The 57,671-nt window shown below is 49.4% G+C and carries 54 protein-coding genes; 29 read left to right on the top strand and 25 right to left on the bottom strand.

Annotation, left to right across the window (positions count from 1 at the left end; genetic code table 11):
- Positions 1–151 precede the first annotated feature (151 nt).
- Together JK211_RS07320 and envC are read right to left on the bottom strand one after the other, a co-directional pair.
- Positions 152–1,069, bottom strand: a complete 918-nt coding sequence (locus JK211_RS07320; RefSeq protein WP_371734591.1) for a divergent polysaccharide deacetylase family protein — start codon at positions 1,067–1,069, stop codon at positions 152–154.
- Positions 1,069–2,370 (bottom strand): murein hydrolase activator EnvC, encoded by a 1,302-nt coding sequence (gene envC / locus JK211_RS07315; protein ID WP_371734588.1) that lies wholly within the window; start codon positions 2,368–2,370, stop codon positions 1,069–1,071. Before envC ends, JK211_RS07320 begins: the two co-directional genes overlap by 1 nt.
- Positions 2,371–2,621: 251 nt before the next feature.
- On the opposite strand from envC, the gene JK211_RS07310 reads away from it, so the two are divergent.
- The 5 genes from JK211_RS07310 (at position 2,622) to cysE (ending at position 5,746) form a co-directional block, all read left to right on the top strand.
- Positions 2,622–3,053 (top strand): rhodanese-like domain-containing protein, encoded by a 432-nt coding sequence (locus JK211_RS07310; protein WP_212708021.1) that lies wholly within the window; start codon positions 2,622–2,624, stop codon positions 3,051–3,053.
- A 19-nt stretch (positions 3,054–3,072) separates the two neighbouring features.
- A complete protein-coding gene (grxC, locus tag JK211_RS07305) occupies positions 3,073–3,327 on the top strand; it encodes a glutaredoxin 3 (protein ID WP_212708020.1) in 255 nt (84 codons plus the stop codon).
- A 42-nt stretch (positions 3,328–3,369) separates the two neighbouring features.
- Positions 3,370–3,828 (top strand): protein-export chaperone SecB, encoded by a 459-nt coding sequence (secB, locus tag JK211_RS07300; RefSeq protein ID WP_212708019.1) that lies wholly within the window; start codon positions 3,370–3,372, stop codon positions 3,826–3,828.
- Positions 3,828–4,847, top strand: coding sequence for an NAD(P)H-dependent glycerol-3-phosphate dehydrogenase (gene gpsA / locus JK211_RS07295; protein WP_212708018.1), 1,020 nt, complete (start codon positions 3,828–3,830; stop codon positions 4,845–4,847). The genes secB and gpsA overlap by 1 nt, the downstream gene beginning before the upstream one ends.
- A gap of 77 nt (positions 4,848–4,924) precedes the next feature.
- The gene (gene cysE / locus JK211_RS07290) at positions 4,925–5,746 is read left to right on the top strand and encodes a serine O-acetyltransferase (RefSeq protein ID WP_212708017.1); all 822 of its coding nucleotides are present in this window, start codon (positions 4,925–4,927) and stop codon (positions 5,744–5,746) included.
- Between the two features lie 37 nt (positions 5,747–5,783).
- Here the strand turns inward: cysE and trmL are convergent, their stop codons facing one another.
- The 3 genes from trmL to cpxR are packed head-to-tail and all read right to left on the bottom strand — an operon-like array spanning position 5,784 to position 8,359.
- Positions 5,784–6,254: a tRNA (uridine(34)/cytosine(34)/5-carboxymethylaminomethyluridine(34)-2'-O)-methyltransferase TrmL gene (gene trmL / locus JK211_RS07285; protein WP_212708016.1), complete on the bottom strand. Its 471-nt coding sequence runs from the start codon at positions 6,252–6,254 to the stop codon at positions 5,784–5,786.
- A 36-nt stretch (positions 6,255–6,290) separates the two neighbouring features.
- Positions 6,291–7,667, bottom strand: a complete 1,377-nt coding sequence (gene cpxA, locus JK211_RS07280) for an envelope stress sensor histidine kinase CpxA (RefSeq protein WP_212708015.1) — start codon at positions 7,665–7,667, stop codon at positions 6,291–6,293.
- Positions 7,664–8,359 carry an envelope stress response regulator transcription factor CpxR gene (gene cpxR / locus JK211_RS07275; protein ID WP_212708014.1) on the bottom strand — a complete coding sequence of 232 codons (696 nt, stop codon included), beginning with the start codon at positions 8,357–8,359 and terminating at the stop codon, positions 7,664–7,666. The genes cpxA and cpxR overlap by 4 nt, the downstream gene beginning before the upstream one ends.
- Before the next feature lie 150 nt (positions 8,360–8,509).
- On the opposite strand from cpxR, the gene cpxP reads away from it, so the two are divergent.
- Positions 8,510–8,968, top strand: coding sequence for a cell-envelope stress modulator CpxP (gene cpxP, locus JK211_RS07270; RefSeq protein ID WP_212708013.1), 459 nt, complete (start codon positions 8,510–8,512; stop codon positions 8,966–8,968).
- A gap of 298 nt (positions 8,969–9,266) precedes the next feature.
- Here cpxP and JK211_RS07265 read toward each other — a convergent pair whose 3' ends face one another.
- Entirely contained in the window at positions 9,267–9,740 is a 474-nt protein-coding gene (locus JK211_RS07265; protein ID WP_212708012.1) for a hypothetical protein, read from the bottom strand.
- A 9-nt stretch (positions 9,741–9,749) separates the two neighbouring features.
- On the bottom strand, positions 9,750–10,664 hold the full coding sequence (locus JK211_RS07260) for a winged helix-turn-helix domain-containing protein (protein ID WP_212708011.1): 915 nt from the start codon (positions 10,662–10,664) through the stop codon (positions 9,750–9,752).
- A gap of 429 nt (positions 10,665–11,093) precedes the next feature.
- Between JK211_RS07260 and fimA the strand changes: the two genes are divergently transcribed.
- From fimA to JK211_RS07215, 9 genes are all read left to right on the top strand, one after another.
- Entirely contained in the window at positions 11,094–11,672 is a 579-nt protein-coding gene (fimA, locus tag JK211_RS07255) for a type 1 fimbrial major subunit FimA (protein WP_212708010.1), read from the top strand.
- 212 nt (positions 11,673–11,884) lie between these two features.
- Entirely contained in the window at positions 11,885–12,610 is a 726-nt protein-coding gene (locus tag JK211_RS07250; RefSeq protein WP_212708009.1) for a fimbria/pilus periplasmic chaperone, read from the top strand.
- A gap of 34 nt (positions 12,611–12,644) precedes the next feature.
- Positions 12,645–15,251, top strand: coding sequence for a fimbrial biogenesis usher protein (locus JK211_RS07245; RefSeq protein ID WP_212708008.1), 2,607 nt, complete (start codon positions 12,645–12,647; stop codon positions 15,249–15,251).
- Between the two features lie 72 nt (positions 15,252–15,323).
- Entirely contained in the window at positions 15,324–16,148 is an 825-nt protein-coding gene (locus JK211_RS07240) for a fimbrial protein (protein WP_212708007.1), read from the top strand.
- A 9-nt stretch (positions 16,149–16,157) separates the two neighbouring features.
- Positions 16,158–16,691 (top strand): fimbrial protein, encoded by a 534-nt coding sequence (locus JK211_RS07235; protein ID WP_212708006.1) that lies wholly within the window; start codon positions 16,158–16,160, stop codon positions 16,689–16,691.
- Positions 16,692–16,829: 138 nt separating this feature from the next.
- Positions 16,830–17,732 (top strand): CDF family cation-efflux transporter FieF, encoded by a 903-nt coding sequence (gene fieF / locus JK211_RS07230; protein ID WP_212708005.1) that lies wholly within the window; start codon positions 16,830–16,832, stop codon positions 17,730–17,732.
- 198 nt (positions 17,733–17,930) lie between these two features.
- Positions 17,931–18,893 (top strand): 6-phosphofructokinase, encoded by a 963-nt coding sequence (pfkA, locus tag JK211_RS07225; protein WP_212708004.1) that lies wholly within the window; start codon positions 17,931–17,933, stop codon positions 18,891–18,893.
- Positions 18,894–19,039: 146 nt separating this feature from the next.
- On the top strand, positions 19,040–20,029 hold the full coding sequence (locus tag JK211_RS07220; protein WP_212708003.1) for a sulfate ABC transporter substrate-binding protein: 990 nt from the start codon (positions 19,040–19,042) through the stop codon (positions 20,027–20,029).
- A gap of 71 nt (positions 20,030–20,100) precedes the next feature.
- Complete coding sequence (locus JK211_RS07215; RefSeq protein WP_371734590.1) at positions 20,101–20,871, top strand: CDP-diacylglycerol diphosphatase; 771 nt, start codon at positions 20,101–20,103, stop codon at positions 20,869–20,871.
- Between the two features lie 25 nt (positions 20,872–20,896).
- Here the strand turns inward: JK211_RS07215 and tpiA are convergent, their stop codons facing one another.
- The 3 genes from tpiA to fpr all read right to left on the bottom strand — a co-directional run bounded on the left by tpiA (position 20,897) and on the right by fpr (position 23,168).
- Positions 20,897–21,667 (bottom strand): triose-phosphate isomerase, encoded by a 771-nt coding sequence (tpiA, locus tag JK211_RS07210; RefSeq protein WP_212708052.1) that lies wholly within the window; start codon positions 21,665–21,667, stop codon positions 20,897–20,899.
- Between the two features lie 120 nt (positions 21,668–21,787).
- The gene (locus JK211_RS07205) at positions 21,788–22,372 is read right to left on the bottom strand and encodes a DUF1454 family protein (RefSeq protein WP_212708002.1); all 585 of its coding nucleotides are present in this window, start codon (positions 22,370–22,372) and stop codon (positions 21,788–21,790) included.
- A 49-nt stretch (positions 22,373–22,421) separates the two neighbouring features.
- Entirely contained in the window at positions 22,422–23,168 is a 747-nt protein-coding gene (gene fpr / locus JK211_RS07200; RefSeq protein ID WP_212708001.1) for a ferredoxin--NADP(+) reductase, read from the bottom strand.
- 296 nt (positions 23,169–23,464) lie between these two features.
- Between fpr and emrD the strand changes: the two genes are divergently transcribed.
- Complete coding sequence (emrD, locus tag JK211_RS07195) at positions 23,465–24,658, top strand: multidrug efflux MFS transporter EmrD (protein WP_212708000.1); 1,194 nt, start codon at positions 23,465–23,467, stop codon at positions 24,656–24,658.
- A gap of 7 nt (positions 24,659–24,665) precedes the next feature.
- On the opposite strand, the gene glpX is transcribed toward emrD, so the two are convergent.
- From glpX to JK211_RS07180, 3 genes are all read right to left on the bottom strand, one after another.
- Entirely contained in the window at positions 24,666–25,658 is a 993-nt protein-coding gene (gene glpX, locus JK211_RS07190) for a class II fructose-bisphosphatase (RefSeq protein WP_212707999.1), read from the bottom strand.
- 102 nt (positions 25,659–25,760) lie between these two features.
- On the bottom strand, positions 25,761–27,278 hold the full coding sequence (glpK, locus tag JK211_RS07185; RefSeq protein WP_212707998.1) for a glycerol kinase GlpK: 1,518 nt from the start codon (positions 27,276–27,278) through the stop codon (positions 25,761–25,763).
- Between the two features lie 30 nt (positions 27,279–27,308).
- Positions 27,309–28,163 carry an MIP/aquaporin family protein gene (locus tag JK211_RS07180; protein ID WP_212707997.1) on the bottom strand — a complete coding sequence of 285 codons (855 nt, stop codon included), beginning with the start codon at positions 28,161–28,163 and terminating at the stop codon, positions 27,309–27,311.
- Positions 28,164–28,585: 422 nt separating this feature from the next.
- Here JK211_RS07180 and zapB point away from each other — a divergent pair, with 422 nt between their 5' ends.
- The gene (zapB, locus tag JK211_RS07175) at positions 28,586–28,825 is read left to right on the top strand and encodes a cell division protein ZapB (RefSeq protein ID WP_212707996.1); all 240 of its coding nucleotides are present in this window, start codon (positions 28,586–28,588) and stop codon (positions 28,823–28,825) included.
- 57 nt (positions 28,826–28,882) lie between these two features.
- On the opposite strand, the gene rraA is transcribed toward zapB, so the two are convergent.
- From rraA to priA, 6 genes are all read right to left on the bottom strand, one after another.
- Positions 28,883–29,389 (bottom strand): ribonuclease E activity regulator RraA, encoded by a 507-nt coding sequence (gene rraA, locus JK211_RS07170; RefSeq protein ID WP_212707995.1) that lies wholly within the window; start codon positions 29,387–29,389, stop codon positions 28,883–28,885.
- A gap of 401 nt (positions 29,390–29,790) precedes the next feature.
- Complete coding sequence (gene hslU / locus JK211_RS07165) at positions 29,791–31,122, bottom strand: HslU--HslV peptidase ATPase subunit (RefSeq protein WP_212707994.1); 1,332 nt, start codon at positions 31,120–31,122, stop codon at positions 29,791–29,793.
- An 11-nt stretch (positions 31,123–31,133) separates the two neighbouring features.
- Complete coding sequence (gene hslV / locus JK211_RS07160; RefSeq protein WP_087490118.1) at positions 31,134–31,664, bottom strand: ATP-dependent protease subunit HslV; 531 nt, start codon at positions 31,662–31,664, stop codon at positions 31,134–31,136.
- 86 nt (positions 31,665–31,750) lie between these two features.
- Positions 31,751–32,686, bottom strand: a complete 936-nt coding sequence (ftsN, locus tag JK211_RS07155; RefSeq protein WP_212707993.1) for a cell division protein FtsN — start codon at positions 32,684–32,686, stop codon at positions 31,751–31,753.
- 168 nt (positions 32,687–32,854) lie between these two features.
- Positions 32,855–33,880: a DNA-binding transcriptional regulator CytR gene (cytR, locus tag JK211_RS07150; RefSeq protein WP_212707992.1), complete on the bottom strand. Its 1,026-nt coding sequence runs from the start codon at positions 33,878–33,880 to the stop codon at positions 32,855–32,857.
- Positions 33,881–34,044: 164 nt separating this feature from the next.
- A complete protein-coding gene (gene priA, locus JK211_RS07145) occupies positions 34,045–36,240 on the bottom strand; it encodes a primosomal protein N' (protein WP_212707991.1) in 2,196 nt (731 codons plus the stop codon).
- A gap of 223 nt (positions 36,241–36,463) precedes the next feature.
- Between priA and rpmE the strand changes: the two genes are divergently transcribed.
- Positions 36,464–36,676: a 50S ribosomal protein L31 gene (gene rpmE / locus JK211_RS07140; protein WP_212707990.1), complete on the top strand. Its 213-nt coding sequence runs from the start codon at positions 36,464–36,466 to the stop codon at positions 36,674–36,676.
- A 108-nt stretch (positions 36,677–36,784) separates the two neighbouring features.
- On the opposite strand, the gene metJ is transcribed toward rpmE, so the two are convergent.
- Positions 36,785–37,102 carry a met regulon transcriptional regulator MetJ gene (metJ, locus tag JK211_RS07135; RefSeq protein WP_046791907.1) on the bottom strand — a complete coding sequence of 106 codons (318 nt, stop codon included), beginning with the start codon at positions 37,100–37,102 and terminating at the stop codon, positions 36,785–36,787.
- Positions 37,103–37,365: 263 nt separating this feature from the next.
- Here metJ and metB point away from each other — a divergent pair, with 263 nt between their 5' ends.
- The 3 genes from metB (at position 37,366) to metF (ending at position 42,089) form a co-directional block, all read left to right on the top strand.
- On the top strand, positions 37,366–38,526 hold the full coding sequence (gene metB, locus JK211_RS07130; protein ID WP_212707989.1) for a cystathionine gamma-synthase: 1,161 nt from the start codon (positions 37,366–37,368) through the stop codon (positions 38,524–38,526).
- A 2-nt stretch (positions 38,527–38,528) separates the two neighbouring features.
- Positions 38,529–40,964 (top strand): bifunctional aspartate kinase/homoserine dehydrogenase II, encoded by a 2,436-nt coding sequence (locus JK211_RS07125; protein ID WP_212707988.1) that lies wholly within the window; start codon positions 38,529–38,531, stop codon positions 40,962–40,964.
- A gap of 225 nt (positions 40,965–41,189) precedes the next feature.
- The gene (metF, locus tag JK211_RS07120; RefSeq protein WP_212707987.1) at positions 41,190–42,089 is read left to right on the top strand and encodes a methylenetetrahydrofolate reductase; all 900 of its coding nucleotides are present in this window, start codon (positions 41,190–41,192) and stop codon (positions 42,087–42,089) included.
- 68 nt (positions 42,090–42,157) lie between these two features.
- On the opposite strand, the gene ppc is transcribed toward metF, so the two are convergent.
- The gene (gene ppc, locus JK211_RS07115) at positions 42,158–44,809 is read right to left on the bottom strand and encodes a phosphoenolpyruvate carboxylase (RefSeq protein ID WP_212707986.1); all 2,652 of its coding nucleotides are present in this window, start codon (positions 44,807–44,809) and stop codon (positions 42,158–42,160) included.
- 227 nt (positions 44,810–45,036) lie between these two features.
- Positions 45,037–46,185, bottom strand: coding sequence for an acetylornithine deacetylase (gene argE, locus JK211_RS07110; protein ID WP_212707985.1), 1,149 nt, complete (start codon positions 46,183–46,185; stop codon positions 45,037–45,039).
- 166 nt (positions 46,186–46,351) lie between these two features.
- Between argE and argC the strand changes: the two genes are divergently transcribed.
- The 4 genes from argC to argH all read left to right on the top strand — a co-directional run bounded on the left by argC (position 46,352) and on the right by argH (position 50,850).
- A complete protein-coding gene (argC, locus tag JK211_RS07105) occupies positions 46,352–47,356 on the top strand; it encodes an N-acetyl-gamma-glutamyl-phosphate reductase (protein WP_212707984.1) in 1,005 nt (334 codons plus the stop codon).
- A gap of 14 nt (positions 47,357–47,370) precedes the next feature.
- Entirely contained in the window at positions 47,371–48,147 is a 777-nt protein-coding gene (argB, locus tag JK211_RS07100; protein WP_212707983.1) for an acetylglutamate kinase, read from the top strand.
- 28 nt (positions 48,148–48,175) lie between these two features.
- Positions 48,176–49,387: an argininosuccinate synthase gene (locus JK211_RS07095; protein WP_212707982.1), complete on the top strand. Its 1,212-nt coding sequence runs from the start codon at positions 48,176–48,178 to the stop codon at positions 49,385–49,387.
- A gap of 89 nt (positions 49,388–49,476) precedes the next feature.
- On the top strand, positions 49,477–50,850 hold the full coding sequence (argH, locus tag JK211_RS07090) for an argininosuccinate lyase (RefSeq protein WP_212707981.1): 1,374 nt from the start codon (positions 49,477–49,479) through the stop codon (positions 50,848–50,850).
- Between the two features lie 59 nt (positions 50,851–50,909).
- On the opposite strand, the gene JK211_RS07085 is transcribed toward argH, so the two are convergent.
- Entirely contained in the window at positions 50,910–51,644 is a 735-nt protein-coding gene (locus JK211_RS07085) for a redoxin family protein (protein ID WP_212707980.1), read from the bottom strand.
- 146 nt (positions 51,645–51,790) lie between these two features.
- Between JK211_RS07085 and oxyR the strand changes: the two genes are divergently transcribed.
- Positions 51,791–52,696, top strand: coding sequence for a DNA-binding transcriptional regulator OxyR (gene oxyR, locus JK211_RS07080; protein ID WP_212707979.1), 906 nt, complete (start codon positions 51,791–51,793; stop codon positions 52,694–52,696).
- Here oxyR and sthA read toward each other — a convergent pair.
- Positions 52,688–54,088 (bottom strand): Si-specific NAD(P)(+) transhydrogenase, encoded by a 1,401-nt coding sequence (gene sthA, locus JK211_RS07075; RefSeq protein WP_212707978.1) that lies wholly within the window; start codon positions 54,086–54,088, stop codon positions 52,688–52,690. The genes oxyR and sthA overlap by 9 nt on opposite strands.
- A 191-nt stretch (positions 54,089–54,279) precedes the next feature.
- Here sthA and fabR point away from each other — a divergent pair, with 191 nt between their 5' ends.
- Positions 54,280–54,939: an HTH-type transcriptional repressor FabR gene (gene fabR / locus JK211_RS07070; RefSeq protein WP_212707977.1), complete on the top strand. Its 660-nt coding sequence runs from the start codon at positions 54,280–54,282 to the stop codon at positions 54,937–54,939.
- 4 nt (positions 54,940–54,943) lie between these two features.
- Positions 54,944–55,288 (top strand): YijD family membrane protein, encoded by a 345-nt coding sequence (locus JK211_RS07065; RefSeq protein ID WP_212707976.1) that lies wholly within the window; start codon positions 54,944–54,946, stop codon positions 55,286–55,288.
- Positions 55,289–55,339: 51 nt separating this feature from the next.
- Here the strand turns inward: JK211_RS07065 and trmA are convergent, their stop codons facing one another.
- Positions 55,340–56,440, bottom strand: coding sequence for a tRNA (uridine(54)-C5)-methyltransferase TrmA (trmA, locus tag JK211_RS07060; RefSeq protein ID WP_212707975.1), 1,101 nt, complete (start codon positions 56,438–56,440; stop codon positions 55,340–55,342).
- Between the two features lie 210 nt (positions 56,441–56,650).
- On the opposite strand from trmA, the gene murI reads away from it, so the two are divergent.
- Positions 56,651–57,493, top strand: a complete 843-nt coding sequence (gene murI, locus JK211_RS07055; RefSeq protein WP_212707974.1) for a glutamate racemase — start codon at positions 56,651–56,653, stop codon at positions 57,491–57,493.
- The last annotated feature ends 178 nt before the right edge of the window (positions 57,494–57,671 follow it).

Genomic DNA, 57,671 nt, shown 5'->3' with positions numbered 1-57,671 from the left:
TATTCCGGGAAACAAGCTTCAAACGTTCTGCAACATATTTTGGTATATTCAGTCAGCTGGCCACCTGTTGTGTGACTGAATATTTTTCAGAGAGGTATCGCAGAGGGAATACAGGCCATTGTTCTCCGCAGAAAAGAATGGCCGTTACCGGTCAGAATATGCTTTTTATATCCTGTATAAACTGGCTGTTTTTAATACTGGTATAAATCATTGCTATACCGGCTGAAGGCAGCAATGGGGAAGGTGCGTGGAGGGTACGGCATTGTGCAGTTAACCCGGCATGAGTTACCGTATTTTCCCTGGTCACGGCAGGTTTTTTTACCCCATGACTGGCGGAGGAGTGCGGGGTGTCATTAAGCAGCTGACTGGGGCGTACCAGCGTGATATCGGCAGGCAGATCCGCCAGCATCTGCTGTAAGACTCTGACGGTCGCGGGGTGCGGGTGGCCGATGGCAATGGCTGAACCATTACGCCTGGCCAGGTTTACGGCGCGAAGAAACTGCTTACGGATATCGGCATCATTCTGTGTATCATCAAGAAAGACTTTGCGTTTCAATACCCTGACGCTGGTGCCTTGAGCGGCGTTTACCGACTGACTATTACCTATGGTCATACTGTCCAGGAAATAGAAGTTATAGTGATTCAGGACCTGCATCACTTTAATCATACCGGGCAGACTGGAGGTCATTTTACTGCCCATATGGTTGTTCAGACCGACAGCATAAGGGACATGGCTGACAGCCAGCTGAATGATACGGGTAATTTCAGCGCTGCTCATCTCCGGAGTGAGGGTGTTTTTTTCCAGAGGTTGTTTACTCAGAGGGGCCATGGGTAAATGGATCAGCACTTCATGGCCGGTCTGATGTGCTTTTATTGCCATTTCACGGGCATGGGTGGCATCCGGTAATACGGCGACAGAAACCGCTGCAGGCATCTGTAATACCTGATTTTCTTCTTTTGGCCGGTAACCAAAATCGTCAATAACAATAGCCAGTTTAGCAGCAGAAGCGGCCTGACAAATCAGCAGGCCACTGATGAACGCGACAATCTTCAGACGATGCAGCACAATTATTTCCCTAACCAGCTGAGGGGGTTTACAGCCTGCCCCTGGCGGCGGATCTCAAAATACAGTGACGGTATACCGCGTCCGCCACTGGTTCCCACCAGAGCGATAGGCTGGCCTGCTCTGACCTGAGCACCCACATTAACCAGAGCACTCTGGTTGTAACCATACAGAGTCATATCACCCTGACCATGTTCAATAACAATCACCAGGCCATAGCCCTGTAACCAGTCAGCCATGATAACCCGCCCGTCGGCAATTGCTCTGACATCGGTACCTTCAGGTGCGGCGATGACTAACCCCTTCCAGCGTAGCTCACCCTGCAGTGTTTCTCCAAACCGGTGTAACAGTTTTCCCTGAACCGGCCATGGATATTGTCCGGCCGGCCGGCCCAGGCCTCCGGTACGGGCCATCAGCTCTTGTTCACCTTCCGTAGGACGATAAGTTGACCCTTTGGCGCGGGCCTGTGCCTGGCGTTGTCTGACCTGTTCAGCTTCCCGGGCTTCCTGTTCGGCGCGTGCTTTGGCTATCTGTTCTGCACGGGCTATTTTTTCCTGTAAACGGCTTTCGTTCTGGCGCATTTCAACCAGGTCTGCCTGGTCTTTTTCCAGTGAAGACTCCAGCACACTGAGTGTTTTCTGGCGGGCGGATTTTGCCTGCTCCAGACGGGTTTGTTGTGCCTGTTGCTGGCTCAGTAATTGCTGTTGCTGCTGTTGTTTCTGCAGCTGGATCGTTTTCTTTTCCGCCAGTTCTGCCCGGGTCTGTTTCAGTGATTCAATGTTCTGCTGGCGTGCCTGATTCAGATAGGTGAAATAGGTCAGTATCCGGTCATTTCGCTGACCAGCTTCACCACTGAGCAGCAGTTCAATACCACTGTGTTGTCCCTGGCGAAATGCTGCGTCCAGCTGTTGTGCAAGAAGACTTTCTTCCCTGGCCTGGCGTTGTTCCAGTTGTGCGATTGATCGGGCAAGGGCCGCGATATCGCGGTTAATACCTTCAAGCGTGGTTTGCGTCTGACGTAATTGCCTGCTGGCCTGAGCAATGATTTTTTCCTGACTCTGCAGCTGATCCAGTAAGTTACTGCGCTGAATTTTTTGCGAACGGACACTCTTCTCTTTATTCGCAATGTCCTGCTGTATAGATTTGAGTTGCGCTTTATTATCGTCAGCAGCATGGGCGGTAAAAGACAAGCACAATATGCCCGCACACAGCAGGCCAGAGGCCAGTGTCGGTCGCTCCCTGCGTGGTTTCGGTGACGGGGAAGCGTTGTCTGGCAAAATACAGGGAACAGGCATTTTTTTCGTCATAGGGCGGTGATTATTTCACGATGCATAGTTGCTTTCCAGCCTCCCGGAAGGGATTTATAGTTTGTATCCGGCATTAATGGCATAATCAGACAACAGGTAAGGTCTGAGTGCCAGAACTCAGCATCTGTCAGGTAAAATGACGCATAAATCACGCCTTCCCGTGTTTAGTGTCTGTACATGCCTGGCTGCGCAGGTATACTCAGAATCCTTATATTATCTTATTTTTGTCCGGTCTGGAGTTGTTACCCCCCATGCAAGATATTATGGAATTTGCACGCAATCACCTGGTCCTGTGTTTGGCCTGGGTCGCTTTACTGGTTCTGGTGATTGTTACTACTTTTAAGGGGCTGTTTTCTAAAGTTAAAACAATTAGCCGCAGCGAAGCGACTAATCTGATTAACAAACAAGATGCAGTAGTTGTTGATGTGCGCTCACGCGACGATTTCCGCCGCGGGCATATCTCAGGTGCTGTGAACCTGGCCGCGGCAGAGATTAAGAAAGGCCACCTGACTGAACTGGAAAAATTCAGAAACCAGCCGGTGATTGTTACCTGTGCGACCGGACAGTCTTCCGGTGAAGCTGCCGGGCAGCTGAGCGCGGCAGGTTTTGCAAACGTATCCGTGTTAAAAGACGGTATCAGTGGCTGGAGTGGTGAAAATCTTCCGCTGGTTCGCGGTAAATAAATTATCAGAGGTGCTGACAATGCCAGTAATTGATATTTACACTAAGCAGACCTGCCCGTTTTGCCATCGTGCAAAAGCACTGTTAGAGAAAAAAGGCGCAGCGTTTAATGAGATTGCTATTGATGGCGATGCCGAAAAGCGTGCGGGGATGATAGAGCGCAGTGGCCGCAGCACGGTACCTCAAATTTTTATTGACGGAAAACATATTGGTGGTTGCGATGACCTGTATGCCCTTGAGGCAGAACACGGTCTGGACCCTTTATTGCAAGCCTGAGTTTCAGGTGAAACAAATTTCAACTTAACAGGACCAAGTACCATGTCAGAACAAAATAACAGCGAAATGACGTTCCAGATCCAACGTGTTTATACAAAAGATATTTCTTTTGAAGCGCCTAATGCTCCTCAGGTTTTCCAGAAAGAGTGGGAACCTGAAGTGAAACTGGATCTGGATACAGCATCCTCACAGCTGGCTGACGGTATTTATGAAGTCGTTTTACGTGTCACTGTGACAGCGACCGTGGGTGAAGATACCGCGTTTCTGTGCGAAGTCCAGCAGGCAGGGATCTTTACGATTTCCGGCATTGAAGGGACTCAGATGGCCCATTGTCTGGGAGCTTACTGCCCGAATATCCTGTTCCCTTATGCACGTGAGTGTATTTCTGGTCTGGTTTCCCGCGGAACCTTCCCGCAGCTGAACCTGGCTCCGGTGAACTTTGATGCATTATTTATGAACTACCTGCAGGAACAGGAAGGTAGTGCTCCGCAGGAAGCCTGATGAGTAACCGCAGCAATTCTGTCAGTGTTATCGGTGCCGGTTCTTACGGCACCGCTCTGGCCATTACGCTGGCGCGTAATGGCCATCCGGTCGTTTTATGGGGGCATAATCTTCAGCATCTTGAACGGCTGCAGGCTGACCGCTGTAACACTGAATTTCTTCCTGATGTCGTATTTCCCGATAATCTGGTGATTGAGTCCTCTCTGGCACAGGCTATTGCCGCCAGCCAGGATATCCTGGTCGTGGTACCCAGCCATGTATTTGGTGACGTTCTGGCACAAATACAGCCTTGTCTGGAGTCTGATTCACGTCTGGTCTGGGCAACGAAAGGGCTGGAGCGGGAGACTGGCCGTTTATTGCAAGATGTTGCCAGAGAAATCCTTGGTCCTTCTATCCCGCTGGCGGTCATTTCCGGGCCGACATTTGCCAAAGAGCTGGCGTCAGGTATGCCGACGGCGATTGCCCTGGCGTCGACTGATCCGCAGTTTTCTAAGGATTTACAGCAAAAGTTGCATTGCGGAAAAAGCTTTCGGGTTTACAGCAATCATGACCTGACCGGAGTTCAGTTAGGTGGCGCGGTGAAAAATGTCATTGCGATTGGTGCCGGGATCTCTGATGGTATTGGCTTCGGTGCTAATGCCAGAACCGCACTGATAACCCGCGGGCTTGCCGAAATGAGCCGACTGGGTGCTGCGCTGGGTGCGGATCCCTCGACTTTTATGGGAATGGCAGGACTGGGTGATCTCGTGCTGACCTGTACCGATAATCAGTCCCGCAATCGGCGCTTTGGTATGTTGCTGGGCAAGGGGAATAGCGTCAGTGCGGCTGAAGCAAGTATCGGACAAGTCGTCGAAGGCTACCGTAATACGAAAGAAGTGAGGGCACTGGCGGCCAGGGCTGGTGTTGAAATGCCAATCACAGAACAAATCTTCCAGGTCCTTTATTGTGGAAAACCGGCCAGGGATGCTGCCTTGTCTCTGCTTGGCCGTGAAAGAAAAGATGAAAAAGAAGCCCTCTGAACAGAGGTGTTTTATGTTGCTAGCCATTAAGCTTATATAAGCGCCTTACGGGGCGCTTTTTTATCGGGAGTGCAGTCATGTCGTCTGAAGAGTTAGCGCAAATCTGGGAAAGTATTATTTCAGAAGCCAGGAGTCTGGCGGAAGGTGAACCCATGCTGGCCAGTTTTTTTCACGCGACATTACTGAAACATGACGATCTCGGCAGTGCGCTGAGCTATATGCTGGCCAACAAACTGGCCAACCCGATTATGCCGGCAATTGCTATCCGTGAAATCGTTGAAGAAGCATACCGTAAAGACCCGTCGATGATCCTGTCGGCTGCCCGCGATATTGCCGCGGTCAGTCAGCGGGATCCTGCAGTGGACAAGTATTCAATTCCTCTGCTGTACCTGAAAGGTTTTCATGCCTTACAGGCCTATCGTATTGGTAACTGGTTGTGGGGAGAAGGCCGTCGTTCTCTGGCGGTATATCTGCAGAATGAGATTTCAGTTTCATTCGGGGTTGATATTCATCCGGCGGCGACTATTGGCTGCGGGATTATGCTCGACCATGCAACCGGGATCGTGGTCGGGGAAACTGCAGTGATCGAAAATGATGTTTCGATTCTGCAATCGGTGACTCTTGGGGGAACCGGTAAAACCTGCGGTGATCGTCATCCGAAGATCCGTGAAGGTGTGATGATTGGTGCCGGCGCGAAAGTTTTAGGTAACATTGAAGTTGGCCGTGGCGCGAAAATAGGCGCGGGATCGGTTGTGTTACAACCCGTTCCTCCGCATACGACTGTCGCCGGTGTACCTGCGCGTATTGTTGGTCGTCCGGCCAGTGAGAAACCGGCAATGGATATGGACCAGCATTTTAATGGTACGGTGGCCGGATTCGAATTTGGCGACGGGATCTGAGTAAAATACCGGGGGAGAAGATTCCCCCGTGATTGTTCTATTTTACTAAGGCTCCGGCGTAATCCAGCTGGCGCCACACCTCATAGATGACTACCGCGACTGAGTTGGACAGGTTCATACTGCGGCTCTGAGGCACCATAGGAATACGTATTTTCTGCATGGCGGGTAAGCTGTCGAGTATTTCTGCCGGCAGACCACGACTTTCCGGTCCGAACATCAGGTAATCACCCGCCTGCCATGAAACAGCACTGTGTGCCGGTGTGCCTTTTGTGGTGAGCGCAAACAGGCGTGCAGGTTGTTCACTATCGATAAATGCCTGATAGCTGGCATGGCGGCGAATTGCTGTGAACTCATGATAGTCGAGTCCTGCCCGCCGCAGGCGCTTATCATCCCAGGTAAACCCAAGGGGCTCAATCAGGTGTAAAGCGAATCCGGTGTTGGCACATAGCCGAATAATATTACCCGTATTCGGTGGAATTTCTGGTTCAAACAAAACGATATTAATCATAAGGGCTCCCGCTGACGAGAGCCGCAGAATATCAAATTATTGACGTGCAGAGTATAACGGAAGCCAGATAGTCAGGCGTAAGCCACCCAGCGGGCTGTCATCGGCTTTCACCCGGCCATGATGCTGCTGTAATGCCGTATCAACAATCGCCAGCCCGAGTCCGGTTCCGCCGGATTCCCTGTCGCGCGCTTCATCAGTACGATAAAACGGCCGGAAAATTTGTTCCCGGTCTTCCGGACTCACGCCCGGACCATCATCATCCACATGAATAGTGATACCTTCCCGGTCTACAGAGAAACTGACGATGATGTGGGTATGGGAATAACGCAGTGCATTACGGATAATATTTTCCAGCGCGCTTTCCAGTACATGGGGGTTACCGTATAAAGGCCAGGGACCGGGCGGATAAGGAACCTCCATTTTTTTTCCCATCTGTTCGGCTTCAAATTTGGCATCTTCCAGCACACCATTCCACAGGTGGTTCGCTTTCATCGCTTCACTGACCAGGGCGTTATTATGCTGGGTCCGTGACAGTACTAATAAGTCATTGATCATACCGTCCAGTCGCTGGGCTTCCATCTCTATTCTGCCGAGCTCTTTACTTTCGCCCGAACGCCTGCGCAGTAAGGCCGTTGCCAGTTGTAAGCGAGTGAGGGGGGTGCGCAGCTCATGACTGATATCTGACAGTAGCCGTTGCTGGGCTGTCATCATCCGTTCCAGCGCACTGACCATTTGGTTAAAACTTGCCCCGGCGGCCAGAAATTCCTGTGGTCCTGACTCAAGCTCCGGATGCTGCCTTAAGTTACCTGCGGCGACTTCATCAGCAGCTTGCTTCAGCTTACGGGCTGGTTTTGCCAGACTCCATGCCAGCCATAATAATAAGGGAGAGCTAATCAGCATAGTCACAATCAGCAGTAATAAAGGCCGGTCAAATAACAGATTAATAAAGTCCAGCTGTGAGCTGGTGGCCGGACGGACCATATACAGCTGGTAGTTGTCTTCACCGTCAGCAACCGCGAACGGGCCAATCATTTCGATTCGGCCATAGGTTTTCTTTTGCGGATGATCGGCATTATCAGATTGTCCGATAAAGTTACGGATAATCTGCATTTCATTATGGCGTGCGCCAATGACTCTTCCCTCTGAAGTTACCAGCAGTAAATGCTGGCCGGGAGGGGCCCATTTATCGATAGCCCGATATAATCTGCGCCACCACATCAGGTCATTGGGTGGGTCCTGCGCCAGCTCGGCCTCCACATGCTGTTCGATCATTACGCCCTGGCGCTGTTCACTTTCCAGTAATGATGTCATCTGACGGGAGTCGAGCTTTGGTACCATTAATACCAGCATCAATACTAAGGCCAGCGTAAGCCAGAAAATAGCAAAGATGCGGGTGGTTAAACTGCTTATCATGAGGCTGAAACCATCAGGTAGCCTCTGCCTCGCAGGGTTTTAAACCAGGGGTGACCATCATGCCGTTCAGGCAGCTTACGGCGCAAATTTGAGATATGCATATCAATGGCCCGGTCAAAAGGAGTGAGTCGTTTCCCCAATACTTCCTGACTGAGATGTTCTCTGGAGACGACCTGTCCCAGGTGCTGTGCCAGCAGGTACAAAAGCGTAAACTCGGTACCGGTCAGGTCCAGGACTTGATTATCAAAGCTGGCTTCCTGACGCCCGGGATTAAGTTTAAGATGGTCGACCTGTAGTGAAGAAGAGCTTGTCTCTGTATGTTGTTGCTCGCTCCAGTTAGAACGACGCAAAATGGCACGTATTCTGGCAACCAGTTCGCGATCATTAAACGGTTTTGGCAGGTAGTCATCGGCACCCAGTTCCAGGCCGAGCACTCTGTCGAGCTCACTGCCGCGGGCTGTCAGCATAATAACCGGTGTCTGATGCTGCTGACGTAACTCTTTCAGTGTGTCGATACCATTTTTCTTCGGCATCATGACATCTAGCAGCAGCAGGTCAACGGAACTATCCAGTAAAGATAATGCCTGTTCACCATCATCTGCCACGATGATCTCAAAGCCTTCCATCTCCAGCAATTCTTTCAATAAAGATGTCAGTTCCCGATCATCATCAACCAGCAATATTTTATTCATTATGTTTTCCTCCGCAGGAAAAATACCGTGTTCCATGGTTATCCGGTTGTCACTTTACGTAGTTTTACACCCCCTGACGGATGTTTGCAGCTACGGGATTACACTGGTTCCCGTTGAATCGATAAACGCTAAACACTCCCGGAGTCAAGGATGCGCCATCTTATCATCGTCGCACTTTCGTCACTGGTCTTTGCTGGTCAGGCTACTGCAAAATGTGACGGAATGATGAAAGATAAAATGGAACAGCAATTACCAGTGACCTCAGAGAGTATGGCGCACAATTCGCAAAATCATATGTTTGATGGTATCGAATTATCGGAACAACAGCGTCAGCAAATGCGCGATCTGATGTATCAGGCGCGGCAGGCCAGGTCAGGAATTACTGTTTCTGATATTGAACTGATGCACAAACTTGAAACAGCCAGAGATTTTAATGAACCTGCAGTCCGTGCGCAGGCTGAGAAGATGGCCGAGATAAACGAGCAGGTAGCGATGGCAAGAGTACGCCATCAGATGTATAACCTGCTGACTGCGGAACAGCAGGCAGAATTACAGAAGAATTTTGAGTTACGTATGAACAATATACGTAGTGTAAGCCAGTTACCGTAAGCAGCGATGCTGATTACCGTAAAGCAGTACCAACAGTATGTAGTATCCCTTTTTTCCTTGCCATAGACACCATCCCTGTCTTCCCCCCTCAGTAATGAGGGGGTTTTTTTTGTCTTCATTTTCTTGTACGTCCGGTCTGCTCTCTCTGCCGCGGATATTCGATGGTCAGTGAATAATCGCATAATAGTCTGTGACTGCCATTATTATCTGTTATGCCTGATTAACTGCAGCCCTACCTGCACCGATCGTGGTATCACCTGAAACGGGCACGGGTGGGGTACAGTCTGTGGTATTTATATCAGGTAAGCTTTTTGCAATAGAGCGACGGAATATAGCCATTAGTGAAGACATATCGGGACGGATTAAGTCTGTAAATGAAAAAGTCCTGTGGTGAGTTAACCGATTGCAGGTATTTGGGCAGGACGTCAGCAAGAGGCCCGGCACTTTCCGGAAGCTCCTGGGCATTAGAAATTTTTTCCGTAATAAAGCGATAGTGGTTGTTTTTTGAGGTTATACGGGCATAGATGCTGCGGTTCAGCACATATGTTTTGCCATCTTTATTCAGGATACCACGCAGATAAACGGTACTCACACGGTCATCAATCAGGAAGAGTACATTCATGGTCAGCTTACTGCTCTGTTTCGAAACTGTAATCTGTCCGGTACAGTTAATCGTACGGTCGCCGGCATTATTGGTTCTTATAATATAAAAAGTGCCTGATAATGTGATTAACAGGATAGCCACGCCAATTGACAATATTTTAGTATTCATTATGCCTTCTTATAAATAGTAAAAGGAAGAGCAGTCAGCGGTCGGATCTCTGGCATCGTTATCGCAAAGCAGCACCGAAGATCGTTTTATATTTCTCTCACAACTAAAATAGATGTTCCTTGCCGGAATGTTATCGAAGTCATGGGCGTGCTGTTCCAGGAAAGGCAACGCATAATCCGCCGGGCACTTATCACTGTTAAGATATACAGAAAGGCCGTTTACTGTCGCTACTTTTCGATAGTCGACCAGTGGCTGATAATCACCGGAACTTAAGTTTTTATAGTAATCCACCATTTTCAGCATCGCCCCGAAAAAAACCACAATTAATATTAAAGGGATTAAAATGATGTTAATAAAAAAATATCTTTTTATTGATCTTTTTTTATCTGAACTTTTTTCATTTACTTCACTATATTCACTTTCAATCGGCTCACTGGCCGGTGACTGAGTCTCTGCTGTTATATTGATTTCCGGAGGAGACTGAACCGAATCATCATCAGCAGGTAATCGCTCGGAGGTTATCTCTTGCTGGCCTGTCTTATAATAATTATTGATATATTCTTCCAGAGACTCAGGGGTATCAAACGAGATTACGCTGAATTCGTCGGGTATTGTGATGCCCTGTCTGAACACTGTTTTCAGAACCTGTTGGTCGGTGATCTGAGAAAGAGCTTTTCTAATCAGCAGTACATTTTGATTCAGAGTGTTGGTTGTAACAATGAAACCATGTTTTTCCCATCCGGCGTGCATCAGTGTTTTTCTGCTGACAATTTTTCCTTTTTCCTGAAGCAGGCAGATTAAACAGGCCGATGCAGAAGTCAGCAGACGATTACTTATTGTCTTTTCCGGATTGCTGACAGTGTGAAGACTACTATCGTAAATTATTTTGTTAGCAATGAAATAATAACGAGCATGTTTTTTCATGTGTGCTGCCATTGCGTAATTTTTTTTTCGAGGATTAAGTCTAACGTAAAATTCCTATTCCATCAATTGATGGCATTTCACATCTCAATTTAAATTGTAACTCATTGTTTAGTATTGGTTTTATATCATTTATTAAAAAGTGATAAGATTTGGTTATATTATGAAAAAATCCTAATTTATTATTTGCTCCGACATCAGAAGATGAGCATTACTACTTAGTTTAATTTTACTTAGTTAATTGGAAAATGTTTCATCATCTAATGATTCAGCGCGTCTGAATATTTAGTGGGTTAAATGGATAGAGCTTTGATGTCAGGTATAAAGCAATCAGCAGGGTAATTGTTATCTTAGTGTTAATTCAGTTTATCTTGTGATGACTGCAAATGAATATTAATTCTCTTTTATTAAAGAGCACCAGGAACTTATATAATGAAATTAAATAAAATTATCTTAGCAATGCTGACTTCAGCTTCTCTTCTGGCCGCTGCAGGTGTTCATGCCGAAGACGACCCGACTCCGGCAGATACCACAACAACAGTACAAGGTGGTGTGGTTCACTTTAACGGAAGTCTGGTGAACGCAGCCTGTGCTGTCAGCACTGAATCAGCAGATCAGATTGTAAACCTGGGACAATACCGTACGGCATCATTCCAGAGTATCGGTGATACCAGCGCAACTATTCCGTTTAAAATTGTCCTGAATGACTGTGATACAACAGTGGCTAAAACTGCCCGTGTTGCTTTCTCCGGACAGACTACCGGAACTGATGCCACCTTACTGGCCATCAACTCCAGCAGTAACGATGCAACTGCGACGGGTGTCGGTATTCAGATTCTGGATGAGGATTCCTCAGTGATGACACCGGACGGGTCAACCTTCAGTAAAGGCCATAGCTTAATCGATGGTACTAACACCCTGAACTTTGCTGCACGTTATAAAGCGACTTCTGCTACGCCAACACCAGGCCAGGCAAACGCAGATGCTGTATTTACCATGCAGTATAACTAATTCTGAACCGTACTTCATATCAGTAAAACTGTGCAGTTAGTCGCTGATAACTGAAGTCTCGTCAGACGATTGTCCGGGCAATAGAGAGTCGCGCTATTCTGCCCGGATAATATTAACCACTGTAGGTTCCCGGGATCCGGTGATCTTAAAACATCCCCGGGAATACCAGTGTCTTAAATATTTTTCATAACCTCCCATAAAGGAAATAAGTAATGAATATTAATGTTAAAAACCATGGGGTAAGGAGTATATTAAAAGGAATTTTTGGTGCACTACTGTTTAGCGCAATGTTACCCGCTGCCTCTCTGGCTGCTGGCGGGGTCTCATTAGGTGCCACGCGGGTGATTTATGATCAATCAGATAAGCAGACTTCATTGGCTATTTTGAATAGCGATCAAAAAAGCCGCTATCTGGTCCAGTCATGGGTTGAGGATAAAAATGAGAAAAAAACATCTGATTTTATTATCACGCCGCCACTATTCGTGATTGATACAAAAAGTGAAAATACAATAAGAATAATAAATGTTAATGATAGTCTGCCGAAAGACAGAGAATCTGTTTACTGGCTGAATGTGAAAGCAATCCCTGAAGTCAGTAAAGACAGTGTTGACGGGAAGAATGTATTACAGCTGGCTATCCTGACCAGGATAAAACTGTTTGTTCGTCCATCGACACTCACTATGGCTTCTTCTCAGGCTCCGGGAAAAATAAGTTATACCCTGCAGGGTAACCAGATGATTATCAGTAATCCGACACCTTACTTCGTTAACATGGTTAATGTCTCTCTTGGTGGAAAAAAACTCGATGCCATTATGGCCTCTCCGATGGATAAAACAGTAGTGAAAATTCCGGGCGGAGTGACCGGTGAGCTGAGATTTAGTGCAATTAGTGATTTTGGTGCTGTGTCTCCAGTGACAACAGTAACACCCGGAAAATAATAGTATCCGATGACTGATATCCAGAGCATTGATAATGAAAAGAATAAAAAGCAAACAGACGAAGATAAAAACGCCTGGGTTAAATATCATTACAGCCATGTTACTGGCAACACCATTATTCAGTCATGCGGAAGCTTACTTTAATACGCAATTCCTGGGTGATGATGCCAGTGCAGTTGCTGATATTACCCGATTTATTGACTCCGGGTCTTCTGTACCTCCGGGAACCTATACTGTTGATGTTTATCTGAATGATAATTTTGTCGCTACCCGCGATATTAATTTTGTCTATGCGGATAAGTCGAAGACTGATAATGAAAAAGAAAAGAAAGGTTTACTGCCTTGTCTGAATGAAGCATGGTTAGTAAAGTTCGGTGTACTTTTTAATGAAGAAGCACTGAAAAAAGATAATGCAGGGAAGCAATGTCTTTTTATTACCAATGTTATACCTTCGGCATCAACGGAGTTTGATGTTAAAAAACTCAGACTAAATGTTAATGTTCCTCAGGCTTTTCTTAAAGTGACAGAACGAGGTTATATCCCTCCCGATGAATGGGATGAAGGGATCAATGCCCTGCTGTTTAATTATAATTTTAGCGGTGATCACAGCTCTTACGGGGACTCCTATTTTCTTAGCCTGACCAGCGGGGCTAACCTCGGAGCATGGCGCCTGAGAAATAATGGTTCATGGAGCCGTAACACATCATCCAGTGGGAGTACTTCCCAATGGAACAATATCAACACTTACCTTGAACGGGATGTAATCCCTCTCAAAGGGCAGTTTGTGGCTGGTGACAGTACTTCGGGGAATGACGTTTTTGACAGTAATTCATTCCGCGGTATCAGGCTCTATTCATCAGACAGCATGTACCCTGACTCAATGCAAGGCTATGCACCGACAGTGCGCGGAGTAGCGAAGACGAACGCCAGGGTTGTTGTCAGACAGAACGGGTATATTGTTTATCAGACGTATGTCCCCCCGGGGCCTTTTGAGCTTACGGATATTAACCCGCAGATGACCAACGGTAACCTTGAGGTCACGGTAGAAGAAAAAGACGGGTCAATACAAAAATATGTACAGCCATATTCGACGGTTCCGGTATTACAACGAGAAGGCCGGGCGAAATATGATGTAGTCATTGGCCGTTTCCGTAGCGGAATTAATGATCAGGATAATCCTTTCTATAGCCAGGCAACGCTGCTCTATGGATTATCTGACGGGTATACTCTGTATGGCGGAAGCCAGATGAGTAATCATTATAAATCCTATGCACTGGGTCTGGGTATTAATATCGGTGAATGGGGAGCGACGTCATTTGACTTTACCCAGTCAGATACCACGCTGAGCGATGGCAGTAAAAAAAGTGGTCAGTCACTGCGTTTTTTATATGCCAAATCTCTGGAGACTTTCGGGACCACAGTCCAGTTATTAGGTTACCGGTATTCCACACGGGGTTTTTATACTCTGAGTGATTCGGCCTATAAATATATGTCAGGTTACGATTATTCTTCAATGATTGATAATCCGGATGGGAAAACAAATGTGCTTTCCGGGTACTACAACCTCAGGAATACCCGAAAAGGGAATCTTCAGTTAAATATTACTCAGCGGCTGGGTGATTATGGGTCTTTGTATGTTACCGGCTCGGAACAGACCTATTGGAACACAGGGTCTAAAGACCGTTATTATCAGGCCGGATATACCTCTGGCTGGAGAGGTATTTCTTATACGGTCGCCTGGTCTTATAACCAGGTTCGGGATATGAACACCAGTGAACGGATGCTGTCATTCAATCTCTCGGTACCGTTATCACTGTTCAGTGCAGGGAACTCGTATAAAGCCCGGCCGATTGACAGTATGTTCGCTACGTTCAGTGCTAACCATAGTACTGAAGGCGGCACAGTCTGGAATACCGGGTTAAGCGGTACTGCTCTGGCCGACCGGAATCTGAGTTATGGTATCAGCCAGGGACACAGCGGACGAAACGGTGCGTCAGGTGCGCTGAATGCCAGTTACCGGGGAACCTACGGTACATCAAACCTGGGGTATAACTACAGTAGTACATACCATAGCCTGAATTACGGACTCTCCGGCGGGGTCATTGTTCACCGTAACGGAATTACTTTCGGCCAGCCTTTAGGCACCACCAATGTTCTGATTAAAGCTGCCGGGGCCGATAATGTGAAAGTACAGAATCAGACCGGTGTAAAAACCGACTGGCGTGGCTATACCTATCTGCCATATGCCACGGCTTACCGGAATAACCGTATTGCACTGGATACTAATTCACTGGATGACCATACCGATATTCAGGATAACGTCCGGAATGTTATACCGACACAAGGCGCTATCGTCAGGGCTGACTTTATTTCCACCCGCGGTTATCAGGCTCTGTTTAATATTGTCCGGCCGAATGGTTCTCCGGTGCCGTTCGGATCTATGGTGACTGAGTCCGAAGGTGATGCTTCCGGAATTATTAGTGATAACGGCCAGGTTTATTTAAATGGTCTGAATGAGCAGGGGAAATTAACTATTAAATGGGGAGCAGCGAAGAATGAAAGTTGTACAGTTAAATATGCCCTCTCTGCTCAGGATACGGCGAAAAGGATTATCCGCCGTCATTTTAATTGTGCCCAATAAATTCAGGAGAAAGTTATGTTCAGATATAAATGGATAATTTTTTTATTACCTCTGTTTTGGATGCAGGGAGCAATGAGTATGATCCGAGTGGATGCCTTTAGCTGGTCGATAGGACCGAATGGTATTGTGATTAATAATTCATCGGCAACTGTAACCTATCCCGGAGCTTTATGTTTCGGAGCTTCGGCTTGTGGTATTTCTCTGGGGATGCAAATTACCGATAATAATATCGGCTCAATAAAATTCATTATATTAGGCCAGGGATCGCCTTCGGCATTTGGTTCGGAGCAGGCGGTAGCATTTATTAATGGTCTGTCAGGAAAAACCATTAGCGGTACCGCCGGGTTAGCAAAACCAGGGATAACAGTTAATGCATGTCTTTTTCAGTATCAGAAGACATCATCTTCTGAAAGTCATGATCGCCTGCCCGGTGTCTGCTCAGGTGGTTATGTTCCTCCGGTGCCGGTGCCCGGAAGTTGCGATCTGAGCCTGAATAACAGTGTGATGGATTTTGGTGATATTTCCTCGGCAGCCCTTTACAGTGCCGGTGCCGGCGGAAAACCGTCAGGCGTCACAGTCCAGCAGCGCACCCTGAATATCAGCTGTACGCCGGCAACAACAGGACTGGCGTATCTGCGTATGACCACGGATTCTGCTTCAGGAAATATGCTGGTTTCTTCCAATAAAGATGTCGGTTTTTTAGTCAGTGCCGGGGCAAATGATCCTGCGGTTCAGCCACTGACACCGAATGCATTATCGGGAGGATATGAACTCACACTGGACAGTACTGGTCAGGCGAGTATCCCGATTAAGGCGATCCCGGTGAATGTCACCGGTAATAAGCCAGTTGCCGGCACCTTCAGCAGTCATGCTCTGCTCAATATCTCGTGGAACTAGGATGTCGCGATGAAAACATTACGACGATCTTTACCGGCGATAGCCGTCGGCTCATTGCTTTCTCTTTTTTTGTCCGGTCATTGTTTCGCGACCGGTGCCGATTTGGTACTGCGGGGTAATGTGACAGAACAAACCTGCACCGCTTCGGCGGGAAGTCAGAACTTTTTTGTTGAGCTTGGTAGCTGGGCTACACCCACACTCAATGGTAGCGCGGGGAAAGTCTCGCCAGAAAAGCCATTCTCAATTCAGCTGGAAGGCTGCCCTGCTGTCGCTATCAGTATTATTTTTACCGGAAATATTGCTGACGGCAGCAGTAATCTGCTGGCGATTGATTCAGGGAATGACACGGCCAAAAATGTTGCCATCGAGCTCCTGAATGATGATATGAGCCGTCTGGGGTTATCTGACGCGTCACGGACTGTGACGGCGGATGCCAGCGGTAATGCGACCTTTCATTTTTATGCCCGTTATATCAGTACCGCCAGTCAGGTTACTGCCGGGCAGGCCAATGCCAGTTCAGTCTTTACTATAAGTTATAATTAATCCGGTGATTGACCACTCAGGGCAATCGATACCTTTGCCCTGAGTAACTCTCTTTCCTGCTGCTCACCCGCCCGCTGATCGCCACAATAAGTGCTTTAGGCTATTCTCTGCGGATGGTTAAGAAACTCAGGAAGCCTTATGGACACCTCTTATGCCAGGCTGGTCACTCGTGCCGCGATTGCGGCTACCGTGCTGGCCTCGCTGTTACTGATCATGAAAACGATAGCCTGGTGGTATACCGGTTCTGTGAGTGTGCTGGCTGCGCTGGTAGATTCATTAGTTGATATCGGGGCTTCACTGACGAATCTGCTGGTCGTCCGTTATTCTCTGCAACCGGCAGATGATGACCATACCTTTGGCCATGGTAAAGCTGAATCCCTGGCGACCTTAGCCCAGAGTATGTTTATCAGTGGATCAGCCTTGTTTCTTTTCCTGACCAGTATTCAGCATTTTATTACCCCCGGAAATTTTCGGGCACCGCTGGTCGGAGTGATTGTCACGCTGATTGCTTTAGTTTCGACACTGATACTGGTGACGTTTCAGCGCCGGGTCGTCAGAAAAACACATAGTCAGGCGATCCGCGCCGATATGCTTCACTATCAGTCCGACGTATTAATGAATGGTGCTATCCTGATTGCACTGCTGCTCAGCTGGTATGGATTTACGGCAGCGGATGCGTTATTCGCTTTCGGGATTGGTATTTACATCCTTATTTCTGCGGTACGTATGGGCTATGAAGCCGTCCAGGCCTTACTGGACAGAGCATTGCCGGATGAGGAAATTCAGCAGATAATCAGCATCGTTTCTCAGTGGCAGGGGGTCTGCGGCGCACATGATCTGCGAACCCGTCAGTCAGGGCCGACGAAATTTATACAATTGCATTTAGAGATGAAAGATGACCTGCCATTAGTGATGGCACATCAGCGGGCCGATCAGCTGGAAGAGGCACTGAAAGCCTGTTTTCCGGCCGCGGATGTCATTATCCATCAGGACCCTTCGTCTTCTGTCCCAGAGGAGAAAAGGGGAAAATTTATTTTTTAGTTTACAGATCAAATGTTAAATTTTTTCTGTAACAGTTATGATTGCGCAACAACGGGTATTGAGTGACCTAAATCAATCCTGTCAGCTACGTTTGGTATACTATTAAGCAAGATCAGCTCTTATTTGCAGGCGCCGGTACACAGTGACCGCGTTGACTGAAAAGATTAACCCTTAGCTTCAAACTATCCAGAGGTTGTCATGATCAAAAAAATCGGTGTATTAACCAGCGGCGGAGACTCCCCTGGTATGAATGCGGCTATCCGTGGTGTGGTCCGGACAGGATTAGGCCAGGGACTGGAAGTTTTTGGGATCTATGATGGCTACCTCGGGCTGTATGAAGACCGGATGGTCAGTCTGGATCGTTACAGTGTTTCAGACATGATTAACCGCGGTGGTACTTTTCTGGGGTCTGCCCGTTTTCCGGAGTTTCGTGAAGAGGCTACCCGGCAAATTGCTATCGAAAATATGAAAAAACGCGGACTGGATGCGCTGGTGGTTATCGGCGGTGATGGTTCTTATATGGGCGCTAAGCGGCTGACAGAAATGGGATTTCCCTGTATAGGGTTGCCGGGAACTATTGATAACGATGTTGCCGGTACCGATTATACTATCGGTTATCATACTGCTCTGGAAACGGTGGTAGAAGCTATCGACAGATTACGTGATACCTCATCTTCTCACCAGCGTATTTCTATTGTTGAAGTGATGGGCCGGCACTGTGGTGACCTGACCTTGTCGGCAGCTATTGCCGGAGGTTGTGAGTTTTTTGTGGTACCGGAAATCCCTTATACCCGCGAAGAGCTGGTCGAGGAAATTAAAGCCGGCATTGCGAAAGGTAAGAAACACGCGATTGTCGCTATTACTGAACTTATCTGTGATGCCAGCGAACTGGCACGGTATATCGAAAAAGAGACCGGCCGTGAAACCCGTGCGACAGTGCTGGGACATATTCAGCGCGGCGGAGCACCTTGTGCTTATGACCGTATACTCGCATCCCGTATGGGGACCTATGCTATTGATCTGTTATTACAGGGATATGGCGGACGCTGTGTCGGTGTACAGAACGAAAAAATGGTTCACCACGATATTATTGATGCCATAGAAAATATGAAGCGTCCGTTCCGTCGTGACATGCTTGATACCGCGAAAAGGCTGTATTAACCGCTTTGCCTGCCGGAGGAAGTTCTGCCGGCAGCTCTCCCCCGATCTCTCGTTTATTCATTTGTGATATAAAAACGACCTTTTAGTTCTTTAAGTTATTTTGATGATTATGCCAACCTGTTGCTCTATAACACAGGGGGCATAATATGAAAAAGTGGCATGTTGGATTAGCTTTGCTGATGGTATCCGGCAGTACGCTGGCGAAAGATATTCAATTACTGAATGTCTCTTATGATCCGACCAGAGAATTTTACGAACAATATAACAAAGCCTTTAGTGCGCATTACAAGCAGGAAACCGGTGATAATGTGATTATTCGTCAGTCACATGGTGGTTCCGGCAAACAGGCGACTTCCGTGATTAACGGCATCCGGGCAGATGTGGTCACGCTGGCACTGGAGTCGGATGTCGATGCTATTGCTAACAGCGGACGGATTAATCCGGGCTGGATCAAGAAATTACCGGATAATTCTGCCCCCTATACCTCTACGATCGTGTTCCTGGTACGTAAAGGAAACCCCAAAAATATTCATGACTGGAATGATCTGATCAAGCCAGGTGTTTCCGTGATCACCCCTAACCCTAAAACATCCGGCGGGGCCCGCTGGAACTATCTTGCTGCCTGGGGTTATGCCCTTGACCATAACGACGGTTCTCCGCAAAAAGCTCAGGATTTCGTCAAAGCGTTATTTAAAAACGTTACTGTGCAGGATTCCGGAGCCCGTGGCGCGACCAATACTTTTGCCGAACGTGGTATCGGTGATGTACTGATTGCCTGGGAAAATGAAGCTTATCTGGCAAAAAACAAACTCAAAGATCAGCAATTTGAAATTATCACACCGAGTGAGTCCATCCTTGCTGAACCTACCGTCGCCGTTGTCGATAAAGTTGTGGATGAGCGTGGCACCCGTCAGGTCGCTGAAGATTACCTGAAGTATTTGTATTCACCGGAAGGACAGAAGATCGCGGCGGAAAATTATTATCGCCCGCGTGATCCGGCGGTAGCTAAGGAATTTGCTAATGAATTTAAACCGGTTAAATTATTTACTATTGATAATAAATTCGGTGGCTGGACGGCGGCACAGAAAACACACTTCAGCGACGGTGGCACCTACGATCAGATAATGAAACCATAATTATCCCGGATGACTTTCCCCCTGATTAAAGTAACATGAAGGTCTGGTTAAACAGGGGGATGGAAGGGTTTATGGTATCTGCAGGTAAAGTAAAACTTTGGCTGGCAGTGGTGTGCGTTATTATCCTGCTGGTGGTCTTCTTGCTGGCACCGCGGCTTCATGATCATTCTGACGTTCTGTGGAAGTTTGTCAGCCAGCAGTGTGTGCCGGAGATGGAAAAGAATCATCGTCCGGCACCCTGTGAAAAAGTCGACCTGGCCGCGGGATATGTTTTATTTAAAGACAGGGTGGGTCCGCTACAGTATCTGTTAATGCCAGTGGCAAAAATATCAGGTATCGAAAGCCCCCGGTTGCTTGATAGCCAGACTGCTAATTTCTTCTCTCTTGCATGGCATGAACGGCATCTGCTGTCAGAAAAAAATCAGTCACCGGTGCAAGACAGCGATCTGGCGATGACCATCAATTCAGCCTCGGGCCGGACACAAAATCAATTACATATACATATGTCCTGCCTTCGTCCGGATATTGCCCGACAGATGGCAGGATTAACGCCTGATTTATCATCACACTGGCAGCAATATACCCTGAGGTCACATCCTTACTTAATCCGGACGCTGACACCAGAGGAACTGGATCAACAGAGTGTATTTATACGGGTCGCACAGGAAATTCCGGGCGCGGCTGAACACATGGGAGATTATGGTCTTGCTCTGACAGAATTACCCGATGGTCAGCTGGTATTACTGGCTCTCAGAAAACAATTATTGACAGGGAATACAGGCTCTGCCGAGGAATTACAGGATCATCAGTGTGAAATACTGAAGAAAAATAACGGCGCATGATGCGCCGTTATTCAGCAATGAGAGATTATCCTGCTTTTTTAGCGGCGGCTGCGGCATTGACGATAGCAGCAAAAGCATCCGCTTTCAGAGATGCTCCGCCTACCAGCGCACCATCGATATCTGGCTGAGTAAATAATTCTGCCGCATTCTTATCATTCACCGATCCGCCGTACTGAATGATGACTTGCCCGGCGATTGCCGCATCTTTTTTGGCGATATGCTGGCGGATAAATTTATGCACTGCCTGCGCCTGCGCCGGGGTTGCTGATTTTCCGGTACCAATTGCCCAGACGGGTTCATAGGCAATCACCGTATCTCTGAAGGCTTCAGCGCCCAGGGTATTAAGCACAGCATCTATCTGGCGGGCACAAACCTCTTCTGTTTTACCGGCTTCATTTTCGGCGTCGGTTTCACCGATACAAAGCACCGGAGTCAGCCCTGTCTGCTTTAATACTACAAATTTCTTAGCGATAAGCTCGTCACTTTCTTTATGATAGGTACGACGCTCTGAGTGGCCGATAATAATATATTTTGCACCGATATCTTTGAGCATATCGGCAGAGACTTCACCGGTGAAAGCGCCTGAAAGATTGATATCAACGTTTTGCGCGCCGAGAGCAATATGACTTCCGGAGATTGCATGTCTGGCCTGATCGAGATAAATCACCGGCGGGGCAATTGCCACACCACAACCTTCAATACCAGATAATGCTTTACGCAGACCAGCAATCAGTTCGCCAGTCATATGTTTACTACCATTCAGCTTCCAGTTGCCCATAACTAATGGATGTCGCATCATATCCTCCGCGTTACGCGATTCATTGAATACTACTGCCGGCAGGCAATAGTGTCTGTGAAACATTATAAGTCTCAAAAGCACTTACTGCTTTGTTTTTCGTCATGAAACATAAGCAAATCATGAGTTATCGAGCATCAGCCTGACAGGTTCTACTGCCAGAGTTAAACCTTTATCTTCCCGTTCTGCAACCACATAGCGCAGTGCGCCTTCGGCATCAAAATACGTGGTTTTCCCTTTTGCGGCCCGGAGTAATGATTCCAGTTTTTTGGTGCTGTCTTGTTCAGAAAGTTGGGGGGAAAAGAAACGGATCAGCGCCGCCATATAATGTAACGCCAGATCCCGCGAGGCTTTTTCGTCCGCCTGTCTGTGGGGAACCCAGGTGATTTGCAAGGTCTTGATTTTTCCGGTACCGGGTTCGAGTGCGGCAGAAGAATACACTGAGCGGTTTATTCTGCTGGCTGCCAGTACCACAACATTCTGTATCTGACCCGTGTCGACGGTCCGGTATTCGGCAAGAGGCAACTGCGGATTAGCAAGATTAAATTTTTCGCGAAATAACGGGATAGTATCGCTAAATACCGGAGCGCCGGGTTGTACATAAGGGGCTGTCTTCGGTGCTACTGGCGGCGGAGTGGCACAGACGGCCTGTCCTGCCAGTAAAGACATACAGTAGTATAACCAGCGATATATCCTGTTTTTCATCCTGCTATCTCTGAATAGATTTCCGGCGTTTATTGATGTCTGGCCAGTATTACCAGTAATGCTCACTGGTGATATGGCCCGGTTTACGGCGCAGGTGTTTAGTCATATGACGTGTCGATTTTAATACCTGTTGAGTGTCCCTGACCATCTGCGGATTGCCACATAACATTATATGACTGTTATCAGCAGATATCGTCAGTCCGGTTGCCTGTTCCAGCTCACCATTCTCAATCAGCGCCGGGATCCTCCCTGTCAGGCTGCCAGTATTTTCTTCGCGGCTGACGATGGTCTGGATACGCAGTTTCCCATTAAATTGCTGTTGTAACTGCTGCATCAGCGGCAGGTAACTTAAATCTGCGGCATAGCGGGCTGCGTGAACCAGCACGATATTATCGAAACGCTCCAGTCCTGTACCCTGTTGTAATATCGATAAATAAGGACCGATCGCGGTGCCTGTCGACAGCATCCACAGAGTTTCACAATCCGGCAGCTCATCACAGACAAAAAAACCGGCGGCGTCCGCGGTCACCCACAGAGAGTCTCCGGTTTGTAACTGATGCAGGGACGGGCTTAGTTTTCCTTGCGGGACAGTCACCAGATAGAACTCCAGTTCATCATCTGAGGGTGCATTGACGTAAGAATAGGCCCGTTGTACCCGTTCACCGTTGATCTCCAGCGCCAGTTTTGCAAACTGGCCAGCCACAAAGGATCTTACCGGAGCCTTCACTTTCAGGCTGAAAAGCGCTTCTGTCCAGTGTGTTACCGCGATAACTTTACCTTCACACCAGTCGGCCATTACTTGCTCCTCAGTTAACTTCACTTTAGGTTCAGCCTTCATCATCTCTGTCGGCGGGCAGATTTTCCAGCCTTAATCTGCGGGTTAAGCTCATATGGACAAACCTTTGCCATTATTTGCTACGGACTGGCATTAATAATGTACATAAATGGAGAAAAAAGCTGACAGTCGGTACCGGCAAAACTGTGTAACTGAGACATTTTTTATCCGTAAATCGTGGTATTTTACGCTGCTTTTTGGATTATTATTGGCCCGTCTCACTGTTAACCCCTCATGGATAAGAATTAACCGTCAAAATGGAAAAGAATCTTAGTAATAACTCATTAATGTTGCTGTTGGTGGTGCTGGTTGCGGTCGGGCAAATGGCCCAGACCGTATATGTCCCGGCCATGAGTGACATTGCCTTCTCACTTCAGGTAACTACCGGAAGTGTGCAGGGAATCATGGCCGCTTATCTGATTACCTACGGTTTATCCCAGCTATTTTATGGACCACTCTCTGATAGCATCGGTCGCCGGCCAGTGATTCTGGGGGGAATGGTTGTGTTCAGCATCGGTGCGGTGACGGCATTACTGGCCCACTCTATCAGTCAGCTGGTGATTGGCTGCGCTATTCAGGGCCTGGGAACCGGGGTTGCCGGGGTGATGGCCCGGACGTTGCCCAGGGACTTGTATGAGGGAAATCAGCTACGTAAAGCGAACAGTGTCCTGAATATGGGGATCCTGGTCAGCCCGTTGCTGGCTCCGGTTATCGGGGCGATACTGACAAAGTTTTGGGGCTGGCATGCCTGTTTTGCTTTTCTGCTGCTCCTTTGTCTGGGCGTTACGGCCATTATTGCCCGCCGATTGCCGGAAACGCGGCCTGATAATATCGTCCGGCGACCTTTTTTAACCCGTTACTCGTTATTATTGCGTGACAGTGCTTTTCTCCGCTATCTGCTGATTCTGATTGGAGCACTGGCCGGTATTGCTGTGTTTGAGGCGAGTTGCGGCGTACTGATGGGCGGGGTGCTGGGGCTAAACAGTGTCACGGTCAGTATATTATTTATTCTGCCAATTCCGGCGGCTTTTTTCGGTGCCTGGTTTGTCCGCCGTAGTGAAGGTGACTGGCAGCGGCTGATGTGGATAGGTGTCGGTAGCTGTTTGCTAGCAGGAGTACTGATGTGGATCCCCGGCTGGTTTCATGTCATGAATATCTGGACGTTACTGGTCCCGGCATCCCTGTATTTCTTTGGGGCTGGTATGTTGTTTCCTCTGGCAACATCCGGCGCGATGGAACCCTATGCCTGGGTTGCCGGAAGCGCAGGGGCGCTGATTGGCGGATTACAGAATCTGGGGTCCGGCGCTGTCGCGTGGCTGTCAGCACGTTTACCACAAAACGATCAGTTCAGCCTGGGGATGCTGATGTTTATGACTGCGCTGATTATGCTGTTATGCTGGTGGTCACTGTCACGGCATCGCGAAAGTGACCACCAGATTGTGACCGGGTAACCGGCAATCAGGACTGCTGGTCCGGGGCCAGCCGATGTACTGACTGGATCCTGCGAACAGTCCCTGTTTTTCCGCGAATTAACAGGGACTCACTGGTAGCGATATGACCTTTACGGGTGATCCCTTTCAGTAAATCCCCGTCAGTGATACCGGTCGCAGAAAAAATAATATCATCATCGCTGACCATATGTTGCAGGGTCAGGCGCTGGCGGGTATCAATGCCCATTTCTTTGCAGCGAGCCAGTTCCTGCTCACCCAGTCGCCGGTTTTCCGGGGTATCTCCTTTCACCTGATGCCTTGGCAGCAGACGGCTTTGCATATCACCACCCAGTGCGGAGATCACCGCCGCCGAAATAACTCCCTCCGGAGCTCCACCAATCCCATACATAACATCTACCTCACTGTCCGGCATACAGGTCAGGATTGAGGCAGCAACATCACCATCTGGGAAAGCAAATACTTTAAGCCCGGCCTGATGGAGACTGGTAATGATAGTTTCATGCCGTGGCTTTGCTAACACCGCTACGGTCAGGTCTGAAAGTGGTTTTTTCAGTGCGCGGGCAATAGCCTGAAGGTTGGTCTCCAGTGGCAGATTAAGGTCGATACATCCCCTAGCTTCCGGGCCGGTCACCAGTTTCTCCATATACATATCAGGGGCGTGGAGAAAACTGTCTTTATTACCGACGGCCATAACGGTCAGAGCATTAGACTGACCCATTGCCGTCATTCGGGTGCCTTCTATCGGATCAACGGCAATATCGACCTCTTCCCCTTGTCCGCTTCCCACTTGCTCACCAATGTATAACATCGGTGCTTCATCTATCTCACCTTCACCAATAACTATCCGGCCGCGGATATCCAGACGGTTAAGCATCGCCCGCATAGCATTCACGGCAGCGCCGTCAGCAAGGTTTTTATCACCGCGACCCAGCCAGGCATGTCCTGCCAGGGCTGCGGCTTCAGTGACCCGTGAAAATTCGAGAGCAAGTTCGCGTTTCATAATCTGTCTTATCAGAAAGAAAAGGGGAATCAGTGTAGCACAAGGGCAGGGGGACTGAATTGACCCTGAAAGCCCGTAACGCAGTTACGGGCGGAGTCTCAGTTATTCCTCGTTTTCATCTTCCCAGCGCAGGGCTCGGGATACGGCTTTTTTCCAGCCGGCATAGCGGTAGTTACGCTCAGTAGTTTCGATGGAAGGACGGAACTCACGTTCAATGACTGACTTAGCTCGAACTTCGTCCAGGTCTTTCCAGAAACCGACAGCCAGACCGGCAAGGTAGGCAGCGCCTAATGCTGTCACTTCACGGACTTGCGGACGCTCAACTCTGGCACCGAGAATATCTGACTGGAATTGCATCAGGAAGTTATTTGCTACCGCGCCGCCATCTACCCGTAAGGACTGCAGTCGTGTGCTGGCATCGTTTTGCATTGCTTCCAGTACGTCACGTGTCTGGTAGGCAATTGATTCCAGAGTTGCCCGGATAATATGGTTCGCATTGGTGCCGCGTGTCAGGCCAAAGATAGCGCCGCGGGCATAGGGGTCCCAGTACGGGGCACCGAGGCCGGTAAACGCCGGCACCATATACACACCGTTTGAATCCTTCACTTTCGTTGCAAAATACTCAGAATCCAGCGCTTCAGAGAATAATTTCATCTCATCCCGCAGCCACTGAATAGAGGCGCCACCGATAAACACCGCCCCTTCCAGGGCATAGTTCACTTCACCGCGCGGACCGCAGGCAATAGTCGTTAGTAAACCATGGGTTGAGGTAACCGCTTCGGTACCGGTATTCATTAACATAAAACAACCGGTGCCATAGGTATTTTTAGCCATCCCGGGCTGTACACATAGCTGACCATACAGTGCTGCCTGCTGATCGCCGGCGATCCCGGCGATCGGTATGCGGGTCCCGCCTTTACCCCCGATATTGGTCTGACCATAAATTTCTGAAGAGGACTTCACTGCCGGTAACATTTCCCGCGGAATATCGAGAATCTCCAGCATACGGTTGTCCCACTGTAGCTTATGGATATCGAACATCATGGTACGTGATGCATTGGTAAAATCAGTGATATGTACACGTCCCTGGGTCATCTTCCATACCAGCCAGGTATCTACAGTACCAAACAGAAGTTCCCCACGTTTTGCGCGTTCACGTGCCCCCTCAACATGATCCAGAATCCATTTCACTTTGGTTCCGGAAAAATAAGGATTGATCACCAGGCCGGTCGTTTGCTGTATATACTGTTCCAGTCCTTCTTTTTTCAGTTTTGAACAGTAATCTGCCGTACGTGGATCCTGCCAGACAATGGCATTGTAGACAGGTTTTCCGGTTTTTTTGTCCCAGACAATCGTGGTTTCACGCTGGTTAGTGATACCGATAGCTGCAATCTGATCCGACCGGATATCGGCATGTGCCAGTACTTCAATCAGCGTCGAACTCTGTGAAGCCCAGATATCCATCGGGTCATGTTCTACCCAGCCGGTCTTCGGATAAATCTGGCTAAATTCACGTTGTGAAACAGCAATAATATTTGCATCGTGATCCATAACTACGGCCCGTGAACTGGTGGTTCCCTGATCCAGGGCAACAATGTATTTATTTTCAGCGTTTGTCATAATCTGTTCCTGGTGAAGTCGTTGTTAAGTTTACGCTTTATGCTGTTCAGCGCGTGACAGTGACTGTTCTGATTCTGTGCTGGCCGGTGTTATGTTGTTTGAGGGTAAATAACGCCCGACGCAATTACGGTAAATAAAAGCGCCGACACAAGCCCCGATCAGTGGTCCGAAAATCGGTACCAGAAAGTAAGGAATGGTTTTTCCTCCGGTAAAAGCAATTTCGCCCCACCCGGCGAGAGCGGTAAACATTTTAGGGCCGAAATCACGTGCCGGGTTTAAAGCAAAACCGGTCAGAGGGCCCATTGCCGCGCCAATCACCGCGACCAGTAACCCAATCAGCAGAGGGGCTAACGGGCCACGTGGTAAGCCGTTACCATCATCTGTCAGCGCCATAATCATTCCCATCAGTACTGCGGTAATGACCAGCTCAACAAAGAATGCCTGCACTACGCTGATACCCGGATGCGGGTAGGTAGAAAAGACCCCTGCAAGCCCGAGACTTTCGGTACTGCCACGCACTATCTGATGTGCCTGCTCAAAATCAATAAACAGGCTGCGGTATAATCCGTATACCAACGCTGCAGCACAGAATGCACCGGCAACCTGTGCAACAATATAGGGAATGACTTTACGGCCTTCAAAGTGACCAAACAGGCACAAAGCAACAGTGACTGCCGGATTGAGGTGTGCTCCGGAAATACCTGCACTGACATAAACACCCATTGAAACTGCCAGGCCCCAGACGATGCAAATTTCCCATTGCCCAAAGCTGGCTCCGGCGACTTTTAGCGCGGCAACGCAGCCGGCACCAAAAAAAAGAATCAAACCGGTACCTATGAATTCGGCGATACACTGGCCTGTGAGCGTGCTTGTCGTTTGACTCATGATTGATTCCTTAAACGAGGTTAAATTTATCGGTGTTGTGTACCCATTCCCTGAGTTACCCGACTTTCTTAGAGGGTTAGGTTAAATTTATCGTTAACGCGCATAAACGATAAATACCGAACTTAAAATTTGTGTGTCATGTCAAATAAAATGAGCGAAATCGCGTATTTTGTTGCCATATTGTCATTAATGATTGCTTGTGGCGGCGTGATTTTTTACGGCAACGAGGAAAGTCCGGCGGTTTTTATAGAAAATATATGCCAAAAATGTTACAGACTGCTCCTGAAGTTACCCGGTAACTGGACTTGCGCGATCAGGCTTCATACAATCGTGTTATCGTAGCCAGCTACTGAAATTTTACAGGGTTTGTCAGGATGGTAGCCGGCACATCAACGCCTTGCGATATAGGAGAGGTTATAAAAATGTCATTTGAAATGTTCGAAAAACTGGAAGCCAAAGTACAGCAGGCGATTGATACTATCACCCTGTTGCAGATGGAAATTGAAGAGCTGAAAGAACAAAACAGCACACTGAAGCAGGAAGCATTACAGGTTGCCGGTAATCACGACGCATTAACGCGTGAAAATCAGCAGTTAAAAGAAGAACAACAACAATGGCAGGAGCGTTTACGTACCCTGCTGGGAAAAATGGATGAGGTTTAATTCTGTCGAGGAATAAACCGGAAGTCGGGTGCTGCGGCACCCGGTTTACCTGCGGTTTTACTCTGCATCCTCATCCTGTTCTTCAGCGACCAGTGCGTTTTCGGACAAAATAATACCAGTATTATCTGCGTACAGATAATCACCGGAGAAAAAGGTCACTCCGCCAAAGTTTACCCGGATATCACTTTCGCCCGGACCTTCGCCTGCTGCACCGACAGGAATAGCCGCCATCGCCTGGATGCCGATATCAAGTTCTTCAAGTTCGTCGACCTGACGTACCGAACCGTAAACAACAATGCCTTCCCATTCATTTTGCGTGGCCAGTTGTGCCAGTTGTGCATCAATCAGAGCACGTCTGACTGAACCACCGCCATCGACAACCAGCACCCGCCCGAGTCCATTTTCTTCGAGTACATCATAAAGCAGACCATTGTCTTCGAAGCATTTGACGGTAGTTATCTGACCACCAAAAGAAGTGCGTCCGCCAAAATTTGAAAACAAGGGTTCAACAACATTCACTTCTTCATGGTAAATATCACAAAGTTCGGAGGTATCGTATTTCATAGCGGTATCATCTGTTTGCCAGAGGTGGATAAAGTATATCGCGTTCTTTCTGAAGATAGCAAAAAAGCCAGCCGTGGCTGCAGGCCGGGATAAGTGATCCATCATCACATTACAGATGAATAATAAATTGGTCAGAAATGCCATTTTTCTGGTCATCACGACTATTCACTGATATCAGCCGGTAAGAGAGGCGGGGAAACAAAATAATGATGCCGTCCGTCTGCAAGATACCGGCAGAAAAAATGGCGGAGAGATAAATCCTGCAGTGAGCGTGAGAAACTCTGAGGGTAAATAACAGTAAAAATGTGTATCAGCAGTGGTTAACGGGAGGCTGTGCATCGGGTGAAAACAGATCTCTGCCCGGAGACAGAGATCGGGTGATAAGAGCACGGTAAATTAAATTACAGAATAAAACGGCTCAAATCTTCATCAGCAACCAGTTTATCAAGGTGAGAACTCACATAACCGGCATCAATTGTCACTGACTCACCAGGGCGTTCGCTGGCATCGAAAGAGATTTCTTCCATCAGCTTTTCCAGCACGGTGTACAGACGACGAGCACCGATATTTTCGGTGGTCTCATTGACCTGCCATGCAGCTTCAGCAATACGACGAATGCCATCATCGCTGAACTCCACTGTCACACCTTCTGTTGCCATCAACGCTTTGTACTGTACCGTCACGGAAGCACTTGGCTCTGTCAGAATACGTTCAAAGTCATTAACGGTCAGTGCCTGAAGTTCGACACGGATAGGCAAACGTCCCTGCAGTTCAGGGATCAGGTCTGACGGGCTGGCGACCTGGAATGCACCTGATGCGATAAACAGAATATGATCGGTTTTCACCATTCCGTGTTTTGTCGAAACGGTACATCCTTCGACTAAGGGCAGCAAATCACGTTGCACACCTTCACGCGAAACATCCGGACCGGATGCCTGGCCACGCTTACAGATCTTATCGATTTCATCAATAAATACGATGCCATGTTGTTCTACCGCATCGATAGCTTCCTGCTTCAGTTCTTCAGGATTCACCAGTCTGGCGGCTTCTTCTTCGATCAGTAACTTCAGAGCATCTTTTATTTTCAGCTTACGGGATTTCTGTTTTTGTCCGCCCATGTTCTGGAACATAGACTGCAGCTGGCTGGTCATCTCTTCCATGCCGGGAGGCGCCATGATTTCAACATCCATCGGAGATGCAGCGAGATCGATTTCAATCTCTTTATCATCCAGCTGTCCTTCACGCAGTTTTTTGCGGAAAGACTGGCGTGCGGCAGAAGGCTCACTATTTTGCTCTGACTGTCCCCAGTTATTTTTTGCCGGTGGGATCAGTACATCCAGAATGCGTTCTTCAGCCTGTTCTTCGGCACGGGATTTATTGCGCTCAATTGCCTGGCTGCGTACCATTTTGACTGCAGCATCGGTTAAGTCACGGATAATCGAGTCGACCTCTTTTCCGACATAACCCACTTCGGTAAATTTTGTCGCCTCGACTTTAATAAAAGGTGCATTTGCCAGCTTCGCCAGGCGCCGGGCGATTTCTGTTTTACCTACCCCTGTCGGGCCGATCATCAGAATATTTTTAGGGGTCACTTCGTGACGCAGCTCGGCATCCAGCTGCATACGACGCCAGCGGTTACGCAGGGCGATAGAGACAGCACGCTTTGCGCCATCCTGACCAATGATGAACTTATTCAGTTCACTTACAATTTCGCGAGGAGTCATTTCAGACATAGTAAAAATCCTTACGTCCTGGACGTCAGTTCTTCAATGGTGACGTTATGGTTGGTGTAGATACAAATATCACCTGCGATATCCAGTGCTTTTTCGGTAATCTCACGGGCACTGAGTTCACTGTTTTCCAGCAGTGCACGTGCTGCGGCCTGAGCATAGGGTCCGCCGGACCCGATAGCGATCAAATCATTTTCAGGCTGGATCACATCACCATTACCACTGATAATCAGAGAGGCATTTTCATCGGCTACCGCCAGCAGAGCTTCCAGACGGCGTAGCATACGGTCGGTACGCCAGTCTTTAGCCAGCTCTACGGCAGCTTTAACCAGATGTCCCTGGTGCATTTCCAGCTTGCGCTCAAACAGTTCAAACAGGGTGAAAGCATCGGCGGTGCCGCCGGCAAAACCGGCAATGACTTTGTCGTTATACAGGCGACGTACTTTTTTGACGTTACCCTTCATTACTGTATTACCAAGAGTAGCCTGGCCGTCACCACCAATCACTACCTGGCCATTGCGTCGAACACTTACAATCGTTGTCACGGGCCGCCCCTTTTTAGATCAAGAAAAAAACTCCGCGCAGTACGCGGAGTCACTTAAGGGGGTATATGGGGGAGGATTGAAGGCTTTCAACCCCCGGCAGAAAGAGTAATACAGTTTGTATGGCCAGAACCGCGCAGTTGTCTGACGATACTGTCCACCTTAGCCCTGTCCTGATACGGTCCGATCACTACCCGGTTCCAGCCCCCGCCGGTGGTAATCCGGCTTTCAAAGCCTTCAAAGGCCAGAGAGGCTCGTACAGACTCTGCCGGTGCGCTGCCTTTGAATGAACCGCATTGTATCAGCCAGTGTTTTCCTGGTGTGGCTGCCGGCTGTTTGCTGACAGGTGCTGCCGCAGGCGCAGTGACAGCCGGAGTGCTGGTCTGTGCATGACCCACTGCCGGTTGTTGTGCCTGCTGCTGGCGATCAGCACGTTGTTGCCTTTCTGCCTGTTGTTGCCGCTCCAGACGCTGTTGTTTTTCAAGGCGCTGTTGGCGCTCTGCCTGTAGCAACTGTTGTTGCTGATAGGTTTTCTGTTGTTGCAGGGTTGCAGCCTGCTGACGCAGTGTCTGTTGCTGTTGTGCCGGGGTTTGCTGATTCCACGGTACTTCATTGAGTTGCGTCGGCTGCTGGCGCATATCTGCGGCCATCTGCTCCAGTAACTGGCGCTGCTCATCAGTTAACTGGGTCTGTGATTTTATCTCTCCCCCTGCAGAAGGCTCGGTCGGAACCGGCACAGTGGTCTGGCGATTCTCCAGTTCTTTTATATACTTCCAGCGTTCTTCCGGTTTAGGAGGTAAGCCATTACCGGCATTTTTATGCGGTATAACTTCCGGTACTTCTTCTTTTTTATGATGGGTTATAAACCACAGACCGCCGGCAAAAGTGACCAGTACAGCAACAGCCAGTACGATCATCTGTTTTGGTAATCCCGGGCGGGTCTTGCCCTTTTTACCCCGAGGAGCGTTTTTCCTACGCTGCGTCCCTGTTGAACGCCCGCGGCCTACATAGTCTTTTTGTGCCACATTCGTTCCGATAAGTTATACATCAGTCTGGCGGGCGAACAGCCCAGATCTTTATATTTAATCGCAATAACTCCGTCATTTTACTCAAGGGGATGAACTTTGACCAGTAAACTCTGCCTGAGTTATTGCCTGAAAAATCTCGTCAGCGCGGACGGTTGTACTCCATTGTTACGCCGGTGCTAACGTCGACTGGCGAACGACCAGGCTGGCTTCCAGTAACCGGGAGCCGCCATTGATTCGTTCTCCTTTGATGATTTCAATTAATAACGTCGCCGCTTCGCAGCCGATCTGAAAACGGGGCTGAGAAATGGTAGTCAGTGGCGGATGACTGTACCGGGCTATATCAATATCATCAAAACCGATAACAGATAATTGCTGCGGTATTCGGATACCCAGTAATGAAGCCTGATGCATAACACCCAGTGCCATCAGATCGTTATGACAAAATACAGCATCAGGGGGATCCGGTAATCGCATCAGCCGGGATAGGGCGTCTCTGCCCGAGTCAAAGCTGAAATCACCACGGGCCAGATAATGGGGATTAATGTCAATATTGTGACGTCTCAGGGCCTGAATATAGCCTTGCTTACGATACTGGCAGTGAGAGATCGACTCGGGACCTGTCACACAGGCGATCTTTTTAACCCCCGTGTTTAACAGATAGCTGACGGCATTGAAGGCCGAAGTCAGGTTATCGATATGTACGGTCGGGTAGTCCAGATCGGCAGAAAATTCGTTAGCCATCACCAGTGGGGGTAATTGATCACGATGGACCAGTTCGTGTAATGGAGGGACCTGAGAACCCAGCAGCAGTAACCCGTCTATCTGCCGCGTCAGTATTTGTTCCAGAAAACCCACTTCCTGTAAATTCTGATGGGCACAGTCACCGATTAACACCAGATACCCCTCAGCCGCTGCAGTGATCTCGATACCGCGGATCATTTCATAGAAAAACGGGTCACATATATCAGGAACGAGAATTAACAGCGTCCGGGAGTCATTTCTTTTTTGTTGCCTGGGAAGCAGGGCAGACGAATAGCCCAGTCCGGCCATCGCCTGTATCACTTTCTGACGTGCTGAAACCGACACTTTTTCCGGAGAGGCCAGGGCACGTGAAACAGTGGCTGTTGAAACACCGGCTCTTTCGGCAACATCTTTCATGGTGGCACGAGTCGGTGGTGGATTCTGTTTCAAAGCATAAACTCCCGGCAGTCAGTTAGTCATCAGATAAGGCGGTACACAACACCGCAGCTACGGCTATTGTTAGCAGATTATCTGCCGCCTCCGTTACCAGATTTGCAATAAATCACTCAGTCAGTGATGTATTTTCGTACTGTATCGCACATTGATAATGACCGTCAGTTTTCTGTCGGGTCGATATCCAGGGTCCATTTCATTTTCCGTAATGCCGGTAATGCTGTCACCAGCGGCAGTGTGTGGCTCAGAATACGTTGCAGTTGTTTACGTGAGGTATGTTGTAATAATAGTTGCCAGCGCCAGCGGCCGTTTCTTTTTGACTGCAATGCCGGCACCGGCCCCATAATCCAGAAATGATCATCTTTTAGCGGACTGGCCTCCAGCAGATTACGCAACTGCAGCAGAAACTGTTCTGCCTGCTGGTTATCCGCGTCATCAGCACGAAACAGGGCGTGGCTGGAGTAGGGCGGCAGGCTGACCAGCTTTCTTTCCTGCAATGTCTGGCGGGCAAAGGAGAAATATCCCTCATATAACAGGGTATGTAATAGCGGGTGTTCCGGGTGGTGGGTCTGTAATACAACCTCACCTTGTTTCCCTGCCCGTCCTGCCCTGCCTGCAACCTGGGTATACAACTGGGCAAAACGCTCTGCGGCCCGGAAATCGGCAGAAAACAGTGCACCGTCTGCATCGAGCAGGGCAACCAGAGTGACATCCGGAAAATGGTGACCTTTGGCCAGCATTTGTGTTCCTGCAAGAATACGGGCCCCTCCCCGATGAATATCGTCCAGATGTTGTTCCAGTGTGCCTTTACGGCTGGTGGTATCACGGTCTACCCGGGTGACCGGTATCCCGGGAAATAATGTTTTTAGCTGTTCTTCCAGCTGTTCTGTCCCCATCCCCACCGGCATCAGATGTGTTGAACCACACTGAGGGCACTGGTAAGGCAGGGGCCGCTGGCTGTCACAGTGATGACAGCGCAGCAAACGTTGTTGCTGATGGAAGGTATAGTAATGCTCACAGCGCTGGCACTCGGCCAGCCATCCGCAGTCATGACAAAGTAAGGCCGGCGCATAACCCCGTCGGTTGAGGAACAGCAGCACCTGATTATCAGCCTGAAGATGCTGACGCATTTTATTGATCAATACCGGGGAAAGTCCTGACTGTAAACGTACACCCTTTAAGTCGATAAGCTGCTGCAGCGCAGGGCGCGCATTACCGGCACGTTTTGTCAGCGTTAACTGGCGATACTTTCCGGTGTCGACATTATGCAGTGTTTCCAGCGCCGGGGTCGCTGAACCGAGGACAACCGGTATATTTTCCTGATGTGCGCGGAAGACCGCTAAGTCCCTGGCATGGTAGCGCCATCCTTCCTGTTGCTTATAAGAGCTGTCATGCTCTTCATCAATAATGATGACCCCTGGTCTGGCCAGCGGAGTAAACAGTGCCGAGCGGGTACCGATAATAATTGCCGACTCCCCCCGGCCAGCCCGCAGCCAGACATTTAACCGCTCGCTGTCATTCAGCGCAGAATGAAGTACATCGACAGGGGCATGAAAACGTTCACGGAACCGGGCGATAGTCTGGGGTGTCAGGCCGATTTCGGGAACCAGCACTAAGGCCTGTTTACCTTCGGCCAGAATATTTTCCAGCACACTGAGGTAAACTTCGGTTTTTCCTGAGCCGGTAATACCCGCCAGCAACCAGGCCGCATATTGGTTATCCAGGCTGCGGATCGCGCCGACAGCCGTTGCCTGTTCGGTGTTTAACCTCAGGCGTTCACCCTTTACCCGATAGTCTTTACGCCAGTCTGTGAGTTGCGGAGGGATTTCGCTCAGTTCACACAGGCCTTTTTTACGTAAGGCTTGCAATACCGCATCACTCAGATCGTGCTGACTGAGCTCATGGCGCTGCAAAGGAGCACTACGCAGAGCAGAAAGGGCCTGTTGTTGTTTTACTGCCCGTTTCAGGCTTTCCGGGGCGGTGATTTTTCCTTGTTCGGTCAGTGACCATTGCCAGCCTGAAGGGGGAACGGCCGGGCGACCCTGACGGAGTAATACCGGTAATGCATGGAAGAGAACCTCGCCGACCGGATAGTGGTAATACCCCGTGGCCCAGTTCAGCAGTTTCCATAATGATTCCGTAAATATATTTTGCGGATCAATCACTGCATCAATCGTTTTCAGCTGTGCTTCAGGCAGCTCACTCTGGGCGGTTACCGCATACACAATCCCCGTCATTTTCCGGTGACCAAATGTCACACTGACTCTGCTGCCTGTTACCGGCACCGGGCCTGCCGGTGCAAGATAATCAAACAGACGAGGCAGAGGGACAGGAAGTGCGACCTTAATGACAGGCATTCAGTAGGCTCCGGCGAATCAAAATTGTAGTGTACACGGTGAATCCTGTCGCTGGCATGGTTAATTTATTTGCATCATATCAATGAGGTTCTGTATAATATAGCGCCGCTGTTGCTTGTAACGGCAGCAGTGCATCAAAAAAACATTCTTTTTTAACCGCGTGTGGTGCTGTGCAGGTTCGCCTGGCACGGAGAGCGACACGGCCTTCTACAGAGGTTCTCCCATGAAACAAGGTATTCACCCGGAATATAAAGCAGTCACCATTACCTGCTCTTGCGGTAACGTTATCAACACTCACTCTACCATGGGTCACGATGTGAACCTGGACGTATGTGGTAAATGCCACCCGTTCTACACTGGTAAACAGCGTGTTGTTGACACCGGTGGTCGTGTTGAACGTTTCAACAAACGTTTCAGCATCCCGGGTTCAAAATAAGTTTCTGACAGACGAGTCTGCGGATTCGGATGTAAAAAACCCGGCATTGCCGGGTTTTTTTTACCTTTTTTTACTCAGCAAAGAGTAAAACGCAGAAATTTCCCGCGATCAATATTCCCATTTATCCGGGTCAATGCCCATTTCACGCATGATGACTTTCGCTTCTTCCGGAATCTCGTCGCCACGCTCTTTCCGCAGATCATTATCATCCGGTAACGGTTGTCCGGTAAATGCATGCAAAAATGCCTCACACAGCAATTCACTGTTGGTGGCATGGCGCAGGTTGTTTACCTGGCGGCGAGTCCGCTCATCAGTCAGAATTTTAAGTACTTTCAGAGGGATAGAGACGGTAATTTTCTTTACCTGCTCACTTTTTTTGCCATGCTCAGCATAAGGGCTGATATATTCGGCATTCCATTCAGCCATGGGGTACCTTAATTAATAAAAAGTTAACTTGTCGGGTTCAGCTAATTATGCCAGATATCTGCATTATAGTTTTGCCTCAACAGGTAAATGGTTAACTGTCATAGTAGCAATTATGGCGATATCTGACTTTACCGGCTAATTTTAGCGTTTCTTGCTCTATTGCTCAATCTGTACTCACAGACATTTAGATGTCTAGATGTGTTGACGTCCAATGCATGGGTGTTATTCTGTACGCCTTTCCCCTTTTCAGTGAAAAATACGCCATGACACATAAGCAAGCGACCATCGCAGTCCGTAGCGGTTTGAATGATGACGAGCAATATGGCTGCGTAGTGCCGCCAATTCATCTTTCCAGTACCTATAATTTTGTGGATTTTAATCAGCCAAGAGCCCACGATTATTCACGCCGCGGAAATCCGACCCGTGATGTGGTACAGCAGGCGCTGGCAAAACTGGAAGGCGGCGCCGGGGCGGTGTTAACCAATACCGGAATGTCGGCGATCCTGCTGGTGACCACAGTTTTTCTGAAACCGGGAGATTTACTGGTCGCTCCTCACGATTGCTATGGTGGCAGCTATCGGTTATTCGATAGCCTGAGTAAGCGCGGTGCTTTCAGGGTTAAATTTGTCGATCAGGGGGATCCTCAGGCACTGGCGGAAGCAATGGCTGAAGGCCCGAAACTGGTACTGGTAGAAAGTCCGAGTAATCCGCTGTTACGGGTAGTGGATATTGAAGCTATTTGCCGGGCGGCCAAAGCAGCCGGAGCGGTCTCGGTAGTTGACAATACTTTCCTCAGCCCGGTATTACAGAATCCGCTATCACTGGGGGCCGATCTGGTGGTGCATTCCTGCACCAAATACCTGAACGGACACTCTGATGTGGTCGCGGGCACCGTGATTGCAAAAGACCCTGAACGGGTCACTGAACTGGCGTGGTGGGCGAACAATATTGGTGTGACCGGCGCTGCATTTGACAGTTATCTGTTGTTACGCGGATTACGTACCCTCGGGCCGAGGATGGCGGCTGCCCAGCGTAATGCACAGGCGATTGTTGATGCGCTGAAGAAACAACCGCTGGTGAAAAAACTGTATCATCCTTCGCTGCCTGACAACCCGGGCCATGAATTTGCCCGGCGTCAACAGAGGGGTTTTGGCGCTATGCTAAGCTTCGAACTCGATGGCGACGAACAGACCGTGAGAACCTTTCTGAAATCACTCTCCTTGTTTACACTGGCGGAGTCACTGGGTGGTGTGGAAAGCCTTATTTCTCACGCTGCAACCATGACCCATGCCGGTATGTCATCTGAGGCGCGGGCTGCGGCAGGTATTTCTGATACTTTATTGCGGGTATCTGTCGGTATCGAAGACCATGAAGATTTAGTTGCTGACCTGGAAAATGCATTTCGGGTGGCAGCAAAGGGGTAAGCATGACAATTTCATCAGACTGTGTGGCGTCCGGAATGAGACAACTGCATAAATTCGGGGGCAGCAGCCTGGCTGACGCAAAATGTTATCAGCGGGTCGCCGGGATTATGGCGGAGTATAGCCACCCCGGCGACCTGATGGTGGTGTCTGCCGCAGGAAGTACCACCAATCAACTGATTAGCTGGCTGAAACTCAGTAACACAGACCGCCTGTCTGCGCATCAGGTTCAGCAAAATTTACGTCGTTTTCAGACCGGACTGATGAGCAGCGTTCTGCCGGCCGAACAGGCAGACCCCTTGATTCAGACGTTTATTCATGACCTTGAACGTCTGGCAGTCCTGCTGGACAGCCCCGTCACCGATGCTGTCTATGCTGAAGTCGTGGGACATGGTGAAATCTGGTCAGCACGTTTAATGGCGGCGTTGTTATCACAGCAGGATATGAATACTCGCTGGCTGGATGCCCGGCAATTTTTATATGCAGAGCGTTCAGCCCAGCCGGAAGTGAATGAGACGGAATCCCGTCAGCGGTTGCAGCAGCTGCTGGCGGAATGCGCAGGTCAGCGGGTAGTGATCACCGGTTTTATTGCGCGTAACCAGGCAGGAGAAACTGTATTGCTGGGGCGTAACGGTTCTGACTATTCTGCTACCCAGATTGGCGCCCTGGCCGGGGCAGGGCGGGTGACTATCTGGAGTGATGTTGCCGGGGTGTACAGTGCTGACCCGCGGAAAGTCTCTGATGCCTGCCTGTTACCTTTGCTGAGACTGGATGAAGCCAGTGAGCTCGCCAGGCTGGCGGCGCCTGTATTGCATACCCGTACTCTGCAACCGGTTTCTGCCAGTGATATTGATCTGCAGTTACGTTGCAGTTATCAGCCTGAGCAGGGATCGACGCGTATTGAGCGGGTACTTGCTTCCGGCACCGGTGCCCGTATTGTTACCAGCCATGATGATGTGTGTCTGATTGAAATTGAAATCGCGAAGCAGCATGACTTTGCTGCCCTGAAAAAAGAGGCTGAACTGCTGCTGGCCCGTGCTCAGCTGCGCCCTCTTGCCAGCGGAACGCATCCGGATCGCTACCTGCTACAACTCTGCTATACCTCGGAAGTGGTGGACAGTGCACTGGCTTTGCTGCAGAGCAGCGGCCTGCCGGTAAATGTCCGTTTACGTAACGGGCTGGCACTGGTCGCTATGGTCGGGGCCGGTGTCGTCCGCAATCCGTTACATGCCCACCGTTTCTGGCAGCAAATCAAGGACCAGCCGGTCGAGTTTGTCTGGCAGTCAGAGCAAAATATCAGCCTGGTTGCGGTATTGCGTTGCGGGCCGACACAGCACCTGATACAGGGGCTCCATCAGTCGCTGTTCGGCGCGGAGAAACGTATCGGGCTGGTTCTGTTTGGTAAAGGGAATATAGGTTCACGCTGGCTGGAATTATTTGCCCGTGAACAGGAAAACCTGTCCGGACGAACCGGCTTTGAGTTTGTGCTGGCCGGTGTGGCCGACAGCCGGAAAAGCCTGCTGAATTATGAAGGGCTGGATGCCAGCCGTACCCTGGCTTTTTTTGAGGATGAATCAGAGCTTCGTGATGAAGAGTCACTATTCTTATGGATGCGGGACCATCCTTTTGATGACCTTGTCGTACTGGATGTTACCGCCGACAGCCGTATTGCTGAGCAGTATCTGGATTTCGCCAGTTACGGCTTTCATGTGATTAGTGCTAACAAAGTGGCCGGTTCATCAGACAGTACTCACTGGCGCCAAATTCGCGATGCCTTCAAACGGACAGGGCGTCACTGGTTATACAATGCTACTGTCGGCGCAGGGTTACCGATTAACTATGCCGTACGTGATCTGCGGGATAGCGGTGACTCAATATTGTCCCTCAGTGGTATTTTTTCCGGCACCTTATCGTGGTTATTCCTGCAATATGACGGAACGGTACCTTTTACCGAGCTGGTCGACCAGGCCTGGCAGCAGGGGCTGACAGAGCCTGATCCGCGGGTAGACCTCTCAGGGCAGGATGTTATGCGCAAGCTGGTGATCCTTGCCCGTGAAGCTGGTTATGATATTGAGCCGCATCAGGTCAGGGTAGAATCCCTGGTACCGGAGCATTGCGCTGAAGCATCGGTTGATCATTTCTTTGAAAATGCGGATGAACTGGATGAGCAAATGCTGCAACGCTATGAGGCAGCGGCTGAGATGGGTCTGGTACTGCGTTATGTCGCACGGTTTGATGCCAGCGGTAAAGCCAGAGTCGGAGTTGAAGCCGTCAGGTCTGATCACCCGCTCGCGGCCTTACTACCCTGTGATAATGTGTTTGCGATTGAAAGTCGCTGGTACCGGGATAATCCGTTGATTATCCGCGGCCCGGGTGCCGGACGTGATGTCACCGCAGGGGCGATCCAGTCGGATATCAACCGGCTGGCCCAGTTACTCTGATCTGTGTCGGGCAGAGTGATTCTCTGCCCTTATTTTTTCCTGCTGCCAGAGGTCTTGCTGGCCTGTATCACGCCCCCCCACCTGCACCCTGTATGAATTTCCGTCAGCATAACATGCTGATAATTCAGTTGACCCTGCTGTCTGAATTCGTCAACTTAAGCATCCGGACGTCTAAACGTTTAGATGTTCAAATTTGACAGCAGCGGTGATTGAAGAGGTGACAGGATGAGTTTCTTTCATGCCAATCAGCACGAGGCGCTTAATCAAAGTCTTGCTGAATTAAACGGACGCATTAATGTCTCTTTTGAGTTTTTTCCTCCACGAAGCCGGGAAATGGAAGATATTCTGTGGCGCTCTATTGAGCGTCTGCGTAACCTGAATCCCGCTTTTGTCTCCGTAACCTATGGTGCGAATTCCGAAGAGCGTGCGCGAACCCACAGTGTTATTAAAGGGATAAAAGAGCGTACCGGACTGGAAGCCGCACCTCACCTGACGTGTATCGATACTGATAGCCATGAACTACGGAAAATTGCGCAGGATTACTGGGATAATGGTATCCGCCATATTGTGGCGTTACGCGGGGATTTGCCTTGTGCCGGCCAGAAACCCGCCATGTATGCTGCCGATCTGGTCGCACTGCTGAAAGATGTCGGTGACTTTGATATTTCGGTGGCTGCTTATCCTGAAGTCCACCCTGAATCAAAAAGCGCCCAGGCCGACTTACTCAGCCTGAAACGTAAAGTCGATGCCGGGGCTGACCGGGCCATCACCCAGTTTTTTTTCGATGTGGAAAGTTATCTGCGTTTCCGTGACCGTTGTGCGGCTGCAGGCATTGACGTGGAAATTGTTCCCGGGATCTTACCGGTCAGTAATTTTAAACAGCTGCAGCGCTTTGCCACCCTCACCAATATCCGTGTACCGCACTGGATGAGCAGAATGTTTGACGGGCTTGATGACGATGCTGAAACTCGTAAGCTGGTCGGAGCGAACATTGCGATGGACATGGTAAAAATTCTCTCCCATGAGGGAGTGAAAGATTTCCATTTTTATACACTGAACCGTGCGGAAATGAGTTATGCCATTTGCCATACGCTGGGCGTACGGCCGCAAATGACGCACCAGTGAGGGGATCTATCCGGCAGGGCAACGCGGGCACCCTTGCCGGGTTATTATCTGAAAGCCTGTGGGTTATATCAGCCAGTATTACGCATTCCTGCCGCAATCCCGGCAATTGTCACCATCAGGGCCTGTTCAACCGACGGATCCGCCGGTTCGCCTGCGGCTTCTGCGGCCCGTGAACGGTGCAGTAATTCTGCCTGCAATACATTCAGGGGATCCGTATACACGTTACGTAACGCAATCGATTCTGCAATCCATGGCTGATCTGCCATCAGATGTGCATCGTTGGAGATAGTCAGTACCGTTTTAATATCTTTCTCCAGTTGCTCACGCAGCTGTTTACCCAGTGGCCAGAGTGACGGGTCAACCAGTCGCTGATCATAATATTCAGCCAGCCATAAATCAGCTTTGGCAAACACCATCTCCAGCATACCGATGCGGGTTGAGAAAAACGGCCAGTCACGGCACATAGCTTCCAGCGCATTTTGCTGACCTTTGGCCATGGCGTTTTGCAGGGCGGCACCTGCTCCCAGCCATGCCGGCAGCATCAGGCGGTTTTGCGTCCATGCGAAAATCCACGGGATCGCCCGTAATGATTCAACACCACCGGTCGGACGGCGTTTCGCGGGCCGGGAACCCAGAGGCAATTTACCCAGTTCCTGCTCCGGGGTTGCTGCACGAAAATAGGCAACGAAGCCCGGGTGTTCCCTGACATAATCACGATACATTGCACAGGAATCTTCTGACAGCTGATCCATAATGTTCTGCCATTCCGGTTTCGGTTCCGGCGGAGGCAGCAGGTTGGCTTCCAGAATGGCTCCGGTGTACAGAGACAGGCTGGCAATAGTGACCTCCGGCAATCCGAATTTGAAACGGATCATTTCCCCCTGTTCAGTCACGCGCAGGCCACCTTTCAGGCTGCCCGGAGGTTGTGATAGTAAAGCTGCCTGGGCAGGCGCCCCGCCCCGGCCGATAGAACCACCGCGGCCATGGAACAGGGTTAAGGCTATACCGGCTTTTTCGCAGGTTTTAATCAGCGCATCCTGTGCCTGATACTGCGCCCAGCTGGCGGCCATTACCCCGGCATCTTTGGCAGAATCAGAATAACCAATCATCACCATCTGTTTGCCCTGGATAAATCCGCGATACCAGTCGATGTTTAGCAGCTGAGTCATTACATCATTGGCATTATTCAGGTCATCAAGGGTTTCGAAAAGTGGTGCCACCGGCAGTGCGTAGCGGATACCGGCTTCCTTCAGCAGCAGGTGAACTGCCAGAACATCGGAAGGTGTTTTAGCCATCGAAATGACGTAAGCAGCAATCGAACCCTGTGGAACCTCAGCAGCTACACGACAGGTTTCCAGAACCTCGCGGGTCTCCTCGCTGGCTTCCCATTGCTGCGGCAACAGTGGACGTTTGGAGTTGAGTTCGCGGATAAGGAAAGCCTGTTTATCTGTTTCTGACCAGCTTTCGTAATCACCTAATCCCAGATAGCGGGTAATCTCTGCCAGTGCTTCCGTATGGCGGGTGCTTTCCTGACGCAAATCAATACGTACCAGTGGTACGCCGAAACACTTAATCCGGCGCAGTGTATCCAGTAACTGACCGTTAGCGATAATTCCCATACCGCATTGTTGTAAGGACTGATAAATAGCGAATAACGGGTCCCACAGTTGATCGTTGGTCACCAGTAAATCTGTCGGGCGGCCCGGATAATCACCTTTCAGACGGCGTTCCAGGTAAGCCTGGGTATTGATCAGCTGGCTGCGGATACGTTTCAGAATCACCCGGTAAGGTTCCAGTGCTTGCGGATCGCCACACAACGTTCTGACCTCATCACTACAGACTGACATGGATAGCTCGGAAATCAGCACTCCGATATCACGTAAGAACATATCTGCGGCTTTCCAGCGGCTTAGCTGAATAACATGTCGGGTGACCGGGGCGGTGACATTCGGGTTGCCATCACGATCCCCTCCCATCCATGAAGTAAACGTTACCGGGACAAAATCGACCGGCAATCGAATGCCAAAGGTTTCCTCTGCCTGCTCATTCAGCTCACGCAGAAATGCCGGAACGCCGTCCCACAGGCTGTTCTCTACGACGGCAAACCCCCATTTTGCCTCATCTACCGGTGTCGGACGCACTTTACGTATTTCGTCCGTATGCCAGGCCTGGGCGACTAACTGGCGTAAGCGACGCATAATGCTGTTACGTTCATGATCCGTCAGATCGGCATGATCCAGTTGTTGCAGGCAGCTGTTCACTTCAACCAGTTTATGGATCAAGGTACGGCGGGTAATTTCGGTCGGATGCGCGGTCAGGACCAGTTCGATAGATAACGATTCAATAGCCTGCAGGATGTCAGATTCTGATAAGTTTTTTTGCTGTTTTAGCCGTTCAAAAGCCTGTTTCAGCAGTTCCGGGTTATTAGCCCCCTGGGACTGGTGGGAAATCGTCTGATATTGCTCGGCGACATTGGTCAGATTCAGAAACTGGCTGAACGCTCTGGCGACGGGTAATAATTCATCATTAGATAAGTTTTGCAGGGTCGAAAGCAACGCCTGACGATCGGAATCATGTCCGGCACGGGATGACTTGGAAAGCTTACGTATCCTTTCCACCTTGTCGAGAATATTTGCCCCTGACGCATCCTTCACTGTATCCCCGAGCAGTTTACCCAGCATACTGACGTTACTTCGCATTGCAGAATATTGTTCGTTCATGTGGCCCTGACACCCTATGCTATTTATGTGAGTTTGTTACCCGTCCTGCATAACCCTGTCTTTTATCTAGCCATGTAACGTACGATTCGTCAAATGACTTGATCGTGATCACATACATCCCAACTTATTGAATTTAATAAAATTTGAAAAACAGGCTATTTAATAAGTTATTCTTATAAAAAGGGAAATATCACCGGGCAGTGAATAATAACTGCCCGGCGGAAAGGTCACTGGCAAAAATGATGAACGACACGTTCGATTAACTGACGGGTAGGGTTGATAAATGCTGTGTCGAGATATTCATCTGGCTGATGGGCCTGCTCAATAGAACCGGGCCCCAGTACCAGGGTAGGGCATAGCTGTTGGATAAAAGGGGCTTCGGTACAATAGTTAACAATTTCTGTGTCGGTCCCCAGCAGTTTTTCAATGACCGCGACCAGTCCGTGATGACGGGGACATTCATAGCCCGGAATGGGCGGATGCAGATCACTGATTGTCAGCCGGCCCGGCCAGCGCTCACTGACCGGTGCCAGACTTTCCAGCAGTAATTCATGTAAATCAGGCAGTGCCATGCCGGGCAATGGGCGCAGGTCCATATGCAGTTCGCAACAGGCACAGATCCGGTTCGGAGAATCTCCGCCATGAATTGCTCCGAAGTTCATGGTCGGATAAGGAATGACAAAGCCGTCATGGTGATATTTCTCTTTCAGTGTGTTACGCAGGCCAGTCAGGTGCCCGATGGCATCATGCATCAGTTCAATCGCATTGACACCCCGCTCAGGATCACTGGAATGCCCCGATTGTCCCTGAATACGGATAGCTTTTGACAGATGCCCTTTATGCGCCCTTACCGGTTTCAGAGACGTCGGTTCACCGATAATCGCACAATCAGGTCGCAGGCTGGTGGTACGTGCGAAATAGCTGGCCCCTGCCATAGTGGTTTCTTCGTCAGCGGTAGCCAGAATATACAGCGGTTTTTTCAGCCGTGTAATATCCACATCACGCAGGGTATCGAGAATAAAAGCAAAAAATCCTTTCATATCTGCGGTACCCAGCCCGTATAGCTTATTGTCCCGCTCTGTCAGCGTAAAAGGGTCCTGTGACCAGCGCCCGTCATCAAAGGGGACAGTATCCGTGTGGCCTGCCAGCATCAGTCCGCCTGAACCCTTACCGGCACGGGCCAGCAGGTTAAATTTATTGCGTGTTTCCGGCACAGGCTGCACTTCCGTATGGAAACCCAGATCGCGAAACCACCCGGCCAGCAGATTAATCAGCGCCTCATTACTCTGATCCAGCGCGGGTTCTGTCGTACTGACCGACGGTGTGGCAATTAACTGACGATAAAGCTCAATAAAAGGCGGTAATTTTATCTTCACTGTTGACGGTCCTTGCGTTAGGATGTATCAATATTCATGCATTAATTATGAATAAAAATACATTATGGCCTGAAGTATGTGAACTGTTTTTGCTCACGAAGGCAATCCGTAAGACGGTAGATACCGTCAGCTGAAATATAGACTTACGTATAAGGTACACAGCCTGATGCTGAACACGCTGATTGTAGGCGCCAGTGGTTATGCCGGTGTTGAACTGGTGACTTACCTGAATCGCCATCCGCATATAAACATAACCGGAATAGCCGTCTCCGCGCAAAGCCCGGATGCAGGAAAACTCTTGTCTGATCTGCATCCGCAGTTAAAAGGACAGACAGACCTGCGACTACAGCCATTGACCGATGTGGCTGAACTGGCGAACGGTACTGACGTGGTCTTTCTGGCAACGGCACATGAAGTCAGCCATGATCTGGCCCCGCAATTCCTGGCACAGGGGTGTGTGGTATTCGATTTATCAGGCGCCTGGCGGGTTAATAGTGCTGAATTTTATACCCGCTATTACGGATTCACACATCAGCACCCGGAGTTGCTGAAAAAAGCTGTCTACGGGCTTGCAGAATGGCAGCAGGATAATCTCCGTCAGGCCGGGTTAATTGCGGTCCCCGGCTGCTACCCGACAGCAGCTCAGCTGGCCATTAAACCCTTACTGGATGCCGGTTTGCTTAATACCGCACACTGGCCAGTGATTAATGCTACCAGCGGGGTCAGCGGGGCCGGACGTAAAGCTTCCCTGAACACCAGTGTGTGTGAAGTCAGTTTACAGCCCTACGGCCTGTTTACTCACCGCCATCAGCCGGAAATTGCCGAACATTTAGGGATTCCGGTGATCTTTACTCCTCAGTTGGGGAATTTCCCGCGGGGTATTCTGGCCACCATCACCTGCCGGTTAACTGCAGGTATCACCGCACAGGATGTGGCAAAAGCATTCCATGATGCCTATGACGATAAACCGCTGGTACGTTTGTACGACACTGGCGTCCCGGCCCTGAAGTCCGTCGTAGGCCTGCCATTCTGTGATATTGGTTTCGCCGTTCAGGGTGAGCACCTGATTATCGTCAGCGCGGAAGATAACCTGCTTAAAGGGGCCTCTTCTCAGGCTGTGCAATGCATGAATATACGTTTCGGCTACCCTGAAACACTTTCTCTGCTTTAAGGATGAACATCATCATGACAAAGCCATTGATCATTAAACTGGGGGGTGTTTTGCTGGATAGCGAAGAAGCCCTGGACCGTTTATTTGACGCATTACTCGCTTACCGTAATAGTCACCAGCGCCCGCTGCTTATTGTTCATGGCGGGGGATGCCTGGTCGATGAACTGATGAAAAAACTGGCGCTGCCGGTCAGTAAAAAAAATGGTTTGCGGGTCACTCCGGCAGATCAGATCGATATTATTACCGGAGCCCTGGCGGGCACAGCGAATAAAACATTGCTGGCCCGGGCTAAAAAATATGGCATCAACGCGGTTGGCCTGTCACTGGGTGATGGCGGTATTGTGAATGTTGCACAATTTGATGATGAACTGGGGCATGTCGGGCAGGCAAGCCCGGGAAACCCTGCTCTGGTGACGACGTTACTGGATGCCGGTTATTTACCGGTGATCAGCTCTATCGGGATCACCGATGAAGGGTTATTAATGAATGTGAACGCTGACCAGGCGGCAACAGCACTGGCTGCAACCCTGGGCGCAGATCTGGTATTACTGTCTGATGTCAGCGGTATTCTGGATGGTAAAGGACAGCGGATTGCCGAAATGACGGCTCAGCATGCGGAAACGCTCATCGGCAGGGGAATCATCACCGATGGCATGATCGTTAAAGTTCATGCTGCGCTGGATGCTGCGAAAACTCTCGGACGACCGGTAGATATTGCCAGCTGGCGTAATGCAGAGCAGCTCCCTGACTTATTTAACGGTGTGCCAATCGGTACCCGGATTCTGGCTTAACGACAAAGACTGATTCAAGGATTATAAGATGCAAACTCAAGGCATAAAAAAAATCGTATTGGCGTATTCCGGCGGGCTTGATACCTCTGCGATTATTCCATGGCTGAAAGAGAACTATGGTTGTGAAGTGGTTGCCTTTGTTGCCAATGTCGGCCAGGACCCTGCCGATCTGGCCGGGGTGGAAGAAAAGGCCCTGCAGTCGGGTGCATCTGAATGCCATGTAGTCGATCTGCGTGAAGAATTTATCAGCGACTATGTTTATCCTGTGCTGCAAACTGGCGCGCTGTATGAAGGGACCTATTTGCTGGGTACCTCAATGGCCCGGCCGATCATTGCCAGGGCTCAGGTTGAGCTGGCACTGAAAGTGGGCGCTGATGCATTGTGTCATGGTGCCACCGGTAAAGGTAACGATCAGGTACGTTTTGAAAGCACTTACACTGCCCTGGCACCGCAGCTTAAAGTGGTTGCTCCGTGGCGTGAGTGGGATCTGCGTTCCCGTGAAGCACTGCTTGACTACCTGAAAGAACGTAATATTCCGACGACAGCCACTCTCGAAAAAATTTACAGTCGTGATGAAAATGCATGGCATATTTCAACCGAAGGTGGTGTGCTGGAAAGTCCGTGGAATGCACCAAATAAAGATTGCTGGGTCTGGACTGTTGATCCGCAGGACGCGCCAGATCAGCCGGAAGAAGTCTCGGTGACTGTCGAAAAAGGGCGTATTGTTGCTGTTAACGGTGAGGCACTTTCTCCGTTCGGCTGCCTGGATGTTCTGAACGCGCTGGGCGCAAAACATGGCGTCGGACGTATCGATATTGTTGAGAACCGTCTGGTCGGTATGAAATCCCGTGGTTGTTATGAAACACCGGGCGGGACGATTATGGTGAATGCTCTGCGTGCTGTTGAGCAGCTGGTACTGGATCGTGACAGCTATAAATGGCGTGAGCAGCTGGGCCTGGAAATGTCGTATGTCGTGTATGACGGACGCTGGTTTACCCCAGTCCGTAAATCCTTACAGGCATCTTCTGAGTCACTGGCAGAAACCGTGAATGGTGAGGTTGTACTGCAGTTGTATAAAGGTCAGGTGACTGCTATCCGTAAAAAATCGCAGAACAGCCTGTACTCAGAAGAATTCGCTACCTTTGGCGAAGACGAAGTTTATGACCATAGCCATGCGGGTGGTTTTATCCGTCTGTACTCACTGTCATCACGTATCCGTGCACTGAAAGAGCAGAAGTAACCTTCCGTCTCATTCAGCCGTAATACCGGACCAGGGCGGCGGCTATGCCGCCTTGTTTTTAAGAATAACCGATTATAGGAAGTATCAGTATGGCACTGTGGGGCGGACGTTTTACTCAGGCAGCAGACCAGCGATTTAAACAATTTAATGATTCACTGCGTTTTGATTACCGGCTTGCGGAACAGGATATTACCGGCTCCGTTGCCTGGTCTAAAGCGCTGGTTACCGTGGGCGTACTGAGCCAGGAAGAACAACAACAACTGGAACAGGCTCTGCAGGCTCTGCTGAATGATGTCCGGGCGAACCCTGAGCAGATTCTGCAAAGTGATGCTGAAGATATCCATAGCTGGGTTGAAGGACAGCTGATTGATAAGGTGGGTGCGCTGGGTAAAAAACTGCACACCGGCCGTAGCCGTAATGACCAGGTTGCTACAGATCTTAAATTATGGTGTAAAACGATGATCACTGAGCTGCTGGCGGCAACCCGTCAGCTTCAGCAGGATCTGGTTGCCACCGCCGAAGTTAACCAGGATGCCGTTATGCCGGGTTATACCCACCTGCAGCGTGCACAACCGGTAACTTTTGCGCACTGGTGTCTGGCATATACAGAAATGCTGGCCCGTGATGAAAGCCGTCTGCAGGATGCGCTGAAGCGTCTTGATGTCAGTCCGCTGGGCTGCGGGGCCCTTGCCGGTACGGCATATGAAATTGACCGTGAACAGCTGGCCGGCTGGCTTGGTTTTGCCTCTGCTACCCGTAACAGTCTGGATTCGGTGTCTGACCGTGACCATGTGCTGGAACTGCTTTCCGATGCATCGATCGGTATGGTCCATTTATCGCGTTTCGCCGAAGATCTTATCTTCTTCAACTCCGGTGAAGCAGGCTTTGTCGAATTAGCGGATAAAGTCACTTCCGGTTCTTCCCTGATGCCACAGAAGAAAAACCCGGATGCACTGGAGCTTATCCGCGGTAAATGCGGTCGTGTTCAGGGCGCCTTAACCGGGATGATGATGACTCTGAAAGGATTACCGCTCGCCTACAATAAAGATATGCAGGAAGATAAAGAAGGCTTGTTCGATGCGCTCGACACCTGGCTGGACTGTCTGCATATGGCCGGGCTGGTACTGGAAGGGATTCAGGTGAAACGTCCCCGTTGCCAGGAAGCCGCTGAACAGGGATATGCTAACTCCACGGAATTAGCCGATTACCTGGTGGCAAAGGGGGTTCCTTTCCGTGAGGCACACCATATTGTCGGCGAAGCCGTTGTTGCTGCGATTGGTAAAGGGGTCGCTCTGGAAGCATTGTCGCTGGATCAACTCCGTACTTTCAGCCCGGTGATTGGTGAAGATGTGTATCCGGTATTATCGTTACAATCCTGTCTGGATAAACGTAATGCCCGCGGTGGTGTTGCTCCGGCACAGGTCGCTTTAGCTATCCATGAAGCAAAACAACGTCTTACCTGATAACAAACAGCGGACCGGGGTCCGCTGTTTTATTGTCTGCCTGGCCGGGGGTATGCCGGTCAGCTTCTCAGGAAGTACTGTTCCAGGTCATCACTGCCACCAATATGGCGACCGCCAATAAAGACCTGTGGTACCGTGGCTCTGCCAGTGATTGCCCGCAGGCTGACAGTTGTCGCATCCTGACCTAAAATGATTTCTTCATACTGAATTCCGCGCTCCTGCAGCATCTGTTTAGCCCTGGTGCAGAACTGGCAGCCTGGTTTGGTAAACAGTGAGACGGATTCCTGTAATTTTACTTCCGGGGCCAGATACCGCAGCATGGTGTCTGCATCAGAGACTTCAAACGGGTCACCGGGTTTGTTGGGTTCAACAAACATTTTCTCAACGTGACCGTTACGTACCAGCATGGAATAACGCCATGAGCGTGCACCAAAGCCAAGGTCTTCTTTCCCGACCAGCATATCCATGCCACGGGTGAAATCACCATTACCATCCGGAATAAAAGTGATATTTTCTGCATGCTGATCGGCTTTCCATGCATTCATCACGAACGCATCATTAACGGAGATACATAAAATCTCATCCACACCATGTTGCGAAAATACGCTGTACAGCTCGTTATAGCGGGGTAAATGACTCGATGAGCAGGTGGGGGTAAATGCACCGGGCAGTGAAAATACAATTACTGTTTTATCTTTAAACAAGTCAGCAGTAGTCATATCTACCCATTTATCGCCCTGACGGGTATGGAAAGTAACTTCGGGTACGGTGCGACCTTCGTAACTGTTTGACATATTGGCTCCTGTCCTACGCCATATGGCGTTAAATAAAAGATGTTTGTTATCAGTTGAGATGATTATGACGATCTCAGCTTGATAGGGCTAATCGTTGATTGCTATGCTATCTATCGTCACTAGCTATCACAGACTGAAGGAAATCAATGAATATTCGCGACCTTGAGTACCTGGTATCACTGGCAGAACATCGCCACTTTCGACGTGCGGCAGATGCCTGCCATGTCAGCCAGCCGACGCTGAGCGGGCAAATCCGTAAACTGGAAGATGAGCTGGGCGTGATGCTACTGGAACGCACCAGCCGTAAGGTATTGTTTACTCAGGCCGGTTTATTACTGGTGGACCAGGCTCGTACTGTTTTACGGGAAGTCAAAGTGCTGAAGGAAATGGCCAGCCAGCAGGGCGAAACAATGTCCGGGCCATTACATATCGGTTTGATCCCTACCGTCAGCCCCTATTTACTGCCACAAATTGTGCCTATGCTGCATAAAACATTTCCCCGGCTGGAAATGTATCTGCATGAAGCACAGACTCAGCAATTGCTGGCTCAGCTGGATAACGGACAACTGGATTGCGCAATTATGGCTCTGGTTAAAGAGACAGAAGCCTTTATTGAAGTGCCGTTGTTTGATGAACCGATGAAACTGGCGGTATATTCCGATCATCCCTGGCATAACCGTGAGCGGGTACCCATGTCTGACCTGGCCGGTGAAAAGTTACTGATGTTGCAGGACGGACATTGTTTGCGCGACCATGCACTGGGCTTCTGCTTCTCTGCCGGAGCCGACGAAGATACCCATTTCCGCGCGACCAGTCTGGAAACGCTGCGAAATATGGTTGCTGCCGGAAGCGGAATCACTCTGATGCCTTCGCTGGCAGTGCCTGCTGAACGTGAACGGGATGGTGTTTGTTATATTACCTGCGATAAACCAGTACCACAGCGAACGATTGCACTGGTTTACCGTCCGGGTTCTCCTCTGCGCAGCCGCTACGAGCAGCTGGCAGAAACCATCAGTGCGCATATGGTTGCGTCAGGACAGATCTCAAAATAAACGGTTAAGGCCATTTAATGCCGCGACACGATAGGCCTCGGCCATAGTCGGATAGTTAAAGGTGGTATTTACAAAGTACTCAATAGTATTACCACCGTTCTTTTGCTCCATAATGGCCTGCCCGATATGGATAATTTCTGCCGCCCGTTCTCCGAAGCAATGAATACCCAGAATCTCTTTGGTATCCCGGTGGAATAAAATTTTCAGGCTGCCAATATTCATCCCGACGATTTGGGCACGGGCGAGGTGTTTAAATTGTGCCCGTCCTACTTCATAAGGGACTTTCATTGCAGTCAGTTGCTGCTCGGTTTTGCCGACGGAGCTGATTTCCGGAATGGTATAAATACCGGTCGGAATATCCTCAACCAGATGGGCGGTCGCTTCACCTTTAATCATCGCCAGTGCGGCAATACGGCCCTGGTCGTAAGCGGCGGAGGCCAGGCTGGGGTAGCCGATAACATCACCCACCGCAAAAATATGAGGCTGTGCGGTCTGGTACATATTATTAACTTTAAGCAGACCGCGGCTGTCGGCTTCCAGCCCGGCATTCTCCAGCGACAGTGAATCCGTATTTCCGGTACGGCCATTAGCATACAGCAGACAGTCTGCTTTCACTTTTTTACCGGATTTTAAATGGACGATGACGCCGTCGTCATTTCCTTCCACTTCTTCAAACTCTTCGTTATGGCGGATAACCACACCACTATTCCAGAAGTGATAAGAAAGAGAGTCTGACATCTCCTGATCGAGGAACGCCAGCAGACGGTCACGGGTATTGATCAGGTCGACCTTTACGCCCAGTCCGCGGAAGACAGAAGCATATTCACAGCCAATCACACCGGCACCATAAATAATGACGTGTGAAGGTTCGTGGCGTAAATCGAGGATCGAGTCGGAGTCATAAATACGGGGATGTGAAAAATCAACGTTGTCAGGATGATAAGGGCGTGAACCGCAGGCAATAACAAATTTACCGGCTGTCAGCCTCTCACGTGTACCGTCAGGCAATACAACTTCAATGGTATGAGCATCGACGAAGTTCGCATCACCCTGAAATATTTCACAGTGATTGCGTTCGTAAAAACCCTGGCGCATGGTTGTTTGCTGCTGAATAACATTTTCTGTATGTTTCAGAATGTCTGAAAATGAAGAACGTAACAGGCGTGAATGATCGCTGTATAACGGGTTTTGATTAAATTCGATGATTCGGCTGACAGCGTGTCGCAAAGCCTTTGACGGAATCGTTCCCCAATGGGTACAGCCGCCACCGATATTATGATAACGCTCAATAACCGCTACATGAGCTCCCTGTTTCACCAGCCCCATAGCAGCACCTTCACCGCCGGGACCGGAACCAATGACAATGGCATCGTAATCGTAAGACTTTTGCATACCCGTACGCCCTATTTTCATAAACATTTTAACAACCTAAATATAACATTTTAGTCATTCTGTCTGAACGCTAATCGTGTTATTTCTTGTTTCCGTGTTTAATGAACAGGTTAACAGGCGTTCACAAAGTTTGCCCCACTGTACGCTGATAATTTTGATATAGTGCCAACATAAAGTGTAAAAAGGCAGAGATGATGGGCGTCAGAGCACAACAAAAAGAACGTACAAGACGTACTCTTATTGAAGCAGCGTTCAGTCAGCTAAGTGCAGAACGCAGTTTCACCAGCCTGAGCTTACGTGAAGTTGCCCGTGAAGCAGGTATTGCACCGACTTCGTTTTACCGTCATTTCAAAGATGTGGATGAGCTTGGCCTGACTATGGTTGATGAAAGCGGGTTAATGCTGCGCCAGTTAATGCGTCAGGCGCGGCAACGAATCGCTAAAGGCGGTAGCATCATCAAAACCTCGGTCTCTACTTTTATGGAATTTATTGGTAATAACCCGAACGCCTTTCGTTTGTTACTGCGCGAACGTTCAGGGACTTCTGCTGCTTTTCGTGCCGCGGTCGCCAGAGAAATTCAGCACTTTATCGCCGAACTTGCCGACTATCTGGAATTAGAAAACCATATGCCGCGCAGTTTCACCGAAGCTCAGGCAGAAGCAATGGTCACTATTGTTTTCAGCGCAGGGGCTGAAGCGGTCGATGTAGATGCAGAACAGCGGCGAAAGCTGGAAGAGCGTCTGGTACTGCAATTACGCATGATCTCTAAGGGCGCTTATTACTGGTACCGCAGGGAGCAGGAAAGGCTGGCATCAGCTACCGAACACTCAGAACATGACGTAAACAGGTAATAATATGACTGAACAAAACACGCGTGATAAAGGCACCCTGATTCTGGCCTTTATTGCCGGTCTGTCAATTAATGGTAGTTTTTCTGCTTTATTTACTGACGGCGTCCCGTTTTCCTTTTTCCCTCTCATCTCGCTGGCGCTTTCTGTGTGGTATCTGCATCAGCGCTATCTGAACAGAAGTATGCCGGAAGGCACGCCTTCGCTGGCAGGAGGATTTTTTCTGCTAGGAATACTGGTCTGCAGTGCGGTAATCCGTACCCGGTACCCGCAAATCGGTTCTGATTTTCTACCGGTACTTTTAATGGTCTGTCTGGTTTTCTGGATTTTTAGCCGTTTTCGCCGTCGCTGATTTTACTAACATTACCGCCCATAAGAAGGGCAGTAACAGTTAGCCACAGATTTATTTACGGCGCAGCAGCACACCACATTCCATATGGTGGGTGTAAGGGAATTGATCGAACAATGCCAGACGTTCTACGTGGTGCGTGGTGCTCAGTGTTTCCAGGTTTTCGCTCAGGGTCTGTGGATTACAGGAGATATACAGAATAGCCGGATAAGCCTGAACCATTTTGAGTGTCTCACTGTCCAGACCGCTGCGCGGGGGATCAACAAAAATCGTTTCACAGTCATAGTCTTTAAGCTCGATACCCTGCAAACGGTTAAAAGAACGCACCCCTTGCATGGCCTGGGTAAACTCTTCTGCCGACATCCGGATAATCTGCACATTATCAATATTATTCGCGGCAATATTGTATTGTGCAGACTCTACTGAGGGTTTGGCTATTTCGGTGGCCAGTACGCGGCGGAAATTTCTTGCCAGCGCTAACGAAAAGTTTCCGTTACCACAATAGAGTTCCAGTAAGTCTCCCTTAGCGCCACGGGTAGCCGCCAATGCCCACTCCAGCATCTTTACATTTATTGCTGCATTAGGTTGCGTAAAGCTGTTTTCCACCTGGCGATAAATCATTTCTCTGCCGTCCACGGTCAGGACTTCATCAACATAGTCGTGATCCAGGCAAATTTTTGTCTTTGTTGCGCGGCCGATGAACTGGACGTTAAATCCCCGGGCCCGCAGACTGTCACGCAGCAGAGATATTTCTGTCTGCCATACATCATCTATTTTCCGATGGTATAAAAGAGAGATAATGATTTCCCGGCTGCAGGTCGACAAATAATCGATCTGAAACAGTTTATGGCGTAATACAGGGTTATCACGTAATGCCTCTATCATCAGTGGCATCATGGTATTAATCAGTTCACTGGCGGCAGGAAAGCTGTCTACCCGGATTCGCTGGCGGGTCTGCTGATCAAAAATAATATGGTACAGATCATCTCCCTGATGCCAGATACGAAATTCTGCACGCATACGGTAATGGCTGACAGGCGAGCGAAATACTTCGGCATCAGGTGCATTAAACGGCGCCATCATAGCGCTTAAGCGATTAACTTTTTCCGCCAGCTGGTCGTCATAGTCTTCAACGGGGAGATGTTCCGGGGTCATAATGAATCCTGGTTGTTGGGTATCAGGCGGCGATTGTAGGGATTCCGGCGCTGATGTCCAGCATCGGATCATCGGGGCGTATGACTCCTTTACCGGGCGGTTGTCGGGATAATTGTGAGCGCAGCTGATTTCCTGCGAAGCCGTCCGGCCCCGCAGAACGGTATCGTGATAGAATAAATTATCCGTTTACTGATAACGATGAGACAGTGTATGGCGACAGTTGTTCAGGATGAGTTAATGCCTTCTGCCACTGCTGAGGGGCGGCCGGCGATCCTGGTCTTTGATTCCGGGGTTGGTGGCCTTTCGGTATATGATGAAATCAGGCAGCTATTGCCTGATGCACACTATATATATGTATTTGATAATGTCGGATTCCCGTACGGGGAGAAAACAGAGCATTATATTGTTGAACGCGTTAAGGCGATTACTGCAGCGATTACCCGCGACTATACTGTCTCTATTGCTGTCGTTGCCTGTAATACTGCAAGCACGGTCTCTTTACCTGCACTCCGTGAAGCATTTGATTTCCCGGTCGTAGGTGTTGTCCCGGCGATAAAACCTGCAGCACGCCTGACCCGTAACGGTATTGTCGGGCTGCTTGCAACACGCGGTACGGTAAAACGGCCTTATACCCACCAGTTAGTCCGGCAGTTCGCTAAAGAATGCCATATAGAAATGCTGGGTTCTGCTGAGCTGGTAGTCCTGGCCGAACAAAAACTACAGGGTGACGCAGTATCACTGAGTGACATACGGAAAATTATCCGGCCGTGGCTTAAGCTACCCGAACCTCCGGATACGGTGGTGCTGGGCTGTACTCACTTCCCGTTACTAAAGGAAGAATTGCAGTCAGTATTACCTGAAGGCACCAGACTGGTGGATTCAGGTGCCGCAATTGCCAGAAGAACGGCATGGCTGTTACAGCAACAACCGGTAAAAACCTGTTCTTCTGTTGCGGATATTGCGTTTTGTACTGCAATGACCGTGGAAACTGAGCGTTTATTGCCCGTTTTACAACGCTATGGCCTGCTTTCGCTGAAAATACTCGCAATTTAGTGATGAAATGAGTAAAAACCCGCCAGTCAGTAATTAATTTAAAATAAACCCTTGCCAGAAAAAATTAACTCCCTATAATGCGCATCCACTGACACGGCAAAGCGCGATGCGCAGCGGCGTGACAGGGACTGAAGCGATTCGGTCCGGAGAAAAAATCACGAAATAGTGGTTGACTCCT

Origin of the sequence: Tatumella sp. JGM130 (genome assembly GCF_018257525.1) — a bacterium.
In the GTDB taxonomy this organism is placed as follows: domain Bacteria; phylum Pseudomonadota; class Gammaproteobacteria; order Enterobacterales; family Enterobacteriaceae; genus Tatumella; species Tatumella punctata.
This window is presented reverse-complemented; position numbering and strand designations above follow the sequence as displayed.

What these genes read in the sequence shown, in the direction of transcription:
- metJ (WP_046791907.1), bottom strand. Translation starts at nt 37,102, where the DNA reads ATGGCTGAATGGAATGCCGAATATATCAGCCCTTATGCTGAGCATGGC.
- cysE (WP_212708017.1), top strand. Translation starts at nt 4,925, where the DNA reads ATGTCGTCTGAAGAGTTAGCGCAAATCTGGGAAAGTATTATTTCAGAA.
- fabR (WP_212707977.1), top strand. Translation starts at nt 54,280, where the DNA reads ATGATGGGCGTCAGAGCACAACAAAAAGAACGTACAAGACGTACTCTT.
- argH (WP_212707981.1), top strand. Translation starts at nt 49,477, where the DNA reads ATGGCACTGTGGGGCGGACGTTTTACTCAGGCAGCAGACCAGCGATTT.
- envC (WP_371734588.1), bottom strand. Translation starts at nt 2,370, where the DNA reads ATGACGAAAAAAATGCCTGTTCCCTGTATTTTGCCAGACAACGCTTCC.
- rraA (WP_212707995.1), bottom strand. Translation starts at nt 29,389, where the DNA reads ATGAAATACGATACCTCCGAACTTTGTGATATTTACCATGAAGAAGTG.
- JK211_RS07310 (WP_212708021.1), top strand. Translation starts at nt 2,622, where the DNA reads ATGCAAGATATTATGGAATTTGCACGCAATCACCTGGTCCTGTGTTTG.
- gpsA (WP_212708018.1), top strand. Translation starts at nt 3,828, where the DNA reads ATGAGTAACCGCAGCAATTCTGTCAGTGTTATCGGTGCCGGTTCTTAC.
- oxyR (WP_212707979.1), top strand. Translation starts at nt 51,791, where the DNA reads ATGAATATTCGCGACCTTGAGTACCTGGTATCACTGGCAGAACATCGC.
- priA (WP_212707991.1), bottom strand. Translation starts at nt 36,240, where the DNA reads ATGCCTGTCATTAAGGTCGCACTTCCTGTCCCTCTGCCTCGTCTGTTT.
- JK211_RS07215 (WP_371734590.1), top strand. Translation starts at nt 20,101, where the DNA reads ATGGTATCTGCAGGTAAAGTAAAACTTTGGCTGGCAGTGGTGTGCGTT.
- JK211_RS07205 (WP_212708002.1), bottom strand. Translation starts at nt 22,372, where the DNA reads ATGAAAAACAGGATATATCGCTGGTTATACTACTGTATGTCTTTACTG.
- secB (WP_212708019.1), top strand. Translation starts at nt 3,370, where the DNA reads ATGTCAGAACAAAATAACAGCGAAATGACGTTCCAGATCCAACGTGTT.
- tpiA (WP_212708052.1), bottom strand. Translation starts at nt 21,667, where the DNA reads ATGCGACATCCATTAGTTATGGGCAACTGGAAGCTGAATGGTAGTAAA.
- cpxR (WP_212708014.1), bottom strand. Translation starts at nt 8,359, where the DNA reads ATGAATAAAATATTGCTGGTTGATGATGATCGGGAACTGACATCTTTA.
- glpK (WP_212707998.1), bottom strand. Translation starts at nt 27,278, where the DNA reads ATGACAAACGCTGAAAATAAATACATTGTTGCCCTGGATCAGGGAACC.
- zapB (WP_212707996.1), top strand. Translation starts at nt 28,586, where the DNA reads ATGTCATTTGAAATGTTCGAAAAACTGGAAGCCAAAGTACAGCAGGCG.
- fieF (WP_212708005.1), top strand. Translation starts at nt 16,830, where the DNA reads ATGGACACCTCTTATGCCAGGCTGGTCACTCGTGCCGCGATTGCGGCT.
- JK211_RS07245 (WP_212708008.1), top strand. Translation starts at nt 12,645, where the DNA reads ATGAAAAGAATAAAAAGCAAACAGACGAAGATAAAAACGCCTGGGTTA.
- JK211_RS07180 (WP_212707997.1), bottom strand. Translation starts at nt 28,163, where the DNA reads ATGAGTCAAACGACAAGCACGCTCACAGGCCAGTGTATCGCCGAATTC.
- JK211_RS07240 (WP_212708007.1), top strand. Translation starts at nt 15,324, where the DNA reads ATGAGTATGATCCGAGTGGATGCCTTTAGCTGGTCGATAGGACCGAAT.
- fimA (WP_212708010.1), top strand. Translation starts at nt 11,094, where the DNA reads ATGAAATTAAATAAAATTATCTTAGCAATGCTGACTTCAGCTTCTCTT.
- JK211_RS07235 (WP_212708006.1), top strand. Translation starts at nt 16,158, where the DNA reads ATGAAAACATTACGACGATCTTTACCGGCGATAGCCGTCGGCTCATTG.
- JK211_RS07085 (WP_212707980.1), bottom strand. Translation starts at nt 51,644, where the DNA reads ATGTCAAACAGTTACGAAGGTCGCACCGTACCCGAAGTTACTTTCCAT.
- hslU (WP_212707994.1), bottom strand. Translation starts at nt 31,122, where the DNA reads ATGTCTGAAATGACTCCTCGCGAAATTGTAAGTGAACTGAATAAGTTC.
- JK211_RS07065 (WP_212707976.1), top strand. Translation starts at nt 54,944, where the DNA reads ATGACTGAACAAAACACGCGTGATAAAGGCACCCTGATTCTGGCCTTT.
- emrD (WP_212708000.1), top strand. Translation starts at nt 23,465, where the DNA reads ATGGAAAAGAATCTTAGTAATAACTCATTAATGTTGCTGTTGGTGGTG.
- metF (WP_212707987.1), top strand. Translation starts at nt 41,190, where the DNA reads ATGAGTTTCTTTCATGCCAATCAGCACGAGGCGCTTAATCAAAGTCTT.
- JK211_RS07250 (WP_212708009.1), top strand. Translation starts at nt 11,885, where the DNA reads ATGAATATTAATGTTAAAAACCATGGGGTAAGGAGTATATTAAAAGGA.
- cpxP (WP_212708013.1), top strand. Translation starts at nt 8,510, where the DNA reads ATGCGCCATCTTATCATCGTCGCACTTTCGTCACTGGTCTTTGCTGGT.
- glpX (WP_212707999.1), bottom strand. Translation starts at nt 25,658, where the DNA reads ATGAAACGCGAACTTGCTCTCGAATTTTCACGGGTCACTGAAGCCGCA.
- JK211_RS07260 (WP_212708011.1), bottom strand. Translation starts at nt 10,664, where the DNA reads ATGAAAAAACATGCTCGTTATTATTTCATTGCTAACAAAATAATTTAC.
- murI (WP_212707974.1), top strand. Translation starts at nt 56,651, where the DNA reads ATGGCGACAGTTGTTCAGGATGAGTTAATGCCTTCTGCCACTGCTGAG.
- JK211_RS07220 (WP_212708003.1), top strand. Translation starts at nt 19,040, where the DNA reads ATGAAAAAGTGGCATGTTGGATTAGCTTTGCTGATGGTATCCGGCAGT.
- JK211_RS07125 (WP_212707988.1), top strand. Translation starts at nt 38,529, where the DNA reads ATGACAATTTCATCAGACTGTGTGGCGTCCGGAATGAGACAACTGCAT.
- cpxA (WP_212708015.1), bottom strand. Translation starts at nt 7,667, where the DNA reads ATGATAAGCAGTTTAACCACCCGCATCTTTGCTATTTTCTGGCTTACG.
- sthA (WP_212707978.1), bottom strand. Translation starts at nt 54,088, where the DNA reads ATGCAAAAGTCTTACGATTACGATGCCATTGTCATTGGTTCCGGTCCC.
- JK211_RS07265 (WP_212708012.1), bottom strand. Translation starts at nt 9,740, where the DNA reads ATGAATACTAAAATATTGTCAATTGGCGTGGCTATCCTGTTAATCACA.
- trmL (WP_212708016.1), bottom strand. Translation starts at nt 6,254, where the DNA reads ATGATTAATATCGTTTTGTTTGAACCAGAAATTCCACCGAATACGGGT.
- argC (WP_212707984.1), top strand. Translation starts at nt 46,352, where the DNA reads ATGCTGAACACGCTGATTGTAGGCGCCAGTGGTTATGCCGGTGTTGAA.
- grxC (WP_212708020.1), top strand. Translation starts at nt 3,073, where the DNA reads ATGCCAGTAATTGATATTTACACTAAGCAGACCTGCCCGTTTTGCCAT.
- JK211_RS07095 (WP_212707982.1), top strand. Translation starts at nt 48,176, where the DNA reads ATGCAAACTCAAGGCATAAAAAAAATCGTATTGGCGTATTCCGGCGGG.
- ppc (WP_212707986.1), bottom strand. Translation starts at nt 44,809, where the DNA reads ATGAACGAACAATATTCTGCAATGCGAAGTAACGTCAGTATGCTGGGT.
- metB (WP_212707989.1), top strand. Translation starts at nt 37,366, where the DNA reads ATGACACATAAGCAAGCGACCATCGCAGTCCGTAGCGGTTTGAATGAT.
- pfkA (WP_212708004.1), top strand. Translation starts at nt 17,931, where the DNA reads ATGATCAAAAAAATCGGTGTATTAACCAGCGGCGGAGACTCCCCTGGT.
- argB (WP_212707983.1), top strand. Translation starts at nt 47,371, where the DNA reads ATGACAAAGCCATTGATCATTAAACTGGGGGGTGTTTTGCTGGATAGC.
- rpmE (WP_212707990.1), top strand. Translation starts at nt 36,464, where the DNA reads ATGAAACAAGGTATTCACCCGGAATATAAAGCAGTCACCATTACCTGC.
- trmA (WP_212707975.1), bottom strand. Translation starts at nt 56,440, where the DNA reads ATGACCCCGGAACATCTCCCCGTTGAAGACTATGACGACCAGCTGGCG.
- fpr (WP_212708001.1), bottom strand. Translation starts at nt 23,168, where the DNA reads ATGGCCGACTGGTGTGAAGGTAAAGTTATCGCGGTAACACACTGGACA.